At 73.7% G+C, this 42130-nt stretch carries 32 protein-coding genes, 1 tRNA gene and 2 pseudogenes; 6 read left to right on the top strand and 29 right to left on the bottom strand.

Annotated features, from left to right (window positions below):
* Positions 1-398: hypothetical protein (locus tag ACFYPD_RS33165; protein ID WP_387122432.1), on the top strand; the 398-nt coding region annotated here is incomplete at its 5' end.
* A gap of 406 nt (positions 399-804) precedes the next feature.
* Here the strand turns inward: ACFYPD_RS33165 and ACFYPD_RS33160 are convergent.
* The 4 genes and pseudogenes from ACFYPD_RS33160 to mraY form a co-directional block, all read right to left on the bottom strand.
* Positions 805-3744 carry a M20/M25/M40 family metallo-hydrolase gene (locus ACFYPD_RS33160; RefSeq protein WP_387122430.1) on the bottom strand — a complete coding sequence of 980 codons (2940 nt, stop codon included), beginning with the start codon at positions 3742-3744 and terminating at the stop codon, positions 805-807.
* 113 nt (positions 3745-3857) lie between these two features.
* On the bottom strand, positions 3858-3983 hold the full coding sequence (locus tag ACFYPD_RS33155) for a winged helix-turn-helix domain-containing protein (protein ID WP_387122427.1): 126 nt from the start codon (positions 3981-3983) through the stop codon (positions 3858-3860).
* A 32-nt stretch (positions 3984-4015) separates the two neighbouring features.
* Positions 4016-4075 (bottom strand): annotated as a pseudogene (locus ACFYPD_RS33150) (hypothetical protein); the annotation flags it as partial.
* A 17-nt stretch (positions 4076-4092) separates the two neighbouring features.
* Complete coding sequence (gene mraY, locus ACFYPD_RS33145; RefSeq protein WP_387122424.1) at positions 4093-5196, bottom strand: phospho-N-acetylmuramoyl-pentapeptide-transferase; 1104 nt, start codon at positions 5194-5196, stop codon at positions 4093-4095.
* Positions 5197-6367: 1171 nt separating this feature from the next.
* Here mraY and ACFYPD_RS33140 point away from each other — a divergent pair.
* The gene (locus tag ACFYPD_RS33140) at positions 6368-7528 is read left to right on the top strand and encodes a low temperature requirement protein A (protein WP_387122421.1); all 1161 of its coding nucleotides are present in this window, start codon (positions 6368-6370) and stop codon (positions 7526-7528) included.
* Between the two features lie 155 nt (positions 7529-7683).
* On the opposite strand, the gene ACFYPD_RS33135 is transcribed toward ACFYPD_RS33140, so the two are convergent.
* The 9 genes from ACFYPD_RS33135 to ald form a co-directional block, all read right to left on the bottom strand.
* A tRNA-Pro gene (locus ACFYPD_RS33135) sits at positions 7684-7757 on the bottom strand.
* A gap of 160 nt (positions 7758-7917) precedes the next feature.
* A complete protein-coding gene (gene der / locus ACFYPD_RS33130) occupies positions 7918-9324 on the bottom strand; it encodes a ribosome biogenesis GTPase Der (RefSeq protein ID WP_387122419.1) in 1407 nt (468 codons plus the stop codon).
* Positions 9321-10001, bottom strand: a complete 681-nt coding sequence (gene cmk / locus ACFYPD_RS33125; protein WP_387122416.1) for a (d)CMP kinase — start codon at positions 9999-10001, stop codon at positions 9321-9323. The genes der and cmk overlap by 4 nt, the downstream gene beginning before the upstream one ends.
* 173 nt (positions 10002-10174) lie before the next feature.
* A complete protein-coding gene (locus tag ACFYPD_RS33120; RefSeq protein WP_387122413.1) occupies positions 10175-10945 on the bottom strand; it encodes a pseudouridine synthase in 771 nt (256 codons plus the stop codon).
* Entirely contained in the window at positions 10932-12014 is a 1083-nt protein-coding gene (scpB, locus tag ACFYPD_RS33115) for an SMC-Scp complex subunit ScpB (protein WP_387122411.1), read from the bottom strand. Before scpB ends, ACFYPD_RS33120 begins: the two co-directional genes overlap by 14 nt.
* A 4-nt stretch (positions 12015-12018) precedes the next feature.
* Complete coding sequence (locus ACFYPD_RS33110; RefSeq protein WP_387122408.1) at positions 12019-13053, bottom strand: segregation and condensation protein A; 1035 nt, start codon at positions 13051-13053, stop codon at positions 12019-12021.
* A gap of 41 nt (positions 13054-13094) precedes the next feature.
* The gene (locus tag ACFYPD_RS33105; protein ID WP_107078593.1) at positions 13095-14018 is read right to left on the bottom strand and encodes a ParA family protein; all 924 of its coding nucleotides are present in this window, start codon (positions 14016-14018) and stop codon (positions 13095-13097) included.
* Positions 14019-14188: 170 nt separating this feature from the next.
* Positions 14189-15181, bottom strand: a complete 993-nt coding sequence (locus ACFYPD_RS33100; protein WP_387122439.1) for a site-specific tyrosine recombinase XerD — start codon at positions 15179-15181, stop codon at positions 14189-14191.
* The gene (gene ald / locus ACFYPD_RS33095; protein WP_262285348.1) at positions 15178-16293 is read right to left on the bottom strand and encodes an alanine dehydrogenase; all 1116 of its coding nucleotides are present in this window, start codon (positions 16291-16293) and stop codon (positions 15178-15180) included. Before ald ends, ACFYPD_RS33100 begins: the two co-directional genes overlap by 4 nt.
* A gap of 292 nt (positions 16294-16585) precedes the next feature.
* Here ald and ACFYPD_RS33090 point away from each other — a divergent pair, with 292 nt between their 5' ends.
* A complete protein-coding gene (locus tag ACFYPD_RS33090; RefSeq protein ID WP_387122406.1) occupies positions 16586-16840 on the top strand; it encodes a TM2 domain-containing protein in 255 nt (84 codons plus the stop codon).
* A 67-nt stretch (positions 16841-16907) separates the two neighbouring features.
* On the opposite strand, the gene ACFYPD_RS33085 is transcribed toward ACFYPD_RS33090, so the two are convergent.
* The 9 genes from ACFYPD_RS33085 to recN all read right to left on the bottom strand — a co-directional run bounded on the left by ACFYPD_RS33085 (position 16908) and on the right by recN (position 29526).
* Complete coding sequence (locus ACFYPD_RS33085) at positions 16908-17513, bottom strand: NUDIX domain-containing protein (RefSeq protein WP_387122404.1); 606 nt, start codon at positions 17511-17513, stop codon at positions 16908-16910.
* The gene (locus ACFYPD_RS33080; RefSeq protein WP_387122401.1) at positions 17510-19267 is read right to left on the bottom strand and encodes a CTP synthase; all 1758 of its coding nucleotides are present in this window, start codon (positions 19265-19267) and stop codon (positions 17510-17512) included. The genes ACFYPD_RS33085 and ACFYPD_RS33080 overlap by 4 nt, the downstream gene beginning before the upstream one ends.
* A gap of 150 nt (positions 19268-19417) precedes the next feature.
* The gene (locus ACFYPD_RS33075; protein ID WP_387122398.1) at positions 19418-21766 is read right to left on the bottom strand and encodes a hypothetical protein; all 2349 of its coding nucleotides are present in this window, start codon (positions 21764-21766) and stop codon (positions 19418-19420) included.
* Positions 21766-22899, bottom strand: coding sequence for a glycosyltransferase family 4 protein (locus tag ACFYPD_RS33070; protein WP_387122395.1), 1134 nt, complete (start codon positions 22897-22899; stop codon positions 21766-21768). Before ACFYPD_RS33070 ends, ACFYPD_RS33075 begins: the two co-directional genes overlap by 1 nt.
* Positions 22896-24590, bottom strand: coding sequence for a murein biosynthesis integral membrane protein MurJ (gene murJ, locus ACFYPD_RS33065; RefSeq protein ID WP_387122392.1), 1695 nt, complete (start codon positions 24588-24590; stop codon positions 22896-22898). The genes ACFYPD_RS33070 and murJ overlap by 4 nt, the downstream gene beginning before the upstream one ends.
* Before the next feature lies 1 nt (position 24591).
* The gene (locus tag ACFYPD_RS33060; protein ID WP_387122389.1) at positions 24592-25455 is read right to left on the bottom strand and encodes a hypothetical protein; all 864 of its coding nucleotides are present in this window, start codon (positions 25453-25455) and stop codon (positions 24592-24594) included.
* Between the two features lie 46 nt (positions 25456-25501).
* Positions 25502-26443 (bottom strand): copper transporter, encoded by a 942-nt coding sequence (locus ACFYPD_RS33055; protein WP_357949321.1) that lies wholly within the window; start codon positions 26441-26443, stop codon positions 25502-25504.
* Between the two features lie 28 nt (positions 26444-26471).
* Complete coding sequence (gene steA / locus ACFYPD_RS33050; protein WP_151463419.1) at positions 26472-27650, bottom strand: putative cytokinetic ring protein SteA; 1179 nt, start codon at positions 27648-27650, stop codon at positions 26472-26474.
* A gap of 118 nt (positions 27651-27768) precedes the next feature.
* Positions 27769-29526 carry a DNA repair protein RecN gene (gene recN / locus ACFYPD_RS33045; protein WP_387122387.1) on the bottom strand — a complete coding sequence of 586 codons (1758 nt, stop codon included), beginning with the start codon at positions 29524-29526 and terminating at the stop codon, positions 27769-27771.
* 79 nt (positions 29527-29605) lie between these two features.
* Between recN and ACFYPD_RS33040 the strand changes: the two genes are divergently transcribed.
* Positions 29606-30589: a helix-turn-helix domain-containing protein gene (locus ACFYPD_RS33040; RefSeq protein WP_387122385.1), complete on the top strand. Its 984-nt coding sequence runs from the start codon at positions 29606-29608 to the stop codon at positions 30587-30589.
* A gap of 39 nt (positions 30590-30628) precedes the next feature.
* Here ACFYPD_RS33040 and ACFYPD_RS33035 read toward each other — a convergent pair whose 3' ends face one another.
* The 5 genes from ACFYPD_RS33035 to ACFYPD_RS33015 form a co-directional block, all read right to left on the bottom strand.
* On the bottom strand, positions 30629-34357 hold the full coding sequence (locus ACFYPD_RS33035; protein ID WP_387122382.1) for a S8 family serine peptidase: 3729 nt from the start codon (positions 34355-34357) through the stop codon (positions 30629-30631).
* 686 nt (positions 34358-35043) lie between these two features.
* Positions 35044-35928 (bottom strand): NAD kinase, encoded by an 885-nt coding sequence (locus tag ACFYPD_RS33030; protein ID WP_151465567.1) that lies wholly within the window; start codon positions 35926-35928, stop codon positions 35044-35046.
* Positions 35925-36779, bottom strand: coding sequence for a TlyA family RNA methyltransferase (locus tag ACFYPD_RS33025; RefSeq protein ID WP_387122379.1), 855 nt, complete (start codon positions 36777-36779; stop codon positions 35925-35927). Before ACFYPD_RS33025 ends, ACFYPD_RS33030 begins: the two co-directional genes overlap by 4 nt.
* A gap of 23 nt (positions 36780-36802) precedes the next feature.
* On the bottom strand, positions 36803-37048 hold the full coding sequence (locus ACFYPD_RS33020) for a hypothetical protein (RefSeq protein ID WP_387122376.1): 246 nt from the start codon (positions 37046-37048) through the stop codon (positions 36803-36805).
* On the bottom strand, positions 37045-37677 hold the full coding sequence (locus tag ACFYPD_RS33015; protein WP_387122373.1) for a hypothetical protein: 633 nt from the start codon (positions 37675-37677) through the stop codon (positions 37045-37047). Before ACFYPD_RS33015 ends, ACFYPD_RS33020 begins: the two co-directional genes overlap by 4 nt.
* 111 nt (positions 37678-37788) lie before the next feature.
* Here ACFYPD_RS33015 and ACFYPD_RS33010 point away from each other — a divergent pair, with 111 nt between their 5' ends.
* Positions 37789-38124, top strand: coding sequence for an SCP2 sterol-binding domain-containing protein (locus ACFYPD_RS33010; protein ID WP_387122370.1), 336 nt, complete (start codon positions 37789-37791; stop codon positions 38122-38124).
* 9 nt (positions 38125-38133) lie between these two features.
* On the opposite strand, the gene ACFYPD_RS33005 is transcribed toward ACFYPD_RS33010, so the two are convergent.
* Complete coding sequence (locus ACFYPD_RS33005; RefSeq protein WP_387122435.1) at positions 38134-39129, bottom strand: HAD-IIA family hydrolase; 996 nt, start codon at positions 39127-39129, stop codon at positions 38134-38136.
* A 508-nt stretch (positions 39130-39637) separates the two neighbouring features.
* Positions 39638-40283, bottom strand: a pseudogene (locus ACFYPD_RS33000) (hypothetical protein); the annotation flags it as partial.
* Here ACFYPD_RS33000 and ACFYPD_RS32995 point away from each other — a divergent pair.
* Positions 40230-41993: a hypothetical protein gene (locus ACFYPD_RS32995; protein WP_387122367.1), complete on the top strand. Its 1764-nt coding sequence runs from the start codon at positions 40230-40232 to the stop codon at positions 41991-41993. The pseudogene ACFYPD_RS33000 and the gene ACFYPD_RS32995 sit on opposite strands and share 54 nt — an antisense overlap.
* Positions 41994-42130 lie beyond the last annotated feature (137 nt).

Raw genomic sequence — 42130 nt, 5'->3', positions numbered from 1 at the left:
GGATGACCCGCACCGCGCTACTCACCGGCCGGGTCATGCTCGGCCGCAACCGTCTCACAGCAGCCGCGCTGCGCGGGTTCGTGCGGACCGCAGGGCTGCTCCCCGGCCTCGACGCGCGCGTAGCCAAGGCAGCCGCAGCACCTGAGCGCCTCCCCGGCGGCGCCCGGCAGCTGCCCGATGCCCCGCTCGTCATCAACGGCCGGCGCACCAACCTCGACGCGCTGCTGGGCAACCGGTGGGGCGTCATCTCCGGTGAGGCCGGCAGCCTCGACCACGGCACCAGGGCGTGGCTCACCGCGCACGGCGCCGTCTTCGCCGACGTGGATAGGTTTGCAAAAGGGCAAGCGACGATCGTGCGCCCCGACCGCTTCATCGCGACCACCGTCCCGTTCGCCTGAGAGACATCCTCACCTCAGGTCGGAGTTCTGCGAGCCATCGAGGACGGCGACGAAGCCGCGACCCGAGGGTTCGCCGCGCGCTGTGCAGTTGGATCGGTCCGGGCTCGTCCGGGTCCGCTCGCTCCGGTGGCTCCCGCGCATGGCTCCCAAGCCAGGCCATCTGATCCGTGGCCTCGGCGGTGTCCTCCGGAACGGTCTGCCTGCGGCACGTGCGGAGTGCTGGACAGCAACCCACATGGACAGCCACGCCCAATGGCGCACAACGGAGTGGAGCCACTACCGACGGCAATGGCTCCACTCCGTTGTCAATGTGCCTCGCACCCCAGCGGCCGCTGACCCCGAGTCGAGGCATCCTGCCACCGCGCATGACCTCTCGTGCGCGCGCTGAATTTCCGGTTCACACGTGTCACACGATGGAGATCGACCACACCTGGGTGTTGCCCTTGGTTTCGACGTACACCTTGTAATCGCCGACGGTGTAGGTGCCAGCAGCGTTGTTGTTGATGGTGAACGTGGCCGTCACAGGAGACTCGCTGCCGTCGATGTGGGTCTGCTTCACCGTGATGGTCAACTCGTTCGTGTTCCCCTTCTGCTTCTTCACCACCGCCGACGGCTTCGCATCGGTGACCGCGTTGGCGACTGTCACGTAGACCGCGTCGGGTGAAGAGAACTCCGCGTTCTTCTGTCCATCACCGAACACGAAGAAGCCCCGTTGTTCGACGGCCCCGCGCCCGGGGAACGGATCCGGGTTCGAGGCCAAGTACGTCGGATTGACCGTGTACAGGTCCGTCTTGGAATCCGCGAGGACGGGCTGTACCCCGGTGTACGGTGCATCGGTGATCGCGAGGTTGACCGACAGGTAGATGGCGTCGGGGTTGTTGGCCGAGATGCGCGAGGAGAAGTACTTGTTCGCGCTCTGTCCCGCAGGAACGGCCAGCGGCACAACCGCGTCGCCGACGAGAATGTTGAACTGGAAGTCGCCGTAGCCGCCGGCGACGAACTTCGCCCAAGCCGCGTCCGACATGTGGTCGGGGCGCTCCACCTTGAACTCCAGACGCATCGGCGCCACGTACGTGTTGTTCAGGTACTCGGTGTCGGTCAGGGGCAAGTAGACCCCTCCCGGGGCGTGCCCCAGTGCGAAAGCCGAGGCCGTCGGGGTCGAGTTGCCGCGCCCGTTCCACATCGGGATGTTGAACGAGGTGGCGCCGAGCAGGGCCTGGGTGCCCAACTGGCTCGTGCCGACCGCGGCCGACGCGTCCTTGTAGGTCCCGATCGTGACGTCGAGCAGGTCGAGGTCCGCCCGGTCGGCGTTCAGCCCCGGGATGCTTGCCGACATGAACTTGGCACCCGCGGGCCCGGAGTACCGGGCCATCTCCAGCATGCCATCGGCCATGATCTTGGTCATCTGCACTGCCGAGTCGACCTTCATCCGCTCGTTGGCCGTGTGCCACCAGCGCTCGTTACCCGGGATGACGGCGCCGAAGGCGGTCATTTTGTTGCGGAAGCTGCTGGCCAGGGTGCCACCGGTCGTGCCCTGCGGATAGACCACGTCCCGGAGGGAATATGGATCCGCAAACTCCTCCGGGTTGCGGTTGACCGAGGCTTGGTAGCTTCCGAACTGAAGAGCCGTCAGCGGGTTGTCGTGAGTGACGTACAACCCGGCGCCGACCGGCGAGCCGAGGTTGCCGATGGTGAACCCCTTCGCCTGGAAGGCGGCCGTGACCGCCGCCGTTGCCTGGCCGGAGTCAGCCGCGGTGACGTGCATGCTGCGCACATACATCGGCATGCTGAGGCTGCCGGAGGCGTCCGTGTAAAAGCTCGTCGGGGTCTCTGAATTGATGCCTCCCATGAGGGCAAAGGTCAGGTTCGGCGTGCCGTTGCTCGGGTTGCGCAACAGGCTCGCCGGGATGCCCATGTACTTGCCGATATAGGCTTCGCCTTCGACACCGTCGCGGAAGAACAGGTCGGCGATGCCGTCGGCGGCTTTCTTCAATTGCATGTCGGCGGCCGTGATTCCCAATGCGCCGAGTCCCTTGGAGAGGAGGAACATTCCCCACACGACGGCATTCTTGCCGTACTGCGGGGTCGGCATCTCCATCGCCACATCGGTGTTGATCTCCAGCGTGAGCGAGTCGCCGGTGATCGTGGTCTGCACCTTGGGCGTGGTGCGGGGAGCAGCCGGGAGCCAACCCTTCGTGGTCGCGGCGGCGGTGATCGCCGCTACGAATCGGTCGCGCTCGGCGGAGCCGGCCCCCGCCACGTCGAGGGTGAAATTGGCCCGCGAGGCGATCTGCGTGGTGCTGCCGTAGGCGATGTCCTTGAGCGTCGGGTCGCCTTCGCGCAGGGTGACGCCGGCTGTGGCATCCGTCAGCCGGAAGGCCTTGGTGCTGTCTGCGGACAAGCTCAACGACACCGACGGGGTCACCGATCCCGAGTTGCCGACGATGACCGGGAACCGCGAGTCGGAGGTGTAGGCCGCGATCGGGATCTCTTCCCGGTTGAGGTTCTTGTAGGCCCAGTTGTCGTAGAAGCTCGGGTTCGAGTTGTACGGGATGGACTGGAAGGTGGCGGTGTTCGTCGTCGAGGGCGTGCCGGGACCGCCGTCTTCGTAGATTCCCATGACGATGCGGATGCGCCGGTCGAGGGGCAACCCCGCCTCGAGCAACGCCTTGGCCGCGAGCAGCGTCGCCAGCGTCGGGCCGCTGTCGTCCTGCATGCCCGCCCCGTAGACCCAGCCGTCCTGGACATAGGGCGAGTGGTACGCACCAGGAGTGCCGAGGTTGCCATCGGCGTCCCGCCAGCGCGCCAGCTGGGCTGGCGAAACCGAAGCCGTCGGCGAGTCGAGGTGGCTCAACGCCATGACCATCTCCGGCGCGTCCGGGTCACCGATCTCTGCGTAGACGTACTTGTCGGGTTGGCGTTGGACGACCACCGGGAAACCCAGGTCGGTGGCCAGCTTGACCACCCAGGCGAGCTTGGCGACCTTGCGGTCGTACTCGTTCTGGTTGGCTTCGGTATTGCTGACCGGGAAGGGGTACGCCGTCGCGGCCGTGCCGCCTCGGGAGATGGAGTCGTAGCTCGACCCGTCCAGCATCGCCCCGACCAGACTGAGCGGGTCGTAGGTGCCGTCCCCCGCCCGCGCGCTGCTGACGCGTCCAGCCAACGCCTCGACTTCCGCGTGGATCGCGTCGCGCTCGGCGTCGGTGACCGACAGATCGTAGGTGACACTCGGCTGGAAGCGCTCCTCGCCGAAGCTGGCCGCGGACGCGTTGGACGTGGGCGCAACGGTCGCCACGAGGGTCGCGGCGAGCAGGACGGAGAAGATGGTCGTCCGTCTGTCTCTCATAGAAGCTCCAGAACAGGGGGGATGACGCGGTGGCGACAGCACACCCCAGCCGCGCCGCCAGCGACCGACGGGGCGGGATTTCTTGAGGATGATCTGAGAATCGGCCGATGCCGTCAGCTCGGCCGCAGCCGGTAGCCAAACCCGCATACGGTCTCCACCAGGCCGGCGTCGTCGAGCTTGCCGCGCAGGGCCGCAACGTGGACGTCGAGGGTGTGTCCGGCCTCCGGGTGGTCTGCCATACGTCCATCAGCAACCGTTCGCGGGACACGACCGTGCCCGCCTGCTGGGCCAACGCTGTCAGCAGGTCGAACTCCTTGCGGGTCAGGTTCACCGCCCGGTCGGAGAGCTTTATCCAACGACCGCCAAGAAATCCGAGTAGAACAGGCCCAGGCCGACCGCCACGCCGACGCCGGCCACGATCCAGAACCGGACCACGATATTGACCTCGCTCCATCCGACCAACTCGAAGTGGTGATGCAACGGCACCATCCGGAAGACACGTCTTCCGGTGGTCCGGAACGAGACGATCTGGATCACCCAGGTCGTCGTGATGATGACGAAGAGCCCGCCGATCATGATCAAAAGCAGCGTCGTGCGGGTTGCCACCGCGAGCCCGCCGATCAGGGCGCCGAGCCCGAGCGAGCCCACGTCACCCATGAAGATCCGCGCCGGGGACGCGTTCCACCACAGGAAGCCCACGCAGGCGCCGGCCGCAGCCGCCGCGATTATGGCGATCTCCAGGGGATCCCGGACCTGGTAGCAGTAGTCGTTCACGCGGGCGTACGCGTCGTCGGCGCACCAGTGCCGGTACTGCCAGAAGCCGATCAGCGCGTACGCGCCGAGCACCAGGATCGACGCGCCGGTAGCCAGACCGTCGAGGCCGTCGGTGAGGTTCACCCCGTTGGACATCGCCGTGATCACGAAGACGATCACCACGACCGCGCCGGCCTTGCCGACGTTCAGCCAGCTGATGTCGCGGATGAGCGAGATGTGCTCGCTGGCCACGGTCTGGCCGTTGGTGCTCGGCATGTAGAGCGCGGCGACACCGAACCCGGCGCCGACGATCGCCTGGCCGAGCAGCTTGCCTTTGGCGGACAGTCCGTCGGAGTTGCGCCGGCGCACCTTGAGGAAGTCGTCGAAGAAGCCGACCGCGCCGCAGAAGACGAACAGGCCGAGCAGCACCAGGGCCGTCATGGTCGGCCCCTCCTGCGCGATCTGCCGCTCGGGCAGGGTGGTCAGGGCGATGTGCCCGGCGACGTAGGCGAAGACGGTCGCCACGATGAAAACCACGCCGCCCATCGTGGGCGTGCCCTTCTTTCCCTCGTTGCTGGCGAGGCCGATGGATCGGATCGGCTGCCCGGCCTTGAGCGCGGTGAAGACGCGAATCGCCAGCGGCGTGCCCACCAGGGAGATGATGAACGCGACCGCGGCCGCGACGATGACCGCCCTCACGGGCGGACCTCCACGAGATCCGGACTTCTCACGGGGTTCCCACCGAGCTTCCAGATCAGCGCCTGACGTCTCGACCTGAGCTGGCCGTGCAGACGGTCCTCAGCGAAGTCATCGATCACGAGACACGAGCTTGCCATCCGGCGGCGAGCGGAGCAGCCCCGGACCTCACCGCGCCGTGGTTCATAACTCCCCAACACGAATCCGACGACGATCTTGCAGCGCCAGGCCCTAAATCAACTTGTGTCCGCAGCGACCCTGCGGAAGCTCGGCCAGAGCCTCGATCAACGAGCCGTTGCCGTCCTTCGCTGCTGTACAAGAACAGAAAAGGCCACCCGGAAGATCCCGAATGGCCTTTGACCTGCGTCGGGACGGCCGGATTCGAACCGACGACCCCTTGACCCCCAAGCAACCAACGCGTGCATCTGACCTGCCGCTCCCCGCTCGCTGACCTGGGCGGGAAGTCCGGTGACGTCCACCAGCGTCCACTGTCATGCATGCCGATCGTCACCCAGTTAGTCACCCGCGCTCGATTCCATCTTTAGGAACGGCCGGCTCCCGGTCGACCGGCATGCCCTCGGCGGCCACCACCCCCACGCTTGGGGCTTGCCGCGCGGACCCGACGCGCCCCTCCCAGGGCGGCGCTGCTCAGGCGCGGCGCGCCCGGCTGCCGGCGACGAACCTCACCACTCTCCCCGCCATCCCGTCTGCGGCAGCCCTCCGGGCTTCCCGCTGTCCGCGTCAGCCGCCGGGCATCCGGCGTGTTGGCCGCAGAGCGACAGCGGCAGCGGCCGGCGCGCGCCCTGGCCGCGGCGCGTGCGGCCCGTTCAGGGCCGCCTTGAAGACGTACAGAAAGTTCTCACCACTTCGCCGGCAGCACGCTTGTCGGGTCTCAGGGCCTGCGTGACGGATCGGTATCAGGACCTGGGTGACACGCCCCCACCTGTAGCACCGGCCCGACGCCAGGGCCATGGTCGACGAGCTGATCCGGACCGGCGGTGGCGGGTAGAAGGAAGAACTGACCGCCTGGACCGAGGCCGCCCGTGCAGCGGTGGCCGCCAGGTTCCAGGCCAGGCCGCATATCCGAATTCACCGGCGCTGCGGCGTGGTACGAATGCTTCAAGCCTGAGACAAAGCCGGCAGAACGGGCGGGTTGATGACGACGAGCGGTGCCATGCTGCTGCGAAGACCCGAAGCGCCACGGCGGGCAAACTTCCTTGAGCTGTACTTCGACCTGGTGCTCGTCGTCGCGCTCGTCCAGCTCTCGCAAGAGCTGATCCAGGATCTCACGTGGAGCGGCGCTTTCCAGACCCTGGTGCTGCTGTTGGCGATGTGGTGGGTCTGGACCGCCACGGCGTTTGTAACCGACTTATACGACCCGCAGCGGCCGGCGATACAGCTGCTGGTGACCGCGAGCATGCTCGGCAGTTTGGTGATGGTGGTCGCGCTGCCCGATGCGTTCGGCGAGCGAGGTCTGGTCTTCGCAGGCACGTACGTCGCCATCCAGGTCGGCCGCCAACTGTTCCTCGTCCTCGCTCTGCGTGGCCATGAATTGCAGAGCAGAAGCGTGCGGGTGTTGTTCTGGTTTGGTGTGTCGGCGGTGCCGTGGATCGCGGGGGCGCTCGCGCACGGTGCGGCGCGTGGGGCGTTGTGGACGCTGGCGGTGGCCATGGACTACACGGCACGCGGATTCCGCTACCCCACGCCGGGGTTGGGTCGCTCGCCCGAATCGGAGTACCCGACCGCGGCCGAGCATCTGGCCGAGCGGTACCGGCAGCTTTTCGTCATCGCGCTCGGCGAGTTGATCCTGGTCACCGCGTTGACCCTCAGTGGCAGCGGCTTCGCGGCTGATCGGACCGCGGCGTTCGTGGTGTCGTTCGTCGGCACGGCGCTGTTCTTGCGGATCTACATCTACCGCTCGGGAGAGTTGTTGCCGGCTGCCATCGCAGCGGCGCCCCACCCAGACCGCTTAGCCGTGTCGGCGCTAACCGCTCATCTGCTCATGATGGCCGGCATCGTCGCGACCGCGGTGGGCGACGAACTCGTCATCGCCCATCCACTCGGGCACACACGGCCGGCCTGGGTCGCCGTCATCCTCGGCGGGCCCGCGCTGTTCCTGGTCGGGCGTTCCTTCTTCGAGTACGCGGTGTTCAGCCGCGTGTCCCGGGACCGGGTGATCGGGCTGCTCGTGTTGATCGCCCTGACACCGCCGATGCTCCTCCTGCCGCCGCTACTGGCCGCCATCGCCGCCATCGCGGTCCTCACCGGGATCGCCATCGCCGACGCAGCCCGCGCCCGCGGACGCCCACCCGAGCTGCCGTCACCACCCGGCTAGCAGCTCCGGCGTTGGGCGCACATGCTCGGCTTCGGCGGCCACTTCCTCACCAAGAGCTCGGCGAGAGCCTCGGTCAATGAGCCGTTGCTGTACTTCGCTGCTGTACAAGATCAGAAAAGGCCATCCGGGAGATCCCGAATGGCCTTTGACCTGCGTCGGGACGGCCGGATTCGAACCGACGACCCCTTGACCCCCAGTCAAGTGCGCTACCAAGCTGCGCCACGTCCCGATGCCCCCGCGCGGCACTCCCCGCGGCAGCCGGTACAGCTTAGCGCAAGATCTACAGACCCGCGCACAGGCCCCACCGCGTGCCGACGGCCACTCCCCCTAGAGCGTCCTAGGAAAGAAGCCGCCGGGGTGGGGACCCCGGCGGCTTCTCGAAGGGTGGGTCAGCCGTGGGCCTTGCCGCGGCCCCCAGGGCCGAGCTTCTTGCGGGGGCGGACCGAGATGTCAATCGGGCTGCCCTCGAAGCCGAACTCCTCGCGGAGCTTGCGCTCCACGAACCGCTGGTAGCCGGCGTCGAGCGGGCCGGTGGTGAAGAGCACGAAGCGCGGCGGGGCCACGCCGGCCTGGGTGGCGAAGAGGATGCGCGGGGCCCGGCCGCCGCGCACCGGGTGCGGGGTGGCCTGGACCAGCGCGGTGAGCCACTGGTTGAGCTGGGCGGTCGGGATGCGGGTCTCCCAGCTGGCCAGGGCCTTGTGCAGCGCCGGGGCGAGCTTGTCGACGGCCCGGCCGGTCTTCGCCGACAGGTTCAGCCGGATCGCCCAGGGGATGCGGCGCAGCTCCCGGTCGATCTCCTTGTCGAGGTAGTAGCGCCGGTCGCCGTCGACCAGGTCCCACTTGTTGAACGCGATGACCAGGGCCCGACCGGCCTCCACCACCATGGTGAGGATGCGCTGGTCCTGCTCGCTGATCACCTCGCTGGAGTCGAGCAGCACCACGGCCACCTCGGCCGCCTCGATCGCCGAGGCGGTGCGCAGGCTGGCGTAGTACTCGGTGCCGCTGGCCTTGCCGACCCGCTTGCGCAGGCCTGCGGTGTCGACCAGCTGCCAGGTCTCCCCGCCGATCTCCACGAGGCTGTCCACCGGGTCCACCGTGGTGCCGGCGACCGCGTCGACCACCGCCCGATCCTCGCCGGAGAAGCGGTTGAGCAGGCTGGACTTGCCGACGTTGGGGCGACCGACCAGGGCGACGCGGCGCGGGCCGCGCGGGCGGTTCTCCACGATCTTCGGCGCCTCGGGCAGCGCCGCCATGATGGCGTCGAGCAGGTCGCCGGAGCCGCGGCCGTGCAGCGCGGAGACCGGGAACGGCTCACCGAGGCCGAGCGACCAGAGCGCTGTCGACTCCATCTCGATGGCGGTGTTGTCGGCCTTGTTCGCGACCAGGATCACCGGCTTGGCGCTGCGCCGCAGCATCTTCACGGCGGCCTCGTCCACGTCGGTCGAGCCGACCATGGCGTCGACCACGAAGAGCACCACGTCGGCGGTGACGACGGCCGTCTCGGCCTGGGCGGCGATGGCCGCGGCCCGGTCCTTGGCGTCCGGCTCCCAGCCGCCGGTGTCCACCACGGTGAACGCCCGGCCGTTCCACTGCGCGTCGTACGGCACCCGGTCCCGGGTCACGCCCGGGATGTCCTCGACGACCGCCTGGCGGCGGCCGATGATCCGGTTGACCAGCGTCGACTTGCCCACGTTGGGGCGGCCGACCACGGCCACCACCGGCTGCGGGCCGGTCGGCTCACCGGGCTCGAGCTCCGGCTCGCGCAGCTCGACCCAGCCTCCGAAATCCTCGCTCATGCCACACCCCGCTCACTGAGCAGCGCGCGCAGCCGGGCGACGACCTCGTCGATGCCCAGCTCGGTGGTGTCCAGCACGACCGCGTCCGGGGCCTGCTGGAGCGGGTTGACCTTGCGGGTCGAGTCCAGCTTGTCGCGGCGGGCCAGGTCGGCGGCGGTCGCCGTGACGTCGGCGGCGTCCTCGGCGCTGCGCCGCTGGGCGCGGGCCGCCTCGGACGCCGTCAGGTAGACCTTCAGGTCGGCGTCGGGCGCCACCACCGAGCCGATGTCGCGGCCCTCGACCACGATCCGGCCGGCGTCGGCGATCACCTGCCGCTGCCGGGCCACCAGCAGCTCGCGCACGGCGCCCACGGCGGCCACGGCGGAGACCGCACCGGTCACCTCGGGACCGCGGATCGCCGTCGCCACGTCGACGCCGTCGGCGGTCACGCCGTACCCCTGGGGGTCGGTGCCGATACGCAGGTCGATCTCGCCGGCGACCTTGGCCACCGACTCGGTGTCCGTCAGGTCGACGCCGGAGCGCAGCACCGCCCAGGTGAGCGCCCGGTACATGGCGCCGGTGTCGAGGTAGCGGGCACCGATGCTGACCGCGAGCCGCCGCGACACGGTGGACTTACCCGAACCGGACGGCCCGTCCACAGCGACCACGCAGCGCCCGGCCCGTACGTTTTCCTCCACCGTTGTCCTCCTCAGCCCGTACCTCGCGGGTCGCCGGCTTGTCCGGCGCCGTTGAGCGGTTGTCTTTCTTCGTCAATCATCCCGCGCCGCGCGGGACGGCCGCGCGCCATGCCGCCAGGGGCGACCGCGGGCCGCGTCGAAGCCTACCGGGACCCGTACCCCTATCGACGGGGTCAGTCACCCACGGCCTTGAACAGGGCGGCGACCTCCGCGTTGGTCAGCCGGCGCAGCCGCCCGGTGCGCAGGTCGCCGAGCTTGATCGGACCGATCGAGGTACGGATCAGCCGGGACACCGGGTGTCCCATCTCGGCCATCAGGCGCCGGACGATGTGCTTGCGCCCCTCGTGCAGGGTCAGCTCCACCTGGGCGGTCTTGCCCAGGGTGCCCACCACCTTGAAGGAGTCGACCTTCACCGGCCCGTCCTCCAGCTCGATCCCGGCGGCCAGGCGCTTGCCCAGGTTGCGCGGGATCGGCCCGGCCACCTCGGCGAGGTAGGTCTTCAGCACCTCGTACGACGGGTGCATGAGCTTGTGGGCGAGGGTGCCGTCGTTGGTGAGCAGGAGCAGGCCCTCGCTGTCGGCGTCGAGCCGCCCGACGTGGTAGACGCGCTGCTCCAGCCGCGCGCCGATGAAGTCGGCGAGCTCGCTGCGGCCCTTCTCATCGGCCATGGTGGTGACCACCCCGCGCGGCTTGTTCATCGCCACGTAGACCAGGCGGACGTCGGCCTGGAGCCGTTCGCCGTCGACGTGGATGACGTCGTGCGCCGGATCCGCCTTGTCGCCGAGCTGGGCGACGCGGCCGTTGACGGTGACCCGGCGCCGGAAGATCAGGTCCTCGCAGGCGCGCCGGGACCCCACCCCCGCGGCGGCGAGCACCTTCTGCAGGCGCTCGGCGCCCTCGTAGACGGGGGCGTCGGGCTTCGGGGCACGGTCATCGCGTCGCATCGGCAAGCTCTTCTACGTCGTCGGGGAGGAAGGGGGCCAGGGGCGGCAGGTCGTCCACCGAGTTCAGCCCCAGCTTCTCCAGGAACATCGTGGTGGTGCGGTAGAGGAACGCACCGCTGTCCGCTTCGGTGCCGCACTCTTCGACCAGACCCCGGGAGACCAGGGTACGGATCACGCCGTCGCAGTTGACGCCCCGGATGGCGGAGATCCGCGACCGGGTCACCGGCTGCTTGTAGGCGATCACCGCGAGCGTCTCCAGCGCGGCCTGGGTCAGCCGCACCGTCTGGCCCTCCAGTACGAACCGCTCGACGTAGGTCGCGTATTCCGGGCGGGTGTAGAGACGCCAGCCACCCGCGGCCCGGCGGAGCTCGAAGCCGTGCCCGGCGGCGGTGTAGCCCGCCGCGATCTCGTCCAGCATCGGGCCGATCCGCTCCGGGGACTGCTCCAGCACCTGCGCCAGGGTCAGCTCGCTGACCGGCTGGTCCACCACCAGCAGGATGGCTTCCAGCGCGCCGCGCAGCTCGGCGTCGTCAAGCACCGGCGCGGGCTCCGGCGCGGGTGCCGGCCGCCGCCGTCCCCGCTTCTCGGGTACGCCGCTCCCGCCGCTCTCTCCCTCCGGGTCACCGGACGGGACATCGGACGGGACATCGGACGGGACATCGGACGGGACATCGGACGGGGCGTCGGGGCCGGCGAGCCCGCCCGCGCCGGAGTCGACCCCGCCCGGGGCGCCGGAGCCGACCGCGTCGTCGGTGCCCGCGGCCGCCGCGGGCGGTTCCCCCGCTCCGGGGGCCGCCTCCGGCTCCCCCGCGCTCTCCCCCACCGGATCTTGGACAGTTTCCGTTCGAGGCGAACGGTAACTGTCCAAGATCGCCGGCTCGGCACCGGCGGGCGGCGCGGCGGCCGTCCGGGGCGCCGGGGTCGGTCCGGGCTCCGATCCGGCGGCTGCCGCCGTGGGCGGCTCGGGCTCGGCGGGTGCCTCCGTGTCGGCCGGGGTGGGCCGTTCCCACGGGGGGATCCAGGCGGCGGCCTGGTCGGCCAGCGAGTCGCGGCGTTCCTCGTCGCTCATCGGGTCACTCCTGTGTCGGCGCGGCGTCGTCCGCGGCCACGGCCTGCGTCGGCGCGGCGTCGTCCGCGGCCACGGCCGGTGTCGGCTCGGCCTCGTCCGCCGCCGTGGGCTCGTCCGTCGCCGGGGTGGGCGGGGTCGCCGGCTCCGGGGAGCCGGCGTACTCGTCGATGGTCAGCTCGGCGCCGCCGTCGGCGGAGCCGGTCCAGCGCACGGTCAACTCCTCCAGCGCCTGCTCCTGGACGAAGGCCACCAGCCCCTGCCGGTAGAGCTCCAGCAGCGCCAGGAAGCGCGCCACCACCTCGAGGGTGATCTCGCAGTCGGCGCAGAGCAGCGAGAAGCTGGCGGTCCCGGCGCGGCGCAGCCGCTCGGAAATGATCTCGGCGTGCTCCCGGACGCTGACCCGGACCATGTGCACGTGCGCGATGGACACCTCGGGCACCGGCTTCGGAGTCATCGCCCGGAGCGCCAGCTTGAGCAGCCGCTCCGGGCCGATGCCGAGCACCAGGTCGGGCAGCGCCTCGGCGTACCGGGGTTCCAGGGTGACCGCCCTCGGGTAGCGGCGCCCGCCGACCGACTCCAGCTCGGCGATGTGCGCCGCCGCCTCCTTGTACGCCTTGTACTGCAACAGCCGGGCGAAGAGCAGGTCCCGGGCCTCCAGCAGGGCCAGGTCCTCCTCGTCCTCCACCTCGGCGGCGGGCAGCAGGCGGGCCGCCTTCAGGTCCAGCAGCGTGGCGGCGACCAGCAGGAACTCGCTGGTCTCGTCGAGGTCCCACTGGTCGCCCAGGGCCCGCAGGTACGCGATGAACTCGTCGGTGACCTTGTGCAGGGCCACCTCGGTCACGTCCAGCTTGTGCTTGCTGATGAGCTGGAGCAGCAGGTCGAACGGGCCGGTGAAGTTGTCCAGCCGGACGGTGAAGCCGCTGGTCTCCTCGACGGTGGCCGGGGCGGCCGGCACCACGCCGTCGATCTCGGCAGCCAGCTGGGCGGCGGCCACCGGATGGGCGGCGCCGTGCGGCGGGTCGAGGGGCGGTGCGGTCACCGGCAAACCGTAGTCCACGGCCCGGGCACCCGGCGTTCGCCCTACCGCTCCGACTGGGCGGCGATCACCTCGCGGGCGAGCTGGCGGTAGTTGCGCGCGCCCGAGGAGGCGGGGTCGAGGGTGGTGATCGGGGCACCGGCCACCGTCGACTCGGGGAACTTCACGGTCTTGGTGATGACCGTCTGGTAGACCTTGTCGCCGAACGCCTCCACCACCCGCTGGAGCACCTGCCGGCAGTGGGTGGTGCGGCTGTCGTACATGGTGGCGAGGATGCCCTCGAGTTCCAGGTCGAAGTTGAGCCGCTCGCGCACCTTGTCGATGGTGTCCAGCAGCAGCGCGACACCGCGCAGGCTGAAGAACTCGCACTCCAGCGGGATGAGCACGCCGTGCGCCACGGTGAGCGCGTTGATCGCCAGCAGGCCCAGCGAGGGCTGGCAGTCGATCAGGATGAAGTCGTACTCCTTGCGGACCGTGCGGAGCACCCGGGCCAGGGCCATCTCCCGGGCGACCTCGTTGACCAGCTGGATCTCGGCGGCGGAGAGGTCGATGTTGGCCGGCAGCAGGTGCAGCCCGGCCACGTCGGTCTTGATCAGCACGTCCTCGGCGGTGACGTCGTCCTGCATGAGCAGGTTGTAGACCGACAGGTCGAGGTTGTGCGGGTTGACGCCGAGGCCGACGGAGAGGGCGCCCTGCGGGTCGAAGTCGACCAGCAGCACCTTGCGGCCGTATTCGGCGAGAGCGGCGCCCAGGTTGATGGTGGTCGTGGTCTTGCCGACGCCACCCTTCTGGTTGGCCATCGCGATGATCCGGGCCGGGCCGTGCCGGTCGGTCGGCATCGGCTCCGGGATCGGCTTGCGCATGGTGTAGGCGGCCGGGTCGGCGGGGCCGAGGTCGGCGCCGAGCGTCGCCTGCTGCTCGCGGAGCTCCGACGTCCAGGTCTCGGCGCGGTCACCGTTTCCTGCCATGTCCTCGTTGCCCCCTCCCGACGACCACCCGGCGTCGGAGCCGTCCGACGTCCCTCGCGGCGCCGCTGCGCACCCCCGGTCCGTCACCCCTGGAGGCCCGCGCCGAAGCCGACTGTACGCCACGTGCCAGCAGCGCGTTCGGTAGCGGGTCGGCGTGTCGGGCGGGCAGGTCAGCCGCGGGCTCGTGGGTGGGCGGTGGCGTAGACCTCGCGCAGCCGTTCCACGGTGACCAATGTGTACACCTGGGTGGTGGTCACCGAGGCGTGGCCGAGCAGTTCCTGCACGACCCGCACGTCGGCGCCGCCGTCGAGCAGGTGGGTGGCGTACGAGTGGCGCAGGGTGTGCGGGGAGACCGCGTCGGGCCCGTCGACCGGCAGGCCGGCCCGGTCGGCCGCGGCGCGCAGGACGGTCCAGGCGCCCTGCCGGGTGAGCGGTCCGCCGCGGGCGTTGACGAAGACCGCCGGGGTGCCCCGGCCGGCGGCCAGCAGCGCCGGGCGGCCCCGGACCAGCCAGGCGCGCAGCGCCTCGGCCGCGTACCCGCCGACCGGCACGAGCCGGGTCCGACCGCCCTTGCCGTGCAGCAGCACGGTGCCGGCGTCGAGGTCGAGGTCGTCGACGGCGGCGCCGATCGCTTCGGAGATGCGCGCCCCGGTGCCGTACAGGAACTCCAGCAGCGCCCGGTCGCGCAGCGCGCGGGGCGCGGCCTCGCCCGTGGCGGTGACCGGGCCGGCGGTCTCCAGCAGCCGGACCACGGCGTCGACCGGCAGCGCCCGGGGCAGCCGGCGCGGCGGGGCGGGCGGGCGGACGTCGCGGCCCGGGTCGGCGCCGGTCATCCCCTCGCGTAGCGCGAAGCGGTGCAGGCCGCGCACGGCGCTGGCCGCGCGGGCGGCGGAGGAGACGGCGAGCGGCGGGTGCTCGGCGTCGCCGCCGCGCAGCCGGGCCAGGTGCGCCTCGATGTCGGCGGCCCCGACGGCCGCCAGGTCGGTCACCCCGGCGGCGGCCAGGGTGGACAGGTAGCGGTCAAGGTCCCGGCGGTACGAGGCGAGGGTGTTCGCGGACAGTCCCCGCTCGACGGTGAGATGGTCCAGGTAGCCCCGGATGGCACGGCGCAGGGCCGGCGCGGGCTCGACGCCCGCACCGGTCCCTTCCGTGGTTGCCGTCAGGCCAGCACCTCGGCCAGCGGCAGCGCGTCCATGCCGTGCGCCTCGGCGACCGGGCCGTAGACGACCTGGCCGGCGTGGGTGTTGAGGCCGAGGGCGAGCGCCGGGTCGTTGCGCAGCGCCCCGCGCCAGCCCTGGTTGGCCAGTTCGAGGGCGTACGGCAGGGTGACGTTGGTCAGCGCGTAGGTGCTGGTGTTCGGCACCGCTCCCGGCATGTTCGCCACGCAGTAGAAGATCGAGTCGTGCACCTTGTAGACCGGGTCGGCGTGCGTGGTGGGACGCGAGTCCTCGAAGCAGCCGCCCTGGTCGATGGCGATGTCGACGAGCACGCTGCCCGGCTTCATCCGGGAGACCAGCTCGTTGGAGATGAGCTTCGGGGCCTTGGCGCCGGGCACCAGCACGGCGCCGATGACCAGGTCGGCGTCGACCACGGCCCGCTCGATCTCGTACGCGTTGGAGGCGACGGTCTGCAGGTGGCCCCGGTAGATGGCGTCGGCCTGGCGCAGCCGGGCGACGTTCTTGTCCAGCAGCAGCACCTCGGACTGCAGGCCCAGCGCGATGGCGGCGGCGTTCAGGCCGGAGACGCCGGCGCCGATGACCACGGTCTTGGCCGCGTACACGCCGGAGACACCGCCGGGCAGTACGCCCCGGCCACCGCCGGTGCGCATCATGTAGAAGGCGCCCACCTGCGGGGCGAGCCGGCCGGCCACCTCGGACATCGGGGCGAGCAGCGGCAGCGAGCGGTCGGGCAGCTCGACGGTCTCGTAGGCGATGCCGGTGACCTTCCGGTCCAGCAGCGCGTCGGTGCAGTCCTTCGAGGCGGCCAGGTGCAGGTAGGTGAAGAGCACCTGCCCCTCGCGCATCCGGTGGTACTCCTCGGCGATCGGCTCCTTGACCTTGAGCACCAGCTCGGCGGTGTCCCAGACCTCGTCGGCGGTGGCCAGGATCTTGGCGCCGGCGGCGGCGAACTCGTCGTCGCTGATGCTGGAGCCGACGCCCGCGCCGGACTCGACGAAGACCTCGTGGCCGTGGCGGGTGAACTCGTTGACGCCCGCGGGCGTGATCGCCACGCGGTACTCGTGGTTCTTGACCTCGCGTGGGATTCCGACCTTCACGATGCAGACACCTTCCTCGGGGACGCTCACCCCCGACTGCGCGGCGCCGCGACGGCCCCTTTGCCGACGCGGTCCACCGGTCCCGCCCGGCGGCAGTCTAGGCGCGTGGGAACCCCACGGAGGCCAACACAGTGACATCCGGTGCCCGGTCGTGCTGACGGTGTGTCAGGCGTCGACCGGGGCTGGGCGGTGGAGACCGCCTCAGCCGTCAGGACAATGTTCGGTAAATATCCTTCCACCGTCGGGGCGGCGGTGCGGACAGGATGCCTGTCGATCACTAGGGTGTCCGCTCATGACCACTCCTCCTTACCAGCAGTACCCGCAGGGCGTCTCGGACAAGAGCAAGGTCGTCGCGGGAGTCCTCGGCATCGTGCTCGGCTTCTTCGGCGCCGGCCGGTTCTACATGGGCGACACCAAGACCGGTGTGCTCCAGCTCGTGGTGAGCGTCGTGACCTGCGGCTTCGGCGCCCTCTGGGGCACCATCGACGGCATCCTGATCCTTGTCAACGGTGGCGTCGACGGGCAGGGACGCCCGCTGCGCGACTGAGCGCCGGCACAACGGAAGGGGCCGCGCGGTGTACGCACCGCGCGGCCCCTTCGTCGTCCGACCCGGCTCAGCGGGGCAGCGGCGCCTCCGGGCGGCGCAGCTCGGCGAAGCCGGTCTCCCGGGCGCGGGCGGCGGCGAGCAGCCCGGCCACGCAGGAGGCGTTGGTGATCTCGCCGGCCAGGACCATCCGGACCGCCTCGTCGAGGTCGACCCGGACGACCTGGAGGTCGGCCTCCTCGTCGCGCCGGTCGTGCCGCTGCTCGGCGGGCACGTCGGCGAGGTCGCGGGCCAGGAAGACCCGGACCACCTCGTTGCTGAACCCGGGCGAGCTGTGCAGGTCGACCAGGACGTCGATGCTGCTGGCGGTGAGGTCGGCCTCCTCGGCCAGCTCCCGGGCCGCCGCGGTGGCCAGGTCCTCGCCCCGGACGTCCATCAGCCCGGCGGGCAGCTCCCACAGGTGCCGGCCCACCGGGTGCCGGTACTGCCGGATCAGCACCACCTGGCCGGCGTCGTCGAGGGCCACCACGGCCACCGCGCCGACGTGCGTCACGTAGTCGCGGGCGGCGGCGCCCCCGCCGGGCATGGTGACGTCGTCACTGACCACCGAGAAGATCCGGCCGGACCAGATCTCCCGGTGCCCGGTCACCTCGTACCGGTGCTCCACCCCACTCACGACGCGGACGCCGCCTTCGCCGCCGCGGCGCCGCCGTTGCGGCCCGCCTTCTTCGCCGCCGCGGCCTCCGCCGGGGCGTCCAGGTCGACCGGGAGCTGGTCGGCCTCGGAGTACGCCACGGCGGCCTTCACGAACGCCGCGAAGAGCGGGTGCGGCCGGGTCGGCCGGCTCTTCAGCTCGGGGTGCGCCTGGGTGGCCACGAAGAACGGGTGCAGGTCCCGGTCCAGCTCGACGAACTCGACCAGCCGGCCGTCCGGGGAGGTGCCGGAGATGGTCAGGCCGGCCTTGGTGAGCTGGTCGCGGTAGGCGTTGTTCACCTCGTACCGGTGCCGGTGCCGCTCGCTGACCTCGGTGCTGCCGTACGCCTCGGCGACCAGCGAGCCCTCGGCCAGCTTCGCCGGATACGCGCCGAGCCGCATGGTGCCGCCCAGGTCGCCCTTGCCGGCGACGATGTCCTCCTGGTCGGCCATCGTGGCGATGACCGGGTGGGTGGCCTCCTCGTCGAACTCCAGCGAGTTCGCCCCGTCGAGGTGGGCCAGGTGGCGGGCCACCTCGATGGTCATGCACTGCAGGCCCAGGCAGAGGCCGAGCAGCGGGATGCCGTTCTCCCGGGCGTACCGGGCGGTGCCGATCTTGCCCTCGATGCCGCGGACGCCGAAGCCACCGGGGATCACGATGCCGTCGACGCCGACCAGGGCCGCCGCCGCGCCGGCCGGGGTCACGCAGTCGTCGCTGGGCACCCAGCGCAGCTGCACCCGGGCCCGGTGGCCGAAGCCGGCGGCCCGGATCGCCTCGCTCACCGACAGGTAGGCGTCGGGCAGGTCGACGTACTTGCCGACCAGCGCCACGGTCACCGTGTGGCGCGGCTGGTGCACCCGGTCGAGCAGGTCGCCCCAGCGGGTCCAGTCCACGTCCCGGAAGGAGAGGCCGAGCCGGCGCACCACGTACGCGTCGAGACCCTCCCGGTGCAGCACCTTGGGGATGTCGTAGATGCTCGGCGCGTCCGGGGCCGCGGTGACCGCCTCCCGGTCGACGTCGCAGTAGAGCGAGAGCTTCTCCTTGACCTTGTCCGGGATCTCCCGGTCGCAGCGCAGCACCAGGGCGTCCGGCTGGATGCCGATGCTGCGCAGCTGCGCCACCGAGTGCTGGGTCGGCTTGGTCTTCAGCTCGCCGGACGGGGCCAGGTAGGGCACCAGCGACACGTGCAGGTAGAAGCAGTTGTCCCGGCCCAGGTCGTGCCGGACCTGGCGGATCGCCTCCAGGAACGGCAGTGACTCGATGTCGCCGACCGTGCCGCCGACCTCGGTGATCACCACGTCGGGGACCTGGCCGTCGGCGTCCGGGTCGGCCATGCCGAGGATCCGCGCCTTGATCTCGTTGGTGATGTGCGGGATGACCTGGACGGTGTCGCCCAGGTATTCGCCGCGCCGCTCCTTGGCGATCACCGCCGAGTAGATCTGCCCGGTGGTGACGTTCGCCTTGCCGGACAGGTCCCGGTCGAGGAACCGCTCGTAGTGGCCGACGTCGAGGTCGGTCTCGGCGCCGTCCTCGGTGACGAAGACCTCACCGTGCTGGAACGGGTTCATCGTCCCGGGGTCGACGTTGAGGTACGGGTCGAGCTTCTGCATCACCACGCGCAGCCCGCGCGCGGTCAGCAGGTTGCCGAGGCTGGAGGCGGTGAGGCCCTTACCCAGCGAGGAGGCGACTCCCCCGGTGACGAAAATGTGCCTGGTCGTCCGTGCTGAAGGGGCCAAGGCCTGCTCCCGTGTCGTCCGTAGCGGTCGTGCGAACCGCCGTGCCGATCAGCCAAGTGATCACGCGATCCACGGGATTCCACGGTAACACCTCCCCGGCCCCGGAGCGGTGTCGCACCCGCCGTCGGCGCACGTGAAGCCGGGTTCGCCTCAGCCGGCGGGCACCTCGGTCGATGCCGGGCCGGGCTGGGCCGGCACCCGGGGCGCCCGGTCGGCGGGGGTGTCCGGCGTCCGCGTACCCCGTGCGGGACCCCCCGGAGCGCCCTCGGGGCCGGCGGCCGGGTCGGGGTCGGGCCGGGCGGCGCTGCCGGCGCCCGGAACTCCGGCCGCGCCGCTGGGACCGTCCCCGGTGGGGCCGCCGGGCGGGGCCGACCGGCCCTCGTCGCCCGGACGGCCGCTGCCGGGCTGGGTGCGGTCGGTGGAGTGGTCGAGCACCCGCAGGGCCGCCAGGGCCGCCATCGGCACCACCAGGGCCCCCGCCGCCCCGGCCACGTCCAGCGCCGAGCCGCCCAGCACGCCGCCCAGACCAGCGGCCACCCCGGTGCCGGCCATCGCCGCCCGGATCGCCGGGTAGATGCCGAACAGCCGCATCAGGCCGCCCCAGGGCTGGAGCAGGGCGAACCAGACCAGCGCCGCGCCGGCCAGGGCAAGGACGGTGAGCGGGCTGTTCACCAGGGTCTGGAAGTTGGCGGTGCTGGACCGGTGCACGGTCAGCCCGCCGGTGCCGTCGCCGAGCGCGGCGAGGAACCGCCCCAGGCTGCCCCGCTCGGCCTCGGGCCGGCCCACGTCGACCACGGCGAAGCCGATGGTGACCGCCAGCGCGGCCATGGTGGCCCAGGCCAGCCGGCTCACCGTCAGCCAGCCGCCGGTGCAGATGGCGGCGGCGACGCTCACCCCGGCGGTGAGCGCGATCGCGCCGATCGAGTCGGCCCCCAGGTAGGGGCTGCCCACGATGACGACGGCCGCGCCGCCGACCGCGACCATCACCATCGGCCGCCAGGTCCGGCGGACCCGCTGGGCCAGCCAGCCGCCGCAGAGCAGCGAGCCGGCGATGAACACGCCCAGCCCGACGGTGCCCAGGCCGGCGTACCGGCCGCCCTCCAGGGCGGAGTAGCCGATCACGCCGTTGAGCTGCAACCGGGAGCCGGTGAGCACGTCCACCCCGACCACCAGGGTGGCCAGGGCGGCCACCGCGCCGAGCGGCCCGAGGGTGCGCTCGTGGCCGGGGGTGAAGCGGACCGCCGCCGTGCCGCCGACGGTCAGCAGGGCGGTCACCGCGGCGAACCACCAGCCGGCGTGCTGCCCCCGCCACCAGGGCACGGCGTCGGCGAGCAGGGCGGCCGGCACGGCGAGCGCGGCGGCGATCAGCAGCAGTTCCACCACCGCCACCACCCGCCGGGACACCGGCGCGGGCCCGTGCGGGCCGGCGTGCCGGCGGGCCCGGCGCAGCAGCGGCAGCACCGCCACGGCGAGGGCCACCTGGGCGGCGGCGAGCAGCGTGAAGAACCAGCCGGCGACCCGACGCTGGGCGGCGGCCTCGCGGTCCGCGTCGGCCGGCGCGTCGATCGCGGCGCGCAGGTCGTCGGGGCGGTCGTCGACGGACACGGCGGGGCGGCCGAGGAAGAGCCGCTCGGGCATCGGGCGGCCCAGGGCGGCCAGCGCCGTGGGGGCCAGGTCGACCAGTTGCAGGTAGCCCTCGCGGGCAGTGCTCGGCGAGGTCAGCCAGCCCCGGCCCCAGCCCGGGCCGTCGGCCACCGCGACGTGCAGCCGGGACGGGGTGTCGGTGTCCGAGACCCCGGCCACCAGGACCAGCGAGCGGGGCGGCCGGGCGGCGAGCACCCGGGCGAGCTGGGCGTCCACCTGGCGGGCCTGGGCGGCCCGGCTGGTCGGGTCCTCGCCGTCGACGGTGCCCAGGTCGACGATGCTCAGCACGCAGGAGCCGAGCAGCTTCGCCGGGTCGGCGGGGAGCACCGGCGCGTACCGGTCGACCCGGCCGAACGGGCGGGCGGCAGCCACCGCCGCGCCCGGACCGACCGCCACCGAGCAGCGCACCGACTCGGACAGCGCGCCCGGGGTGGTCCCCCAGGAGAGCCGGTCCTGGTTGTACGCGACCACGCTCTCCTGGTCGGGCAGGTTCGCGCCGATCCCGTCGGGCTGCTCGACGGTCACCCCGGCGGCCGGGCAGCCCCCGCCGGGCCGGCTGCCGTTCCAGGCGGCGAAGTTGCCGGCGCCCAGGGTGAGCCAGCCGTCGACCGGGCAGGTGGGCCGGTGCGCGGAGCGTACGGAGAGGGAGCCGATCGAGCCCTGCTCGGCCATCCGCCACAGCGTGGGGGTGGTCTGCGGGTCGACATCCTCCCAGCGCAGCCCGGCCGCCCCGGCCAGCACCACGAAGTCGGCGCTGCGCTCCGGCGCGCCGTCGTCCGGGCGGGCGGCCAGCGCGGTGATGCCGAGCGCCACCACGACCAGCGTCAGCAGCACCGGGGTCAGTCTGCGCACCATCAGCGGTTCCCCGTCGAATGCTCGGGCGTCAGCTCGGCGTAGAGGTCGACCAGGGCGCCCGTGGTGTCCGCCTCGGTCGGCCAGGCAGCGGCCCGGGCGGCGCCCCGGCGGGCCAGGTCGGCCCGGCGGGCCTCGTCGTCCAGCAGGTCGCGCACCGCCGCGTCGACGGCGTCCACATCGCCGGCGGGGACCAGCACGGCCGCGTCGCCGACCAGCTCCGGCAGGCCGCCGACGGCGGTCGCCACCAGCGGTACGCCGGCTCCCAGCGCCTCCTGGGCGAAGAGCTGGCGGGCCTCCCAGTCGCTGGTCACCACGGCGAGGTCGGCGGCGGCGAGCAGGTCGGCCACGTCGGTGCGGTGCCCGAGCAGGGTCACCGGCGCCCGGGCGGCCGAGATCCGGGCGGCGAGCGCGAGGTACGCGGGCCCGCTGCCGGCGATCACCACCAGCGGCGCGGGCTTCCGGGTACGCCATCGGGCGGCCGCGTCGACCAGGATGTCGTACCGCTTCTGCGGGTGCAGCCGGCCCACCGAGACGATCAGCGGCCGGTCGGCGGCGATCCCGAACTCGGCGCGGACGGCGGCCCGGCGGCGGCGCGGCGCGGGCAGCGCCGGCGCGGCGACCGGGGCGAGGCGGGCGTCGGCGGCGCCGAGCGCGGCGGCCCGTTCGACCAGATCGGCGGAGGCACCCAGGGCGACCCGGACGTTCCGGGCGACGATCCGCTCGGCGAGCCGGGACAGCCCGCCGCGCAGCCCGCCGGCGAGCACGGCGTTGTGCCAGGTGACTACGAGCGGGACGGCCGGGCGGGCGAGCACGGCGACCAGGCCGGCGCGCAGCCCGTGTGCGTGCACGACGTCGACCGGCGGGTCGGCCAGCGCCCGGCGCAGCGCGGCGACGGCCCGCGCATCGGCCGGGGTCGGGCTGGCCGGGATCTCCACCGGCGTGAACCGGGCGCCCACCCCGGTGAAGTCGAACTGGTCCTGGGTGGCGGCCGGGCCGCAGACCAGCACGGACGCGCCGGCTTCGGTCAGGCCCCGGGCGATCGAGCGGACGTGCTGCCCCACCCCACCGGTGCTGGAGGCGAGCACCAGGGCCACCGAGCCGGGCCACCGCGGCGCCGACGAGGCGTCCGTCATGAGGAAACGGTCTCCTTTCCGTCGCCGCGCTCGCCGGGACGCTGGTCCTCCGGCGGGCCGTCGCCCCCGCCGGGCGGGCGTCGCCGGCCGAGCCGGTGGGCCACGGCCGCGAGCAGCGGCCGGAGGTCGCGGGCGTCGGTCACCCAGGCGACGGCGAGGAACAGCGCGCCGACCACGGCCCCGGACAGCATGCCCTGAACGAGGGCCTCCCCTGTCGTCGGGGTCCCGTCGGCGAGCCCGGCGAGTCCCCGGGCGGTGGCCGCGCCGCCGAGCCCCGCGACCGCCGCGGCGAGCAGGCCGGCCGCCCCGGCCCGCCCGACGCCGGCCAGGGCGGCCCGGCCGGCGGTGCGGAGCACGGCGACGATCAGCAGCCCGCCGAGGAACAGCATGCCGGCGGAGGTGGCCAGGCTCACGGCGAGCACCCGGTCGGCGAGGGGCAGCAGGTGCCCGAGCAGCACGGCCAGCGCCGGCACGCTGAGCCAGCCGAACGCGGTGGCGACGGTGGCCGTCCGGGTCTCCCCCCGCGCGTAGAGGGCCCGGGTGAGGACCGCGAAGAGGCCGTAGCCGAGCAGGCCGGGGGCGAAGCCGGCGATGCCCGCCGCGGCCGTGCCGGCGTCCGTGGGGTCGAAGAAGAAGTGCCCGACCGGGATCGCCGTGCCGACCAGCGCGGCGGCCCCGAGCAGGCTGAACAGCACCACCCCGCGGGCCGCCGGGGCGAGGGTGTCCCGGTAGGCCCGCTCGTCGCCGGCCGCCCGGGCCGCCACCAGCGTCGGGTACGCGGCCACCGCGAGCGGCACGGCCAGCACCGACCAGGGCAGGAAGTAGATCGTCTGGGCGAGGTTGTAGACGCCGACGTCGGCGGTCCGGCCGTAGGTGACCTGGTTGAGCGCGACGACCAGGGCGATCTGCTGTGCGGCGACGGTGACCACCCCGGCGACGGCCAGCCCACCGACCCGGGCCCGGGCGTCGGCGGGGAACCGGAAGCCGGGCCGCGGCCGCAGCCCGAGGCGGCGCAGCGGGACCAGCAGGGACAGCGAGAGCACCACCACGCCGAGCGTGGTGCCGCCGGAGAGCAGCAGCTCCCCGCCGGGGCCGACCTCGCCGACGCCGGCCCGCCACCCCTCCACGGCGGTGAAGCCGAGGTAGACCACGATGACGGTGACGCTGGACAGCAGCGGGGCGATCACCGGCCAGGCGAACCGCCGGTGCGCCTGGAGCACCCCGGTGAGCACGATGCCGACGCCGTAGAGCGGCAGCTGGGGGGCGAAGACCCGCAGCATCCGCGCCCCGACCTCCTGCTGGGCGGCGTCCAGGCCGTGGCCGAGCAGCCCCAGCAGCGGGTCGGCGAGCAGGGCCACCAGCACCGCGAGCGGCACCAGCAGGCTGAGCGTCCAGGTGAGCAGGGCGCCGGTGGTGGCGGCCACCGCCCGCCGGTCCCCCGCCTCGACCGCGCCGGCCAGCAGCGGTACGACCAGGCTGGCCAGCGCCCCACCGGCGACGATCTCGAAGATGAAGTTCGGGACGTAGTTCGCCACCAGGTAGGCGCCACCGAGGTCGGTGGGGGCGAGCGTCCAGGTGAAGACGGCGGTGCGGCCGAAGCCGGCCAGCCGGCTGACCACGGTGAGGACGGCGATGAGGGCGGCCGCTCCGGCCACGCGGCCGGCGCCGGCGAGGGGTGCCGGTTTCGTCACGTCAGTCGGCGAGCCGGCCCAGCTCGTCGAGGTGCCGCAGCCCCGGGGTCCGCTGGATCACCTGGGTGAAGCTCACCTTCTCGCTGGCGGCGGTGAGGGCGGCGAGCACGGCCAGCACGCCGGCCCGGCCCAGCGGCCCGGTCCGCGCGGCCAGGCTCACCCCGAGCAGCGCGCCGAACGCGTTGGCGCCGCTGTCGCCCAGCATGACCCGCTCGTCGAGGTCGTCCCGGACCAGCCCGGCGGCCGCCCCGACCGCGCCCGCAGCGATGCCCCCGAACGGGCCGCCGGCCATGGGCGCGCCGAGCAGCATGCCGGCCTTGAGCGCCCGGCCGGGGCGCAGGTCGAGCAGGTTGACCAGGTTGGCGGTGCCGGCCACCACGCCGGCGCCGAGCAGCACGTCGAGCCCGCGGCGGAGCCCGCCGGCCGCCTGCCGGCGGGGGTGCGCGGCGACCCGCGGGTCGGCGGCGAGCAGCGCCGCGGCGCCGAGCCCGGCCGCGCCCACGCCGGCGATCTTGACCAGCCCGGCGGTGACCCGCCCCTCGCGCAGCGCGGCCAGGTGCCCCGCGAAGCCCTTGGCGGCCTTCTGGTCGGGACGCGCGCCGACGATGTCGTCGTAGAGCCCGACCGAGCCCGCGCCCACCCCGGCGAGCAGGGCAGCAGCGCCGGCCGGGGCGCTACCGGCGCCGAGGGCGCCCGCGGTGGCCGCGCCGACCGCGAGGGCGGGGCCGGCGGCCAGGGTGACGGTGCGGCCCCGGAAGTTGGTGCGCTCCAGCGCCGGCGCGCCCGGCGAGGTGCGCACCTCCCGCAGCACGTAGCGGGCGGCCAGCGCCCCGGCGCCGACGGCCAGCAGCCGACCCAGTCTCACGCGACCCCTCCGATCCGGATGTTCAGCGCGACGCGGTACGGACCGGTCACTGGGGCAGTCTAGGCAGCAGCGCGGCGGCGTTGTCACCGACGCCGTACTGGCCGGCCTTCTTCTCGGTCAACTGCTGCACCAGGGCGAGGCTGGTGACCAGCTGCCCCTGCACGGTGTTGGCGTTGTCGACGGTCGAGATGGTCTGGGACAGCACCGGGTCGCCCCGGACCACGGAGACCACGTTCCCGCCGGCCGAGCCCATGCCGCCGACCACGATGGCGCCGGTCCGGTCGAACTGCTCGGCGATCTTCACGACCGACTCGTCCTTCTCCGCCGAGTACTTGTCGACGTAGGGCTGGCCGCTGACCAGCACGACCGCCTCGGCGGCGCCGCCGATCTTGTCCTGCGGGGTGAGGTAGCCGGAGTTGGTGTACTGCTGCACCACCGCCCGGCGGTCCGCGTCGGTGACCGCCGGGCTGCCCTGCGGCCGGTCCAGCAGCACGCTGGCGAGCAGCGCGCTGGAGGTCTCCACGCCGTGCCCGTTGCCGGGCAGGCCGGACGTGGGCACGCTGTTGGGGCGGGCCGCGGTGACCGCCAGCTCCAGCAGGTTGTTGTTGCTGTCCGGGTTGATGAACTTGTCCTGGACGTCGATCCGGGCGGTGACGTTGGCCCCGGCGAGCTGGAGCATCTTCACCACGCCCTCGGTGTGGTCCCGGCCGCTGGGCAGGCTGAGCACCAGCACCCGCCGGCCGTTCAGCTTGCCGGGGAGGATGACCTGCGCCATCTCGGCGGCGAAGTCCTCCTCCATGTCCAGTTCCTTCTGGAGGCTGTTGACCGACTGGCGCATCAGCGAGTTGTCCTTGCTGAGCCCGTTGACCCGCTCCTTGAGCGAGTCGGCCACCGGACCGTTCAGAGCGGCCGTGCCGACCACCAGGCCGATGGCCAGGGCCAGGAAAACCGCGGTCAGGGACACCACGTGGTAGCGGAAGTTGATCACGCTTGCAGCCTCTTGATCGTCGGGGGAGCTAGAAGATCTGGCCGAGCTGGAACACGAAATTGTCCCACCACTCCGACACCACGCCCAAATACGCCTTCCCGACTGTGGAGACCGCCACCGCGGAGGCCATCGCGGCCACCGCCGAGAGGATGAGCAGCAGCAGCGAGGAACCGGAGATGCTCTGCCGGTAGAGCCGGCTGACGCCCTTGGCGTCGACCAGCTTGCCGCCCACCTTCAGGCGGGTCAGGAAGGTCGAGGCCATGCCGCCCCGGCCCTTGTCGAGGAACTCCACCAGGGTGGCGTGGGTGCCGACGGCCACCAGCAGCGAGGCGCCCTTCTCGTCGGCCAGCAGCATGGCCAGGTCCTCGCTGGTGGCCGCGGCCGGAAACGTGATCGCCGGCACGCCGAGGCCCTCGACCCGGGCCAGACCCGGCGCCCGGCCGTCGGGGTAGGCGTGCACGATCACCTCGGCGCCGCAGCGCAGCACGTCGTCGGTGACCGAGTCCATGTCGCCGATGATCATGTCAGGGGTGTAGCCGGCCTCGACCAGCGCGTCGGCACCGCCGTCCACGCCGATCAACACCGGCTTGAACTCCCGGATGTAGGGGCGCAGCACGTCCAGGTCGGCCTTGTAGTCGTAGCCGCGGACCACGATCAGGCAGTGCCGGCCCTGGACCTGGGTCTGGATCTCCGGCACGCCGACGCCGTCGAGCAGCAGGTCGCGTTCCTGCTTGAGGTAGTCCATGGTGTTGGCGGCGAACGCCTCCAACTGCACCGACAGCCCCTCCCGGGCGTCGGCCATCGACTTGGCCACGGTCTCGGCGTCCTGGAGGGCGCCGTGCGCGACCGGCTCCTCGCCGACGAAGACCGTGTTGCCCTCGATGCGCACCAGGTCGCCCTCGCGGATCTGCTCGAAGACGCTCTCGCCGAGGTCGTCCAGGAGCGGGATGCCGGCCGAGATCAGCACCTCGGGGCCGAGGTTCGGGTAGCGCCCGGAGACCGACGGCTTGGCGTTGAGCACGGCGGCGACACCGACGGCCACCAGCGAGTCGGCCGCCACCCGGTCCAGGTCGACGTGGTCGATGACCGCGATGTCGCCGGGCCGGAGCCGGCCGACCAGCCGTTTCGTCCGGCGGTCGAGGCGCGCGGTACCGAGGACTGAGCCCGGTTCCGCGTTCCGGGTCCGGCGCAACGTGGGTAGACGCATCGTGACCATCCTGGCATGTGAGGCAGGTTTTGCTGTCGCGACATGCCTGAGCAGGGCCGCCTACCCAGGGAAGCACACCGGAGCGCACGCCGGTGTGCTTGCGCTCACAATCTCGGGATCACGGGCGCCTTTCCTTGGCCGCCACGGCCAGGAGTTCCTCCGCATGCGCGATACCCAGGTCCGAGTCCGGCAAACCGGCCAGCATCCGGGCCAGCTCGCGGGCCCGCTCAGTGTCCTCCACCACCCGCACGCCGCTGGTGGTGACCGCTCCCCCGGTGTCCTTCGCCACCACCAGGTGCCGGTCGGCGAACGCCGCGACCTGCGGCAGGTGGGTGACCACGAGCACCTGGTGGCTGCGGGCCAGCCGGGCCAGCCGGCGGCCGATCTCCACCGCGGCCTGCCCGCCGACGCCGGCGTCGACCTCGTCGAAGACCAGGGTGGGCGGACCGCCCGAGCCGGCGAAGACCACCTCGATGGCGAGCATCACCCGGGACAGCTCGCCACCGGAGGCGCCCCGCTGCAACGGCAGCGCCGGCGCGCCCGGGTGGGCGTGCAGCCGCAACTCCACCTCGTCGGCGCCGTCGGGCCCGACGCCGGCCTCCACCCCGTTGACCGGCAGGCTCGGCTCGGCCCGCCCGGCCGGCCGGGGCAGCACGGCCACCTCGATCCGGGCGTGCGGCATGGCCAGCCCGGCCAGCTCGACGGTGACCTGCTCGGCGAAGCGCACCGCGGCCTCCTGCCGGGAGGTGGAGACCCGGCCGGCCAGGTCGGCCACCTCGCCGGCGAGCCGGGCCGCCTCCCGGTCCAGCTCGTCCAGCAGATCGTCGGAGGTGTCCAGGTCGGACAGCCGGGTGCGGGCCCGCTCGGCCCAGGCGATCACGCCGTCGACGTCGTCGGCGTACTTCCGGGTGAGGCCCCGCAGCGCGGCCCGGCGCTCGTAGACGGTCTGCAGGCGGGCCGGGTCCGCGTCGAGCGCGGCCAGGTAGGTCGACAGCTCGGCGGAGACGTCGGTGACCAGGGTGGCCGCCTCCTCCAGCCGGGCGGCCAGCTCGCCCAGGGCGGGGTCGGTGCCGGCCTGCGCCTCCAGGGTGCGCCGGGCGGTGCCGAGCAGCGCGGTGGCGTCGGGGGTGTCGTCGGCCGCCTCCACGCCGCCGGCCACGCACTGCTGGGCCAGCTGGGCCGCGGTGCGCAGCCCTTCGGCGTGCTCCAGGCGCTGGGCCTCCGCCTTCAACTCGTCGTCCTCGCCCGGCTGCGGGTCGACCCGGGTGATCTCGTCGAGCCCGAGGCGGAGCAGATCGGCCTCCTGGTTGCGCTCGCGGGCGTTGCGCCGCCGGTCGGCCAGGTCGTCCACGACCGCCCGCCACCGGGTGTGCGCCTCGCGCAGCGCGTCGAGCAGCTTCTCGTGCTCCGGGCCGGCGAACCGGTCGAGCGCGGCCCGCTGCTCGGCAGGGCGCAGCAGGCGGAGCTGGTCGGACTGGCCGTGCACGGCCACCACCTGCTCGCCGACCTCGCCCAGCATCGACACCGGCATGCCGCGGCCGCCCAGGTGCGCGCGGGACCGGCCCTCGACGGTGACCGTGCGGCTCAGCAGCAGCGAGCCGTCCTCGTCGGGCTCGCCGCCTGCGTCGGTGATCCGGGCGTGCACCGTCTCGGCCACCCGGCCGTCCAGGCGCAGCCGGCCCTCCACCACGGCGCGGCCCGGTTGGGCCCGGACCCGGCCGGCGTCGGCCCGGCCGCCGAAGAGCAGGCCGAGGCCGGTCACCACCATGGTCTTGCCCGCACCGGTCTCGCCGGTGATGACGTTCATCCCGCCGGTCAGCGGCAGCGTGGTGTCCTCGATGACGCCCAGTCCGGTGATGCGCAGCTCTTCCAGCACAGCACCCGACAGTAGACGCGTCCTCCGACACTTGACCAGCCGGCGCGGGGCCGGTGGCGGGGTCGTACAGTTCTGCCCCGTGCTGGACGTGATCGGCCTGACCCCGGACGAGGAGCGGCTCTACCGCTGCCTCGTGCAGCTCACGGCCGCGCGGGTCGGCGAGCTGGCCGAGCGGCTGGGCCGCCCGCGCGCGGACATCCTGGCCCAGCTCGAAGCCCTGCGCGGCAAGGGACTGGTGTTGCCGGCCGGGCCGGAGCCCGACGCGCCGCTGCGGCCGCTGGCACCGGACGTCCCGCTCGGCGAGGCGCTGCTGCGCCGCCAGGAGGCGCTGGAGTCGGCCCGCGCGGCGGTCACCCAGCTCGCCGAGGAGTACCGGGCCGGGATGCGCCGGCACGACGCCGGGCACCTGGTCGAGGTGGTCACCGGCGGCCGGGCGCTCCGCGAGCGCCTGCGCGACCTGCAGAACGGCGCCCGGGTCGAGGTGCTCTGGTTCTGCCGGGCGAATCCGCTGGCCATGGCGGGCCAGGAGAACGTCGAGGAGTTCGACGCGCTGGCCCGCGGGGTCCGCTACCGGGCCATCTACGAACGCGAGATGCTCCTCGAACCCGGCGCGCTGGCGGACGTCGAGCAGGGCGTACGCGGCGGTGAGCAGGCCCGCGTCCTCGACCGGCTGCCCGTCCGGCTGGCAATCGTGGACGGTCGGACGGCGGTCTGCCCGTTGGTGCCGGAGCGGGGCAGCGGCGAACCGACCGCCGCGGTGATCGGCCGCAGCCAACTGCTGGACGCGCTGCTCGCTCTCTTCGAGAGCCACTGGCTGATGGCGACGCCGTTGCGCCCGGCCGCCCCACCGGTCGCGCGGGACGCGGAGGGCTACCGGCCGGACCCCGACGAGGCCCGGCTGCTGTCGCTCTTCGTGGCCGGCGTGCCGGACAAGTCGATCGCCTCGCAGCTCGGCGTGAGCCGGCGTACGGTGCAGCGTCGGCTGGCCGACCTCATGGCGCTCGCCGGCGTGGACACCCGGCCGGGGCTGGCCTTCCAGGTCGCCCGGCGGGGCTGGATCTGAGCCGGGCGGGGCGGCACCGGGCCGCCCCGCCCGCCCCGCTCAGCGCAGCCCGTACGCGTCCAGCACGGTCTGCTCGACGGTGTTCCCGGCGCGGTCCCGGGCGCTCGTGCGCAGCGACACCGTGCCGTGCCCGGCCGGCACCGCGGCGCTGAATCGGGTGCCCGACCCGTGCACCGGCACCGTTCGCCAGCTCCGCCCGCCGTCGAACGACACCTCGACCCGGACCTGGCCGCCGGTCGGCGCCGGCAGCCCCGCCGGCTGACGCAGCGTCAGCTCCAGCCGGTGCGGCCGGCCGGCCACCTCGCCGCGCAGGTCGGCCGGCACCCGGTAGTCGACCTGGAGCAGCGGCAGGGGCCGGGCGGCGTCCCCGGCCGGGCGGGCCGAGGTGAACTCCCAGGCCGTCTCGGTACGGATGGACCGCCGCCACTCGTCCGAGGAGCGCTGGGTGGTGACGTCCAGCCGGTAGCGGGCCGGACCAGGGGTGGTCGGCACGGGCGCCCAGCCGCTGGAGAGGTCGGCGATCTGCTGCCCGTCCCGGCTCAGCCGGCGCTCGACGGTGTCCTGCTCCTCGCCGAACCCGGCCGGGCTGTAGTGGCCGTCCGCGTCGACGAACTCGACCACCCGCAGGTTCAGGGTGTCGCCGGTACGCGTGGGCACCGGCGCTCCGCTGCTCGCCGGCACGGCCGGCCGGACCACCGGGGCGTGCCAGGTCTCGGTGACCCGGTCGTCGGCGGCGTACCGCCGGGGCTGCTCGGTGAGTCCGCCGAGCAGCGGCCCCCAGGACCAGGTGAGTTGGTGCAGCACCCGCTGCTGCCACCAGGAGTCCCCGGCGCTGACGAACTCCTGCCGGGTGGTGCCGGTACGCACCATCCGCTGGTCGTCGTTCCAGGAGTACTCCTGCCACGGGCGCCAGCCGAACCGCTGCTCACTGGCCCAGTCGGACCCGCCGGTGTCGGCGTAGCGGGCGGTCACCTCGGCGGTGTTGTCCGCCGTCACCCGGTGCACGATCCGCTCCGGGACCCGCCCCTTCGACACCTGCCACACGTCGTAGAGGTAGGGGCTGTCCACGGTCAGCGTCACGTCCAGGGTCGCGCGGCCGCTCTTCGCCGCCGCGATCATCGGCTGTCCGTCGTCGTACGCGACCACGAGCGACGGGATCGGCAGGCGATCCCCGTCCGGGCGCCAGACCGTCCACGCGCTCCGGTCCGCCGGGCGGACGATGAGCACCATGGCGGCGCCAGCCGCCGTGGCGTCGGCGATCTGGTCCTCCTCGGCGCGGTCGTAGCTGCCGGCCACCAGCGCGGCGGCACCTCGGACCCCGGCCCGGGCCAGCTCGGGGGCGGTGCCGTCGCCCGCCCAGACCAGCGGGAGCTTCCGCCGGCCCGCCGGAGCCGGCGACTGGCCCAGCAGGTTGATGTCCAGCGGACCGGAGACGTTACTGACCTGGGCGTCCACCATGGGCGCGACCAGCTGCCAGCGGGAGGCGAACTCGAACTCGCCCCGGCTCACCGGCCGCGTCGGGGTGACGTTGACCTGCTGGGTCGTGCTGAAGTTCATGACGCCGTGGTCGATCTGCCGCCCGTTGCCGAAGACCCGGTGCTCATAGAAGCTGATCACCGCCCGCTGCTCGGTCGGCTTCGGCGTCTCGATCCGCACCGGGGTGCCCTTGCGGGGGTCGAGGACCACCGTCAGGTCCCGGTCGACCATGAGCTCGGGGTCAGTAACCAGGGTGATCTGCTCGTCCAGCGGGGCACCGTGCTCGATCAGGCCCTCCAGCAGGTACGGACCCTCCTCGACCTGCACCTGCCATCCGGTGGGGGGAAGCCAGAGCAGCTGGTCCGACTCGCGGTGCTCACCGAAGAGGGTGACCACCGGCGAGAGGCCGGGCTGCCCGGCCATGTCCAGGGCGCGCAGGGTGACGGTGTGGATCGGCCCGCTGAGGGTGAGCCCGACGGCGGTCCGCGCCGCGACGCCGTCCGCGCCGGTGGCCACCAGCCACCCGCCGTGCACTCCCCGGTCCAGCTTCGCCGGGTCGGCGTGCAGCGGGACGGCCACGCTGCCGCCGGCCGGCACGGTTACCTCAGTGGCGTCGAGCGACACCCCGTCGGTCTCCGTCGCACCGGTGTCCAGGTTGCGCACCTCCAAGGCCAGGTGCAGGGTCTGCGGGGAGGACATGTCGTTCGTGTACGTCACGGTCCGCTCCGCCACCGCACCGCCGGTGTTCACCCGGCCGAAGTCGGCGGTGGCCGAGCCGTACACCCGCTGGCTCAATGCGCGGGCCACGTCCACCCGGCCGCCGCCCTGCTCGAAGACGGTCAGCGCGGGGTTGGCCCGCGTCGTGCTGACCAACGCGTCCTTGAGCTTCCCGGCGGTCCAGTCCGGGTGCTCCTGGGCGAGGATCGCGGCGGCGCCGGCCACGTGCGGGGTGGCCATCGACGTCCCGGACGCCCGGGTGTACGCGTCGTCCACCGGCGTACCCATGGTCGTGCCGGACGCGCGCGCGGCGACGATGCCGACACCCGGCGCGGTGATCTCCGGCTTGAGGCCGTTGTCGCCCACCCGCGGGCCGCGGCTGGAGAAGTCGGCCAGGTTGTCGTCGCGGTCCACCGCACCGACGGTGAGCGCCCCGCTGGCCGCGCCGGGCGTCCCGACGGTGCCCGCCGCGCCCTCGTTGCCGGCGGCGATGACGAAGAGCGTGCCGGTCTCGGCGGTGAGGTCGTTGACCGACTGGCTCATCGGGTCGGTGCCGTCGGTGGCCGGGCCGCCGAGGCTCATGCTGACCACCTTCGCGCCGGAGTGGGCGGCCCACTCCATGCCCGCGATGATCCCCGAGTCGTAGCCGCTGCCACCGTCGTCGAGCACCTTGCCGATCAGCAGCCGCGCGCCGGGCGCGACGCCCTTGCGCAGCCCGTCCGAGGCGGCGCCGCTGCCCGCGATGGTGGCCGCCACGTGGGTGCCGTGGCCGTGCCCGTCGCGGGCGCTGCCGCCGCCGGTGAAGTCCTGCGCCTCGGCGATCCGTCCGGCCAGGTCAGGGTGGGTGGCGTCGACGCCGGTGTCGAGCACCGCGACCCGCACGCCAGTGCCGTCCCGGCCGGCCGCCCAGGCCGCCGGGGCGCCGATCTGCGGCACGCTGTGCTCGAGCGCCGGGTGCACCCGTCCGTCGAGCCAGACCCGGGCGATGCCGCCGCCGAGCCGGGGCGTGGCGCCGGCGGTCCGGGCCGCCGGCGCGCCGCGCAGCGTGGTCCACAGGCCGCCGAGGTCGGCCTTGCCGACCCGCAGCGCGGCCCCGTTGATGCTCTCCAGCGGGCGGGCCGCGGTGGCGCCGGCCAGCGGCCGGACGCGTCCGGCGGCCGGTTCCTGGTAACGCACGATCAGCGGCAGCGCGCTCTGCGCGGCGTCGCCGTAGCCCTCGGCGGCCAGTTCCTCCACGTCGAACAGGTCCGGGTCGAGCACCCCGGCGGAGAGGTACGGGACGACGTCGCTGGGCAACACGCGCAGCCCGCCGTCGACCTGCACGGTCTGGAAGATGATCCGGTCGCGGCCGGGGCCGGGGTGGACCGTGGCGGCGACCCGGCCGGGCGCGGCCCGGACGAGTTCGACCTGGTCGCCGGTGATCAGGGTGATGCGGGCGGGTGCGGCGCCCGGGGCGGGCGTGGCCGGGCTCGGGCCGGTGGGCCGTGCGGCCGGATCGGCGGACGCCGGTGCGGCGAGTCCGACCACCAGCGCCCCGACCGCGCCGGCGGCGAGCCAGCGTGGGGACCGGTGCATGCGATGCGCTCCTCTGCTCGGGGGCCGGCCTCGGGGGGGTGAGGCCGGCCCACCGGAGTCTGCGACGGAGATCATCTGTCGGTCACTAGGTACGCCGCGCCGCACCGGCGACATGTCGCCAGGTGGACACGAGGTTGCCGCGACGGGACGAGCGGATGGTTACCCCGTCTGTGCCCGCGGTGGCTCGATCGCCGAGGGGCGATGGCCGGGGTGCCGGAACGAGTGCGTCGCCGCCCGGTTCGTGAGCCGCCGTTTCCTCCGACGGCGGCTCGCCGATCCGGCCGACCCGACCGGGGTCGAAACCCGGCCGGGCGCGGCTCGCCGTCCGCCCGCCGCGGCCGGCCGCGACTCCTCCGACACCCCGACCGTCGTGGACCCGACCACCCCCTGGCCAGGGCCACGACCGTCGGGCTGCGCGGTCCGGGCGAACACGGCCTCACCGCCCCGCCCGGACTCCACCTCGACGCAGCCCGGACGCCCCGATCGCCGTCCCGTGCAACGGCGTCACCGGCCCCGACGGGCGCCCGCCGCGGGGGCGGAACAGTCCGCCCCGGCCCGGTCCCGGCAACGTGAGCCGGGACCCGGCGCGGCGTGCCGTCGTCGGGGGAGGCTCCTACCGTAACCCGCCCGCGGCCGGTGCCGGGTACGCCGAACCGGCCGACGTCGGGTCTTTACTGAGTCGCTGGTCAGCGACGGCTGCCGCGCCAGCCCTGTACGGGCAGGCCGAACTTGGCCACCAGCCGGTCGGTGAACGGCCGCGCCCGGAGCCGGACGATGCGCACCGGCAGCGCGCCCCGGCGCACGGTGACCCGGGCGCCCGGGGGCAGGTCGTAGACCCGCCGGCCGTCGCAGCAGAGCACCGCGAGGGTGGTGAACGGGTCCACGGTGATCGCGAAGGTGGACGTCGGCGCGGTGACGAGGGGGCGGCTGAACAGCGCGTGCGCGCTGATCGGCACCAGCAGCAGCGCCTCCACCTCGGGCCAGACCACCGGCCCGCCACCGGAGAACGCGTACGCCGTGGAGCCCGTGGGGGTCGCGCAGACCACGCCGTCGCAGCCGTAGCGGGACAGCGGCCGGCCGTCCACGTCGACGAGCAGCTCCAGCATCTGGGCCCGCTCGCCCTTCTCCACGCTGATCTCGTTCAGCGCCCACGACTCGATGGTCGGGCCGCCCTCGAACTCGGCGGTGACGTCGAGGGTGAGCCGTTCGTCCACGGTGTAGTTGCGCCCGACCACGTCGCGCACCGCGCTGTCCAGGTCGTCGATCTCCGCCTCGGCCAGGAAGCCGACCTTGCCGAGGTTGATGCCGAGCAGGGGCGCCTTGGCCGGGCGGGCCAGCTCGGCGGCGCGCAGGAACGTGCCGTCCCCGCCGAGCGCGAAGACGATCTCGGCGCCCTCGGCGGCCTCCGGGCCGGTCACCGGCACCACGCCGGGCAGGTCCAGGTCGTCGGCCTCCTCGGCGACCACCCGCACCTCGAAGCCGGCCGCGATGAGGTCGGCCGCCACCGCGCGCGCGTGCTCGGTGCTGCGCCGACGACCCGTGTGCGTCACCAGCAGAGCGGTCCGGCTCACCCGGACACCTCCTCAGTCGTGGCCTCCGGCCCGGCGGCCGGGAATCCCTGCGGGCCGGCGGACACCACCGCGCGTACCCGGTCGGGGTCCGCGGCGGGCGCGTCCCGGCGTAACCATACGAAGAACTCGACGTTGCCGCTCGGCCCGGGCAGCGGGCTGGCCGCCACGTCGGCCAGGCCCAGCCCGAGCCGCGCGGCCGCGGCGGCCACGTCGAGCACGGCCTCGGCGCGCAGCTCCGGGTCGCGGACCACCCCGCCCGCGCCGACCCGTTCCTTGCCGACCTCGAACTGCGGCTTGACCATCAGCGCCAGGTCGCCGTCGGGCCGCGTGCAACCGGCCAGCGCGGGCAGCACCAGCCGCAGCGAGATGAACGACAGGTCGGCCACCGTCAGGTCGACCGGGCCGCCGATCGCCTCCGGCGCGAGGGTACGCACGTTCGTGCGCTCATGAACGTGCACCCGCTCGTCGGTCCGCAGCGACCAGGCGAGCTGCCCGTAGCCCACGTCGACCGCCACCACCTCGGCGGCGCCGGCGCGCAGCAGCACGTCGGTGAAGCCGCCCGTGGAGGCGCCTGCGTCCAGGCAGCGCCGGCCGGCCACGGTCAGCCCGCCGGGCGTGAACGCGGCGAGCGCGCCGGCCAGCTTGTGACCGCCCCGGGAGACGTACTCCGCGGCAGGGTCGTCGCCGGTGACCAGCAGCGGATCAGCCGGGTCGACCATCGCGGCGGCCTTGCGGGCCGGCACCCCGCGCAGCTGGACGCGACCGGCCTCCACCAGCGCGGCCGCCTGCTCACGGGAGCGGGCCAGGCCGCGGCGGACGAGTTCGGCATCCAGCCGGGTACGACGTGCCATCGGTGGGTGTTCTCCGCCTCTCCTCAGGCCTGGTCGATGCTGGCCAGGGTCTCGCGCAGCGTCTCGTACGCCGCCTCGTACTGGGCGATCTGGTCCGCCGGCGAAAGCGCCTCGGCGTTGATCATGGCGTGCACCGCGGCGTCCACCGCCGGGTGCCGCGCCTCGCCGACCTCCTCGGCCGGCGCCGGCCGTACCCCCGGTGGTGGGCCGGGCCGGGGACCGGCCGGCGGCGGCCCGGGGCGCGGGCCCGGACGGAAGGGCGCGGTCACGAGTCGGCACCGCCGGTCGGCTTGCGGCCGGCGGCCTTCTTCGCCCGGCGCACCGCGGCGGCCGGCGACTCCTCGGCCGGGGTCTTCGCGACGGTGGCCGCCGGCTTCTTCGCGATCGCCTTCTTCGCCACGGCCTTCTTCGCGACCGCCTTGGTCTTCGCGGGCACGGGAGGCGCCGAGACGGGCGCCTCGGCGGCCGGCGTGGTCGGGGTCGGCTGCTCGGCGGTCGACTCCCCAGAGGGTGTCACCTCGCCGGCCCCCGCCGTCTCCGCGGCCGGGCCGGGACCGGCCGGCGCGCGCCGGGCGCCGGTCTCCGGCGCGCCGGTGGTCTTCGCCTCGCGCAGCTGCCGCTCCAGGTCGTGCACCCGGCGGGTCAGCTCGGCCACCTCGTCGGCGGCGGCCAGCCCGACCGCGCCCAGCGCGCGGTCCACCTCGAAGCGGACCAGCTTGGTCAGCGCCTCCCGGTTCGCCATCCCGGTGGAGACCAGCTCCTCGGCGAGCGACTGGAGCTGGGCGGCGGTCGCGCCGCCCTGGCCGACCACGCGTTTCACGGCGTCCTGGGCCTTCTTCCGGGGCGCCTCCGTCAGGCCCATGGCCAGCTCGAGGTAGGCGCGCCACGCGTCCTGCATGCCTGAGTCCTTCCGCGGGGCGGGGTGTGCAGGTGTCACGCTACCGGGCGCCCCGGACGCCCCATTGCGGTACGGTGCCGGGAACGGCGTGGCGTGTGATGAGGAGACGATGTGGCCAGCGTGGACGAGTGCCGGCAGGCGTTGCAGGACCTGGCCGCCCGGCTCGACCGGCACGCCGACGTGCAGGGGCGGATCGACCTCGACCGCACCCTTGCCTGCCGGGTCACCGACCTGGACACCGCGTTCCACGGGCGCCTGGAGGGCGGCCGGCTGGTCGACCTCACCGACGGCGACGACCCGAAGGCGAAGATCGCGCTGAGCACCACCAGCGACGACCTGGTCGCCCTGGTGCACGGTCGGCTCGACATGATGAAGGCCGTGGGCTCCCGGCGGGTGTCGATCAAGGCGAACCCGTTCGACCTGATGAAGCTCCGCAAGCTGCTCTGACCGGGCCGGTCAGTCCGCCAGGCCGAGCGCCGTCAGGGCCTCCTCCGCCGCCGCGGACGCTGGCCGCACCCGTGGGCCGGCCGCCGTCGACCAGGCCGCCGCGCAGAGCGCCGCGAGGGCGTCCAGCGGGCGTCCCGCGCCGTCGAGGGTGAGACCCCCGTCGGCGACCGTCGCCGACCAGCCGCCGGCGTCCGCCGTGCCCGGCACCCGCACCACGGCCGCCGGGTCGAAGAGCCCCGCCAGGTCGAAGGAGACGTACGCGGGCCGGCGCGACTCGGGCGCCGCCAGCAGCTCGGCCACGTCACTGACCCCGGTGAGCACCAGCAGGCTGTCCAGGCCGGCCCGGCGGGCGCCCTCGATGTCGGTGTCCAGCCGGTCGCCGACCACCAGCGTCCGACCCCCACCCGCCCGGCGGGCGGCGGTGGCGAACAGCGCCGGCTCCGGCTTGCCCACCACCACGTCGGGGTCCCGCTCGAGCGCGGTGCGCAGCACCGCCACCAGCGAGCCGTTGCCCGGCAGCGGGCCGCGCGGGCTGGGCAGGGTGCGGTCGGTGTTGGTGGCGTACCACGGCGCGCCCGCCCGGACCGCCAGCGACGCCTCGGCCAGGTCGGACCAGCCGACCTGCGGGCCGTACCCCTGGGCCACCGCGGCGGGCTCCTCGTCCACGGTCGAAACCGGGCGCAGGCCCACGGCGCGCAGCTCCGCGCGCAGCGCCTCCGCCCCGACCACCAGCACCGGCGCGCCGGCGGGCAGCCGGTCGCGCAGCAGCTCGGCGGTGGCGGCCGCGGAGGTGAGCACCTCCTCCGGCCCGGCCGGCACACCCATGCCGGTGAGCAGGTCGGCCACCTCGCTGGAGCGGCGCGAGGCGTTGTTCGTCGCGTACGCGACCGCCCGGCCCTCGGCGTGCAGCGCGGCGACCGCCTCGACCGCGCCGGGGATCGGCCGGTCGATCAGGTAGATCACCCCGTCCAGGTCGAAGACGACCAGGGTGTACCCGTCGACCAGCCGGCCGCCCGTTCCGGCCCGGTCGCGTTCGCCGCGATCCGGACCGGAACCCGCGTCCCCGGCGCTCCCGGTCACCGGCGCTCCGACTCCGGCGCCTCGTCGCCCGGCGCGTTTCCGCCCGGGGTGTCCGGGCCGGCCGCGTCCACGGCGGCGGCGCGGGTGTCGGCGGCGAGCGAGCGCGCATCCGCGTCGGTCAGCTCGTCGTCGCCGAGGTCCGCCGCGTCCCGGTCCCGGTACCCGGCACCCTCGCCGGCCGGTACCGCGTCAGCGGCGTCCGCGGCCACGCCGTCCGCCGTGTCGGCGTCGGCGCGCAGCCGGGCGTCGCCGTCGAGGTCGTCGTCCTCGTCCTCGTCGTCCTCGTCCTGGTCGGCGTCGCCGTCGAGGTCGTCGTCCTCGTCGTCGTCCTCGAGGTCGTCTTCGTCGTCCTCGTCGTCTTCGTCGTCGAGGTCGTCTTCGTCGTCGTCGAGGTCGTCGTCGTCGTCGTCGGAGTCGTCGTTCGAGTCGCCGGTGAGGTCGGCGTCGGGACGGGCCGGCACGGCACCCGGAGTGCCCGGGCCGGCCGCCAACTCCTCGTCCTCCTCGTCGTCGCCCTCGATGACGACGCCATCCAGCTCCAGCAGTCGCTCGGCGGCGTCGGTCTCGCCCTCGGCGTCCACGTCAGCGGCCCGGGAGAACCACTCCCGCGCCTCCTCGCGCCGGCCCACCGCGAGCAGCGCGTCCGCGTACGCGTACCGCAGCCGGGGCGCCCACGACTCGGTCGAGTCGGCGGTCAGCTCGGGGACCTGGAGCATGGCCACCGCCGCGTCCTTCTGCCCGAGGTCGCCCCGGGCCCCGCCGGCCACGATCAGCAGCTCGATGGCGACCGCCTGGTCGAGCTTCTCCCGGTCCGCCCCGCGGAACAGGTCGATGGCCCGCTCGGGGCGACCCAGCGCCCGCTCGCAGTCGGCCAGCACCGCCAGGTGGCTCTGCAGCCCGCTCATCCGGTGGTAGGTGCGCAGCTCGGCGATGGCCGTCTGCCACTCCCCCGCGTGGTACGCGGCCAGCCCGACCGCCTCCCGCACCGCGGCGATCCGCGAGGCGAGCCGGCGGGCGGCCATGGCGTGCGCCAGCGCCTCGGTGGGGTCGTCGTCGATCAGCAGCCCGGTCGCGACCAGGTGCCGGGCGACGGTCTCCGCCACCGGCTTGGCGAGGGAGAGCAGCTCCGCGCGAACGGTCGAGTCGAGGTCGCTGGCGACCACGTCGTCCGGCAGCGCCGGCGCCTCACCCGTACGCCCCTCGGCGCGCTCGTCCTGCCGCTCCCGGTACGCGCCGTCCTGGCGACGGTCGTCCCGGCCGTAGCCCGGGCGCTCGCCGTCCCGCTCGGTACGCTCCCGGCCGCCGCGGTAGCCACCCTCGCGGTCGTCGCGACGGAAGCCGCCGGGCCGCTCGTCGCGTCGGAAGCCCTCGCGGCGCTCACCGCCGAAGCCGCCCTCGCGGCGCTCGCCACCACGGAAACCGCCCTCGCGGCGCTCACCGACACGGGACCCGCCCGCGCGGTCGTCGCGGCGGAAGCCACCCTCGCGACGGTCGCCGCCGGCGAAACCCTCGCGGCGCTCGCCGCCGCGGAAGCCGCCCTCGCGGCGCTCGCCGCCACGGAAGCCGCCCTCGCGGCGCTCGCCACCGCGGAAACCGCCCTCGCGGTCGCCGCCACGGAAGCCACCCTCACGACGCTCGCCGCCGCGGAAGCCCTCGCGGCGCTCGCCGCCGAAGCCACCCTCGCGGCGCTCACCGCCACGGAAGCCACCCTCACGGCGCTCACCGCCACCTTCGCGGCGTTCACCGCCACGGGCGCCAGCCTCACGGTCGCCGCCACGGAAGCCGCCCTCGCGACGCTCGCCGCCACGGAAGCCACCCTCGCGGTCGCCGCCACGGAAACCACCCTCACGACGCTCGCCACCGCGGAAGCCCTCACGGCGCTCGCCAGCCACGCCGCCCTCACGACGGTCGCCGCCAAAGCCACCTTCGCGGCGCTCGCCGCCGCGGAAACCGCCCTCACGGCGTTCGCCGCCACGGAAACCGCCCTCGCGGTCGCCGCCACGGAAGCCGCCCTCACGACGCTCGCCGCCGCGGAAGCCCTCACGACGCTCGCCGCCGACGCCGCCCTCACGGCGGAACCCGCCCTCACGACGGTCGCCGCCAAAACCACCTTCGCGGCGCTCGCCGCCACGGAAACCGCCCTCGCGGTCGCCGCCACGGAAGCCGCCCTCGCGGCGCTCGCCACCGCGGAAGCCCTCACGGCGCTCGCCGCCCACGCCACCTTCGCGGCGCTCACCGCCGCGGAAGCCACCCTCGCGGCGCTCACCGCCACGGAAGCCACCCTCACGGCGCTCACCGCCACGGAAACCGCCCTCGCGGTCGCCGCCACGGAAGCCACCCTCACGGCGCTCGCCGCCACGGAAGCCACCCTCACGGCGCTCACCGCCACGGAAGCCACCCTCACGACGCTCGCCACCGCGGAAGCCCTCACGGCGCTCGCCGCCCACGCCACCTTCGCGGCGCTCACCGCCACGGAAGCCACCCTCACGGTCGCCACCGCGGAAGCCGCCCTCGCGACGCTCGCCGCCGGCGCTGCCTTCCCGGCGCTCACCGGCACGGAAACCGCCCTCACGGCGGTCGCCTCCACGGGAGCCGCTGTCACGGTCGTCGCGGCGGTAGCCACCCTCGCGGCGGTCGCCGCCGCGGAAGCCGCCCCGCGGGCCGCCCGAGCGGTCGTCGCGGTCGCCCCGGTACGAGGGACGGTCGTCGCGGCGGGCGTCGCCGCGCCCCTGCCCACGCTCGGCGCGGTCCTCGTTGCGACGGGGGCGATCCTCGCCCTGCGGTCCTGAACTCACGGGTACATCCTTCCTCATTGCGTCCGCCAAGGACGCTAACGCAGTCGAGGGCCGACCCTGCTGGGGCGGCCCTCGACTGGAAGATTGTCCGGCGGTGTCCTACTCTCCCACACCCTCCCGAGTGCAGTACC

It is taken from the genome of Micromonospora sp. NPDC005299 (assembly GCF_042872345.1).
Classification (GTDB): Bacteria; Actinomycetota; Actinomycetes; order Mycobacteriales; family Micromonosporaceae; genus Micromonospora.
The sequence above is the reverse complement of the archived record's forward strand: the minus strand, read 5'-3'. Positions and strand labels throughout refer to the sequence as shown.

Coding starts and splice junctions, on each gene's coding strand:
- ACFYPD_RS33025 (WP_387122379.1), bottom strand. CDS start 36,779: ATGGCACGTCGTACCCGGCTGGATGCCGAACTCGTCCGCCGCGGCCTG.
- ACFYPD_RS33075 (WP_387122398.1), bottom strand. CDS start 21,766: ATGGTGCGCAGACTGACCCCGGTGCTGCTGACGCTGGTCGTGGTGGCG.
- ACFYPD_RS33155 (WP_387122427.1), bottom strand. CDS start 3,983: ATGGCAGACCACCCGGAGGCCGGACACACCCTCGACGTCCACGTTGCG.
- ACFYPD_RS33105 (WP_107078593.1), bottom strand. CDS start 14,018: ATGGCAGGAAACGGTGACCGCGCCGAGACCTGGACGTCGGAGCTCCGC.
- ACFYPD_RS33120 (WP_387122413.1), bottom strand. CDS start 10,945: ATGCGACGCGATGACCGTGCCCCGAAGCCCGACGCCCCCGTCTACGAG.
- ACFYPD_RS33090 (WP_387122406.1), top strand. CDS start 16,586: ATGACCACTCCTCCTTACCAGCAGTACCCGCAGGGCGTCTCGGACAAG.
- ACFYPD_RS33035 (WP_387122382.1), bottom strand. CDS start 34,357: ATGCACCGGTCCCCACGCTGGCTCGCCGCCGGCGCGGTCGGGGCGCTG.
- scpB (WP_387122411.1), bottom strand. CDS start 12,014: ATGAGCGACGAGGAACGCCGCGACTCGCTGGCCGACCAGGCCGCCGCC.
- ACFYPD_RS33070 (WP_387122395.1), bottom strand. CDS start 22,899: ATGACGGACGCCTCGTCGGCGCCGCGGTGGCCCGGCTCGGTGGCCCTG.
- der (WP_387122419.1), bottom strand. CDS start 9,324: ATGAGCGAGGATTTCGGAGGCTGGGTCGAGCTGCGCGAGCCGGAGCTC.
- steA (WP_151463419.1), bottom strand. CDS start 27,650: ATGCGTCTACCCACGTTGCGCCGGACCCGGAACGCGGAACCGGGCTCA.
- ACFYPD_RS33015 (WP_387122373.1), bottom strand. CDS start 37,677: ATGCAGGACGCGTGGCGCGCCTACCTCGAGCTGGCCATGGGCCTGACG.
- ACFYPD_RS33160 (WP_387122430.1), bottom strand. CDS start 3,744: ATGAGAGACAGACGGACGACCATCTTCTCCGTCCTGCTCGCCGCGACC.
- ACFYPD_RS33140 (WP_387122421.1), top strand. CDS start 6,368: ATGCTGCTGCGAAGACCCGAAGCGCCACGGCGGGCAAACTTCCTTGAG.